Below are 56,167 nucleotides of genomic sequence, written 5' to 3' on the forward strand. Positions count from 1 at the left end.
AACCGAGCACAATTCCGGCAACGCCGGCGAGTGCAAGAACAATACCAATGCCGCCGAGAACTACTGCAATAACCTCAGGCAGCCAGTACCACATCAGAATAATTCCCACAATCAAGAGAACGATACCAACAAGCAAAGTTGCAAGACCTGTTTTATCCATACAACCATATTATCCGCAAACCCTAATAATTTTACTTTCATGGGGTTTTGCATCCGAACGCTGAATTGAAAATGAAAGGCCGTTCTGATGATAACCCTTATCATTGCAGAAAACATACCAAGTAGGATGCTAAGTCCTAGCATGATACACTGTATCAGGGTGTGATGCCGGGACACCGAACGAGGATTGCCGTTTATGTTTTGGAATGAGAAAATGGAAACCCTGCGGGGAAAAGAGCTGCAGGAACTTCAGCTGAAACGGCTGAAAGAAACTGTAGCCAGGACGCAAAATATCGGTTTCTATAAGAAAATGTTTGCAGAGGCAGGTCTTCGTCCTGAGGATATTACGTCTCTTGACGATCTGTCGAAGATTCCGTTCACCAGAAAATCTGATCTCAGATCAGGATATCCGTTCGGATTTCTCGCAGTTCCGATGAATAAAGTCAACCGGATTCACACCACATCCGGAACGACCGGCAAACCTACAGTAGTTGCCTACACGAAAAATGATCTTGGCTACTGGTCTGAGTTGATCGCTCGCAATCTCACCATGGTCGGTCTTCGTGAAGGAGACATGTTTCAGAACGCCTCCAACTACTCACTGTTTACCGGAGGTCTCGGATTCCATTACGGCGCAGAAAAAATCGGATGCGCTGTAGTTCCGGCAGGTGTCGGCAACACCAAACGCCAGATCGAAATGATTTCTGACTTCGGCGTCAACGCAATTCACTGCACACCAAGTTACGCCATGCATCTGACCGAAGTTGCTGAAGAGATGCAGGCAAACCATGACTCGCTCAGAATTGGTGTGTTCGGTGCTGAATCATGGTCAGAGAATATGCGCCGCGACCTGGAAGCCAGGCTCAACATCAAAGCATACGACAGTTACGGCATGAGCGAACTGTTCGGCCCCGGAGTTGCGTTCGAGTGTCAGGAACAGAACGGTCTGCACATCTGGCATGACTGTTATATTGTGGAGATCATCGACCCGGTCACCGAGGAAACTCTTGGCCCGGGCGAGAAAGGAGAGATGGTTGTGACTCCGCTCGTCAAAGAAGCAATGCCGCTTCTCAGATACCGCACGGGAGACATCACCATGCTGATGGAGGATGACTGTCCCTGCGGACGCGGTCAGAAGATTGCCCGTCTGCTTGGAAGGAGCGATGACATGCTGACCGTTCGCGGCATCAATGTGTTCCCGTCCCAGATTGAGCATGTGCTCAAGAATATTCCTGAGGTCGGCGACCAGTTTATGGTGTACATCGACCGGGTCAATCATCTTGACGAGATGACCATTGATGTTGAGATCAACAAGAACATTTTCTCTGGCGAGCTGAGCGATCTCGCAAGACTTCAGAACAAAATCGGCAAGGCCCTGCACGAGACACTGACGCTTCGCGCCACCATTCGTCTGGTTGAGCCGGGATCACTTCCCAGATTTGAAGGGAAGGCAAAACGTGTGGTTGACCGGAGGGTTATCTGAGTATGGCATACTATAATGAAAAAATTGAAACACTTCCAAAAGCTGAGTTGGAAAAACTTCAGTATCAGGAACTGAAGGTCCTCGTCGACCGACTCTATGCAAAGTCACCCTTCTATCATGACAAGATGAAGGCCGCAGGCGTTCTCCCGTCTGACATAAAATCGATCTCTGACATCACAAAGCTGCCGTTCATGCGCAAGACCGATCTCCGTGACAACTATCCTGACAAACTTGTCTGCTGTCCCAAAGAGGATCTGGTCAGATACCATGTTTCGTCAGGAACGACCGGCAAACCGACAGTGGTCGCCTACACGAAAAATGATCTGGATACCTGGTCAGAAGCGGTCGCACGGTCTCTGGCCTCCTGCGGTATTGGCCGCGGCGATGTTTTACAGGTTGCCTACGGGTATGGTCTTTTCACCGGAGGCCTCGGTCTGCATTACGGCGGAGAAAAACTCGGCGCAACGGTAATTCCTGCATCGACCGGAAACTCCGAGCGGCAGATTGAACTGATTCAGGATCTGGAGACAACAGCAATCGCCTGCACGCCATCCTACTTTGTTCACTTGATTGATGTCGCGAAAAAAATCGGTGTGGATATTTCTAAGGACACAAAACTTCGGACGGCAGTTCTTGGTGCAGAGCCATGGTCGGAATCGATGCGCCGCTACATTTACGATCAGTCAGGCGTAACCGCTCACAACATCTTTGGAACCTCCGAGATCTCCGGCCCCATGTTTACCGACTGTCAGGAGCTGAACGGTATGCACATCTCTGGTGACATCGCCTACACCGAGATCATTGATCCGGAAACCGGCGAGAGTCTCCCGGCCGGCGAGAAGGGTGAACTCACGATGACCATTCTCACCAAGGAAGCAATCCCTATGATCCGCTACCGGATCGGTGACATCACTTCCATTTTCCCGGATGAGTGTCCGTGCGGCAGAACGTCTCCGCGCATTGACCGTCTTCAGGGAAGAGTGGATGACATGCTGGTTATTCGCGGCATCAATGTGTTTCCGTCCGCTGTTGAGCATGCGCTTCTCCGCCTGCCTGAGTTGACGAGCCACTTTATGCTGGAGGTTACCCGCAACGGCCCTCTTGATGACATGCTGGTCAAAGTGGAGCTGAAGCCGGATGCGATGACGGACAGTATCAATGGTCTGATCGGTCTGCAGTTCCGTGTTGAACGAACTCTCCGTGATGCGCTGAATGTTTCCGCAAAAGTTGAGCTCTGCCCGCCGAACTCCCTCCCGCGTTTTGAGGGGAAAGCAAAACGCGTCATTGACACCCGGGTGTTCTAACATGACGAACAGTAAGTACTTCATCAAACAGCTCTCCATTTTCTCGGAGAACAAGTCAGGAAAGCTTGCAGCAATCGCAAAGATTTTCCAGGAGAATCAGGTGAATATCCATGCGTTCAGCATTGCAGAGGCCAACAGCTTTGGTGTGGTGCGGGCGATTGTGGACAAGCCGGATGTTGCGTTCGCGGCATTTTCCAAAGAAAATTATGCTCTTCAGTACACGGATGTTTTAGGCGTGAAGATGGCTGATGTCCCGGGCGGTCTCTTTGAGGCTGCGAGTACGCTTGGCAATATTGGTATCAATATTGAGTATGCGTATGCATTCCGGACCGGAGAGTTTGGAACGTTGATTGTGAAGGTCTCAAATCCTGAAGAGGCTGTGGACAAAATTCTTGCCGCAGGACTTGAACTTGTTCCGGCAACGGATTACAACTTCTAATTTTTTTTCTTCCGCCCACGGAAAAACGGAAGACACAGAAATTTCACGGAAAAAATCACGGAGCAGACGTGAACATCACGGAAATTTTTCTTCAAATTTTTTTCTGAAAAATTTTTCAAAAGAAAATTAATTTTTTATTAGCGTTACATTAAAAAAAATTCCGTGATATTTTTTTCTTGCGTTTTGATTTATAATCTTGAGTCGCCCACGGAACACACGGAAATTTTTCTCCAAGATTTTTTTCTGAAAAAAATTTCCAAAAAAATAGTCATCACATTTTTAAAAAAATTCCGTGATGTTCACGTCTGCTCCGTGATGTTTTTCTGTAAAATTTCTGTGTGTTCCGTTTTTCCGTGGGCGGCAGAACATCCGATGAAAACCATCCAAAGTTTAATACGTTCTCTCGTGGGAGATACGTAGTAGTGATCTCCGATGAAAAACCAGTACATTATCAAACAGCTTTCCATCTTTGCTCCGAATACTCCGGGAACGCTTGCCGAGATTGCCAGAATTTTTCAGGACAATTCCGTGAACATCTCCGCATTCTGCATTGCTGAAGCAGATCGCTTCGGTGTGGTGCGGGCGGTTGTGGACAAGCCGGACGTTGCGTACGAAGCGTTTGAAAAGAAAAATTATCTGCTCAAGTTCACCGACGTCGTTGCGGTGAAGATGATTGATGTCCCTGGCGGGCTGTATGAAGTTGCGTCCAAGTTCGGTGCAGCAGGCCTCAACATTCAGTATGCGTACGCGTCGCGAAGTGCGGAGACGCCGACGCTTGTCGTCTACATCTCCAACGCCGACATTTCCCTTGACGAAGCTGTTGAAAAAATTCTCGCATCAGGTCTTGTGCTTGTGCCTTCATCACAACACAAGGTCTGAAAAATTTTTCAGGAATTTTTGATCGCATCGCGATTGCTGCGATAGGATTTTTCTTTCGGATTGATCTTCATCGCCCGCTCGAATGCAGAGACCGCCTCATCCTTTCTTCCGAGGTACGCACACGCCGCCCCTCGAATGCTCCAGACCGCATCGTCATTTGGCAGCGCCTCCAGCACAACATCCGTGAGGGCGAGTGCCTCTTCAAACTTTTCTGATCTCACCAAAAGATTTGCGAGCATCTTTGCAATCCGTTCATCCACGGGCTGTGCCTCTCTCCCCTCGCGAAGGACAACCTCTGCCTCGGAATTTTTCCCAAGAACAATCAGCGCGTTTGCCTTGTTGGCAAATGCCGCAGCATTGATCGGATCAATTGCAAGAGCCGCGTCTGCTGATGTGATTGCTCCTGCAGCGTCTCCTGCAGGAATCAGATACCCGGCTTTGTTTGCATGCAGCTGCGAAGCGTGCGGATTGATCGCCAAAGCATCACTCACGGCAATCACCGCGTCCAGATATTTTCCGCCCGCAGCAAAAAGTCTCGCACGTTCCGCAGGGAACCGGTAATCCTGCGGAAACATCTCGGCAGATTTTGTGTAACAGCCGAACGCTGCGGTCTGCTCTCCGGTCTGTTCGAGCAGAACTCCGAGATTATACCAGACATCAGGAACGTTGGCCCTGATCTTCAGCGACTCCTGATAGCAGTAGATTGCGCCCTTCGAATCCTCTTGTTCAATTCGTGCGGCCGCCTCTTTGCACCAGAGTACCGGGTCGGTAGGGTTTGTGACGGTTGGTTTCCTCGCCATTATTTTTTCTCCCAGCGCAGCAGTTGTGCGAGACTGCCGAGTGTTCCGCCGCGGCGGATCTCTTCGCGGACGCGGACTTCGTTTTTGAACACCTCAACCGCACGTCTGGCAACTTCGTAAGCCCGCTCTCTTGGGATTACTACGACGCCTGACTGATCACCGATCAGCCAGTCGCCCGCCCGAACGGTCTGGCCGCAACAGGTGATCTCTGCATTGATCTCACCGAAGCCTTTCGGCTCTCCTGCGTTCGGCTGCACCGCAGTTGCGAAGACTGGAATGTCGAGTGTTACGATATCATCCCAGTCGCGAGCCGCGCCGTCAATGACGATGCCTCCAACGCCGCGATTGATTGCCGACCGTGTGGCAAGTTCTCCCCATGGCGCGATGTCGGTTTTTCCGTCATTGTTGATGACAAGAATATCTCCTCTCTCACAGAAGTCGATTGCCTGCACCGGCTTTGACCAGTCGCCGCCAAATGTCTGCACGGTCACGGCCTTGCCGATCATTTTATGCGGGACATGCCGCTCGGCAAGTCCTGCCATCGCACCTTTGCGGTAGAGAGCGTCGGTCACATTTGGGGCAGAGACCGTCATCAGCAGTTCACGAATCTGATCATCGAGGGATTTTTTCTCCGCAACTTCGATGTTCGGGTTGTCAAGAGCAGTGCGAATGGCTGCGGTCGCGGCTTGTACTTCGGCAGCCTTAATGATCGTTCCTCCAACAATCACAATGTCTGCTCCGCGGGCAGCTGCTGCCGCCGCAGTTTTTGCGTTGAGTCCTCCGGCAACTGCGATCTTTACCGGGAGTTTTCCAAGAGTGTCAAGAAGGTCGAGCGGATCTTTTCCTTCCATCTGCTGATCGATTCCCACGTGAGCGTTGATGATCTGAACGCCAAGGCCAGCGAGCTCTTCGGCTCGGGCGCTCGGGTCCTTCACGTTCATCATGTCTGCCATTATTTCTACGCCGTAGAGTGCTGCGCCGCGAAGTGCGTCTGAGATTACGGCATTGTCTGCTGCGGCGAGCACGCAGACAACATTTGCTCCGGCTTTTGCCGCCATCTCCACTTCAAGAGCTCCGGTATCTGAGGTTTTCAGATCTGCGACAAGGGTTTTATTGGGAAATATACTCCGAAGTCTCCGAACACTTTCCATTCCCTCGCTTTTGATGAGCGGAGTTCCTATCTCTATCCAGTCGGCTCCTCCGGCAACCGCCTCCTCTGCAATTTTTTCTGCGCGGGATAGCTCCGTGAGATCCAGTGCGACCTGTAAAACCGGTCTGACCATGTGAGATAATTTGGTGAAGAAAGGGGATAAGGTTGATGCTGGGTGGACTTTCTATCTTAATGTTGAGCCGCCCACGGAAAAGCGGAACACACAGAAAAATATCACGGAGCAGACGTGAACATCACTGAATCTAAAAATAATTCATTTCCGTGCTGTTCTCGTCTGCTCCGTGATTTTTTTTATTTCTATGTTTTCCGTTTTTCCGTGGGCGGAGCTACGAACAATACAGAAGAAAAAATAGAGATTAAATTTCCTGGTGCAGAAGCGGGAGTCCCGCACGCATCCAGGTAAGGATGCCGCCCTGCAGAACATAGATGTTGGAAAAGTCAAGCTTCTCCATCATCTGACCGGCTTTCAGTCCGCGAACTCCTGACTGACAGTAGATCAGATACATGGTGTTTTTGGGCAGGGCATTCATTTTTTCGGCAAAGTCAGGGTCGCGGAAATCGATCCATGCGGCGTCCCCGATGACACCGCTCTCTTCAATCTCCGGTTTTGTCCTGACATCTATTACTGTTATCTCCCCTTCATCGATCAGATGTTTTGCGCTCAAAGCATCGATCAGATGCAGGGGATCTGATGACGGTTTCTCGATCATTTCAGTGATACTTCTCGGAGAAGACCAGCTTGTCAAGCGGGGTCTTTTCAGCGAGAGTGATGCCGCCTACGTCAGGAACTCCTGCAGCGACAATGGATACCAGTTTGTAGGTTTCCGGAACGGTGACAAGTTTCTGCACTGCATCAGCGTAGGGCATCTGGTTTCCTGCAATCCAGCATCCTCCGTAGCCGTAGGCATGCAGAGCGAGGAGCAGGTTTTCGGTGGCTGCACAACAGTCTTCCACAGCGAATTTCCAGTCAGCCTCACCAAAGACAAGGATGCCGACCGCTGCTCCTGCAATGAACTTTCCATTGGGTGCAAGCTCGGCAATTTTTTCCAGCGTGTCCTTGTTTTTGACGACAACAAAAATCCATGGCTGTTTGTTTCTGCCGGTTGGTGCTTTGGACGCACACTCGAGGGATTTTCGAATGAACTCCTGCGGAATTTCCTCATCCTTGAACTTGCGGACGCTGTGCCGCGACTGGATAATGGTAACTCCAAAGTTTGCGATTCCCGGATTTCTCACATTCATAATTACTCCTTATGCAGGAGAAGTAAAGAGCCTTTCTGAATGGGTAAGAAGATCTTTGAGGAAATTTTTTGAACAGGAGTTATGCGGTGTGATTCTGATGTGCGCGGCTTTGCTTGGAATAACCACGGAATGCACGGAAATATCACGGAGCTTCACGGAAAACAAAATCGCATTTCTGTGAAGCTCCGTGTAACTCTGTGCATTCTGTGGTTACTCCAAGAAAAATTATTTTGAAAAAAAAATTTTCAAATAAAAAAATTAGATCCAGCCGGTCAGAAACTGCCAGAGGTTCGTAAGGCCGGTCATGAGAATCTGCGTCATCATCTCAAGGTCAACACCGAGAAGCGGCGTTAAGAAGATGAAGAAACAGAACGTTGCCGCCATACTTCCGATGTTGGCGCATGCCGCAACAAGCAGAATGCGAAACAGCGGAACAGAAAACATCTCGCCAATCGTGTCAGCTTTTGCAATTGCCTTGAAGTCTCCAGCTGTTGGCGGCCGCATTTTTGCCTCAACGATTGCCGCAAACCATCCCGCAGCAAGGAACGGATTCAGCGACGTCATCCATGCAAGAGCCGCAGCGGTTGCTGCCGAGAGCGGATGGCCGCGGGCGAGAAGCGTTGCGACGCCGGCAAAGAGTGCATGCAGCAGCACCCAGTAGATGATTGCCCAGATGAGCAGCTCGGTCGCACCGGAAAATGCGATCGCAAGAATGATCACGGCAAACATTACGACGAAAAGTCCGCCGATTATTTTTCCCCATGGATAGCGTTTCGGACGGGCGAGGAGTTCTGCGACCGGTGGAAGAGTGGAAGGGTCTTCGCGGTATTTCGTGATTCCCGGAACATGTCCTGCGCCGACAACAACGACCGCACGCTCGTAATGACTTCTCTCAAGATCAATTACTCCGTGCGCGAGATACGCGTCGCGTTCATCGATGAGTGCCCGGGCTCCGTTCGGCGAAAACTTATGAAACTCTTCGAGCGCCATCTCAATGATGTCAGGATTCGTCAGCTCGTCAATTGAGATCTTATCAATTCCACCGATCGCATCGTCGTCCTCATCGTCATCGACAAACATCGACTGCATCAAGGCCCAGATCAGTTTGATCTTTTCGAGGATCTTCATGCCTCCCCAGAAGCGTGCGAGCGTGATTTTGATGTCTCGGTCGATGAGAACAACTCTGATGTTGCGTTCTTCGGCAAGCCGGATCGCTTCCTTCATCTCAGCTCCCGGTTCGATGCCGACGTTCATGCCGATTTTTCTCTGGACATAGGCTAAAATCCACTGAACCAGCATTAAGGTGAAGTTGCCTTTCAGGAGATCCTTGACCTCAGGGGACTCGGGTTTTTCCGCGACCGGTTCAACTCCGTTTGCCGCGTCCTCTGCCTCTTTCATCTGCTGCTTGAGAGCGGCAAACCTTCCCGGATCCAGTTCGATGGCGATGACGTCAGGGTTATACGTGTCAACTGCTTCGCGGACTTCGTCGATACTTTTCTGCGAAACATGGGCGGTTCCAACTATATGTATTTCTGTCATAATTTTTCCGGGGGTATGATGATGGGATGCGCTCCTCTGCTATCGAAGACAATCGTTGACCCTGAGATTATACTATGTTTTTGATACTGCTTTTTGGTCAGGAAAAATTCTTCGTCCTCAGCATCTCTTCGTCTCAGAAGATCTTTTGTGATCTCTTCTGCTTCTTTTGTTCTCTCTCCGACTTTACATCCCGGGCATTCGGAGATGATGAGTTCACTGCCGTCCAGCATGAACGGGTAGGTGCGGCAGATATGCGGACGATTCTGATAGATGGTGCATCGGTTGTTTTTGAGAAACATACAGTTGCCGTCCGCACCTCTGCGAATCACCCAGCCAAAGGTAATCGAAGCGTCAGTCTCTGTGATCCATTCCGGGTACGGTTCAGCGATCTCATTCCAGGCGAGGCCTGCTGCGTCCATGATGGTCTGGATTTCTGAGGGAGTGACCATCACTTCGTTGTCATCTCCGCTGCAGCATGCGCCGCAGCAGAGACAGTGAAATCCTGCTTCTTCAACACATGTTCTGATGAGTGCAGTCTCGTCCATTACTGATAGATCTCAACATGATTTTTGACGGCAGCCTTGATCTCTTCAGGAGTGTAGCCGAGAAGGCTTGCAAGAAACATTGCCCCTCCGGCACCTGATCCTTCTTTGATCTCGCCTTTTGCATAGCGTGCAAGGCCTGCATGGCCGAGTTCGTCAAATGCAGGATCAACATAGTAGGCGTCAGCACCAATTGCCGCAGCGGTTTCGCGGAATGTTGCTGAAGTATCATTATAGACATAAGAGGTGGTTACAATGTCAGGCACGGTGTTTCCAAGTGCTCTGATCACTGCTGCTGCTGCGAGCATCTGGGTTCCTCCGGCAAGGAAAAGTTTTCCTGAGTAGCCCTCTGCAACTCCTGCGGCTACCGGAATCATGGGGTCACCGATCATCGAGACGATTTTGAGCGGGTCAGACACTCCTGCCTCCGCAACTTTTGCGACCGCTTCGGTTGCGATCTCTTCTTTTTTGCTGACCGGATTTTCCACCAGACAGCTGCTGACCTTTGCGTTATATCCGAGCGCGCGCAGTACGCAGAGTGCGGTCGTTGTTCCTCCGGGGAGGCACTCGCCGAGCACCAGCATGTCACTGGTCTGTGAAAGGTACTCGCCGATCCATCTCCCTTTCTCGTAAAGTTTCTGCGCATCGGGCACTGCGTCACCGAGTCTTGGATCTCCGCCGATTTTGCCGCCGAGATTCATGTGCGGCACGGTAATCTCTGACTCGATGCCCGCTGAAATCATGAGCGGATGCATGCCGATCAGATCCATCATGGCAAGCGTGAGGACCGCAGGCGTCGGGCAGCCGGTCGGCGTGTTCGGCGTGATGTTGGCGGATGTGATCTCTCCGTTGATGATGAGCTCTGCATCAAGCGGGGGAACAAGCAGACTTTTTTCCGGACTTTCTCCGGCACCCGAAACTCCGGGGATAGTGGACACAAGACTGTTTGCAAGGATGAGTGCGAACATGGGGGATTCTGGTTCAAAGTCTGCCCGAGCTGACACAAAAGACATAATAGAACTTAATTGTGTCTGCAAAGATTATCAAGACCTCTGATGTTCGGATATTTTCGCCAGAATATTTTCTCCGACATCACGCGTGGACGCATTTCCTCCAAGATCAGGTGTGACAATCCTCAAGGAAAGGGTCTGTTGGACTGCTTTTTCGATTTTTTCTGCTTCAGTTTTCATTCCAAGATACTCAAGAAGCATTGCAGCACTCCTGACTGCTGCGATGGGGTTTGCGATGTTGCGGCCTGCGATGTCAGGCGCGCTTCCGTGAACCGGTTCAAAGAGTGCATGATTTTCTCCGATGTTTGCACTCGGCAGCATCCCGAGTCCACCGGTCAGATATCCGCACGCATCACTGAGAATATCTCCAAACATGTTTGTCGTTACGATCACATCGTACCGGTCTGGATGAAGCAGCACGTCAAGACACAGGGCATCAATGAACATGGAGCGGACCGGCAGATTTTGTGATTCTGCGACAGTGATGCAGGTGTCCCGGAAGAGAATGTCTGACTTTAGCACATTTGCTTTGTGTCCGATCACCAGTGGTGTATTCTGGTTTCTCTGGATGTTGAGTGAACATGCTTTTTCTGCAATTCGTCTGCTGCCGGCTTTGGTAATCACCCGAAGCGTGGTTGATTTATCCTCTCCGATTTCTTCAATGCCAGAGTAGAGGCCCTCGGTATTTTCCCGGACAATCACGAGATCAACCGATTCAGATTTGACCGGGCGAATGTTTGCATATAGATCCAGTTCATGGCGTATCTCAAGAAGGACGCTTTTGTACTCAGGGTCGGGAGGAGTAGTGACTGCTCCGAAGAGAACTGCATCCATCTCTTTGAGAGTTGTCATGTTTTCTTTGGAACATGCCGAACCGGTTTTTTTCCACTGATCAAAACCGAGCTCTACCTTGACAAACTCTGCGTTCGGCAAAAAAAATCTGAGAATTTTTTCTGCCTCAGGAATTACCTCCCGGCCGATGCCGTCTCCTTCAACAATTGCAATCTTCGTCATCATCCTGCACCTTTGTTGAGAGATATTCAGCGAGCCCGCCGGCAAGAAGAATCTCCTGCATGCGCGTCGAAAGTGGTGCTGCTTTGCAGGAAATATTTTCCGTTGTAATTTCGGCAGTCTCCGAGTTGTATACGACCGGCACTCCGTCCTCGCAGAAAAAATCTGCTTCAATGATGTGGAGTCCGTAGTTGATGCTGTTCCGGAAAAATATTCTCGCAAATGATTGCGCAATGACTGCGCGTACTCCTGCTTCCTTGAGAGCCACAACTGCCTGCTCGCGTGAAGAGCCGCAGCCGAAATTTTTTCCTGCAACAAGTACTGCGCCGTTCATTTTTCCGGCGAGACAGGGATCATAATCTTCAAAGATATGATCGACCCAGACCGACTTGTCAATCGTTCTCAGATAGCGGCCGGCAATTATCATATCAGTGTCAACATCATCACCGATCACTACCGCGTGGCCTGAGATGATCATTTCAGTCTCCCTTTTGAGAGTACATCTGGTGATGTTATCTCTCCGGTCAGGGCACTTGCCGCAGCAGTTGACGGAGAGCAGAGATAATACTCTGCTCCAACACCCATCCGATTTTTGAAGTTGCGGTTCGCTGTTGAGAGACCAAGCTCCCCTTCTCCAAGGACTCCCATGTGAACTCCGAGGCATGGGCCGCATCCGGGAGGACAGATGACGCACCCGGAATTGACAAGATCCGTGATGATGCCTGACGCGGCTGCTCTGCTGTAGACCTCCTTTGATGCCGGAACGATCAGTGTTCTGACGGCAACCTGTTTTCCTCTGACGATGTTTGCAAACCTCTGAAGATCTTCATAGCGCCCGTTCGTGCAGGTCCCGACAAGGATCTGATCAACCTGCGTTCCTGCGTATCTGGTTACCGGAACTGCTGTGTCCACTCTGTTGTTTACTGCAAGAAGCGGCTCGACTCTCTCAAGGTCAAGATAGATCTCTTTTTCGTAGTCGCAGTCCTCCGGCTTTTGCAGAGAGATCTTTTTTTCCTCAACTCCGTAGTTTTTCAGATAGGTTTTCGTCAATTGGTCCGCGTAAAACATTCCGGTTTTTGCTCCGGTTTCAATGGCCATGTTACAGAGCGTGAGTCTTGCATCCATTGGCATTGCCGTTGCTCCTTCACCGATAAACTCCAGAGATTTATAGGTGGCTCCGTCCATTCCAAGATTTCTGACATACGTCAGTGCGACATCCTTCGCCTCCGCATGACCGCTGAGTTTTCCGTCCAGATGGATGCCGATGGATTTCGGTACGCGAAACCATGTCTGACCGGTCGCCCAGATTCCTGCCATGTCGGTAGCGCCAACTCCGGTAGCAAATGCTCCGAGAGCTCCAAGAGTACAGGAGTGAGAGTCTGCCCCGACAACAATTTCATTCGGGAGACAGATTCCTTCACTCATTATCTGGTGACAGATTCCAGAGCCCACATCATAGAATGAGAAATTCTCTTCTTTGGAGAAACTCCGCAGACGTCCCTGAAGGTTTGCTGTTGTTGAGTTGTTTGCAGGAGCGATGTGATCATATATTATGGAGATCTTTTCCGGACTTTTCACTCCTGCATTTTTTGTTATGAAGTTTTGGTATGCTGCAAGTGTCTGCGTTCCTGTTCCATCATGCGCGTAGGCCCGGTCAACTTTTCGGTCCACAAAGGCTCCTTCTTCTGCGCCGAGTATCCTCACCGAAAGTGTTTCCTTCATGATGCACTGCTCCTCGTTTCCGCAATAATTTCAGAGAGGTACTCTGTTGTTATGCTCTGCTTTGCCTCTGCGGCCGCTTTGATTTTTTCAAGAATTTCGTCGGTCTGTTCGTTTGAACAGGTGTATCCCAGGGTTGTGAGGATGTGTTCGAGTCCTTTTCGTCCGGTGTGTTTTCCAAGCATGAGTTTCTGCTTTGCACCAACCATCTCCGGCGGGTAGTACTCATAGGTTTGCGGGTCTTTGATCAAAGCGGCGATGTGAATTCCGCTTTCATGCACAAATGCATGTTCGCCAACCACGGGTTTTGTTTTGGCAACCACAACTCCTGAGTACTGTTCCACGAGTTTTGAGAGTCTGGTGAGTTCTGTCAGATCATATTTGTCTGTTCCGTTATGCATCCTCAGTGCTACCAGAACTTCTTCCAGTGAAGCGTTGCCGCACCGCTCACCAATTCCATTTACGGTTGTGTGCAGCTGGAACGCTCCTGCCTGTGCTGCCGTGAAGGTGTTTGCGCTCGCAAATCCGAGATCATTGTGGCAGTGCACACACAGGGGATTTTTCAGATCCTTTTTGATTTCTCTGACAACATCATACATCATTACCGGCGTCATGCACCCTACCGTATCCGCAAAACTGCTGTATGCAGCTCCGCGCTCGGCTCCCTCGCGGTACATCTGTTTGAGAAATCCGATGTCTGTTCTCGATGCATCTTCAGCGGAAAATCTGACGCTCAGGCCATGATCAACCGCATAATCCAGCATGGACAGTGCTGTATCCAGCATCTCTTCCCGGGTTTTGCGATATTTTACTCTGATATGCAGGTCTGAGGTTGCGAAAAATATGCTTACGAGATCTACGCCACAGTCGAGTGCTGCGTCGATATCCGGCTGGACGCATCTGGCAAGACAGCATACTCTCGAAGATAGTTCCATATCCACGATTGCCTTTATGGTCTTTTTTTCTTCGGTCGAAACACTTGGAAATCCGGCTTCGACTATCTCGACTCCGATGTCTGCAAGACATTGCGCTATATCCTGTTTTTCTTTGCAGGTGAAGGATACGCCCGGAGTTTGTTCTCCGTCCCGCAGTGTTACGTCACAGATTTCAATAGGGAATGATTTCATGATGTTCCTCTTTTGGGCATGTTCCTGATACGATGAGTATTTTCAGTCCGTTTTGTTCTGATTTCAGTTCTTTTTCAAGTTCTTCGATCTCTTCTGCAGAAATTGTTCTCGGATGAAAGCAGGAGAGATACCTGGTAATGTCCGGACATTTCTGACCGCCGGTCATGGCGAGTGTTCTGTTTTGTAAGATAATGCAGAGCAGTGGATGTCCTTTTTCTGCAATGTCAATGAGGGCGTTGAGTCCTGAGTGCAGTATCGCATAATCTCCGCTGAGAGCCACTCCTGTACTTTTTGCGGCTACTGCCGGTGATGATCCAAGGCCGTAGTTTGCAAGGGAGAGTTCATAGGGTGGTTTTTTTGCGAGCAGTGAACATCCGGTGTCGGCAATTATTTTTCGATTGTTTTCTTTCAGGAGAGAGAGGAGCGGTTTGTACGGACAGTGTCTGCAGAATGTTGTTATGCTCCCTGCACTCTGGTATGTCTCGGGAATTTTTTTCTGATAATTTTTTTCTCCTCTCATTTCTGCGGTGAGATTCTCCGCATGTTCGCACATTCCTTTTGTTGTCAGATCTTTTGGGAACTCTTTTTTCGGAGACTGCCGGTGCTGTGGTGGTGTTCGTCGCTCGGTTTTTTTTGAAAGAGTTGTGGATGTAATTCGTATTACTGCAACCCGCGAGTAGGTCTCTGATGTCTGCATGGCAACCTCGACGATGTTGTGGAGTTCATCTGCGTCCGGCTCGAAGACCGGCACGTCTGCGAGGTTTCCAAAGTGGCAGGAGTTTTGTCTGGTCTGCGAGGCGGAGAGTTCGACATCGTCTCCTGCAATAATTACCACTCCTGCATGTACTCCCTGCACTGTGGCTGTTGCCAGTGAGTCTGAGAGTGTGTTCATGCCGACGTTTTTTACGATTACTATGCTTCGTCTGCCGGAGAGCGAGTCGCCAAGGGCATACTCCAGTGCAATTTTTTCATTGATGGTGTACTCTGCATCGGACAATTCGGCAAGTTCGGTTATTGGATATCCCGGAACCGCATAGCAGGTGTCGGCTGCCTGCTGAACTGCTGATGAAAGTACCTCTAAACTTTTTGCCATGTTTTTTCCCGATTTTTTTCTGTGGCTGACAACGTTCTCGTTGCAAACGATTTTTCTGTTAACGATTTTTTCGTTAACGTAATTTGGACGTTACCATATATCTTTTTTTCGACGATCAATAGGATGCCATCCTGTGAAAAATGCTGATTATTCTAAAAAAATCTTAAAATCATAAACTAATTACTTCTCTCGTGTTTTCGTTTCGCAGCGATGTTTTTTCGCGGGAGGCAGACTACAAACTCGAAATCAACGGGAAATTATTATAATCGTTTCAGACTCCAAGAATAATAGATATGAAGTCGGTTCGTGCCTTGCTGCAGTTTACTACGATCCTTCCTCTGGGAACCCCCGCGGACTTTGATCAGTTCGCGCGTCGGAGTTGGCTGTACCCGGTTGCAGGTTACGTGACCGGCGCGATTTCTGCACTGCCGGGAATTCTTGCCTGGTACTTCGGGTACTCCAACTCCCTCGTGGTTGCCGCACTCACCCTCGCTCTTGTTCTCTTCATTACCGGTGCGAACCATTTTGACGGACTGCTGGATCTTGGTGACGGACTTATGGCGCATGGGAGCCGTGAGAAACGAGTTGCCGCAATGACCGATCGAAATGTTGGCGCGGGCGCGCTCGCGCTTGGCATGATCATTCTTCTCATCACCTTCTCAGGCCTCGCCTCCCTCCCTCCTCTTGCAATTGCGGCGGCAGTTCTCTCTGGGGAAGTGTTCGGCAAAATGGTGATGGGTCTTTTCTCCGCACTTGGAAAACCGTTTCATGAAGGAATCCAGAGTTACATCTACGGACTCTCCAAACGAAGGTTTGCAGTCTACACCTGCATTCTTGCACTTCCGCTACTTCTGCTTCCGGAAAAAATGGTGGTTGCCGCAGGATTTGTCGCGGCGTTTTTCGTGTTTGTCGTTCTCTGGTACGTTGCGCGCAGATGTTTCGGCGGCGTGAACGGAGATGTCACGGGTGCCGGCAATGAAATTGCCCGCGCCGCAGTTGTACTCATGTTTGCTTTTTGTATCTGAATCAGCGTCTGCGCGAAAGCGTGGCAAAACCGGTACCGGCATCGTCTGCGCACTCAATATCAGTCGAGCTTTTGTCTTCGATAACTGTATTGAACATCATCATTCCTTCCATCAGATGCTGATCCATGGGAAGGCCGCCTTTTGATCCGCGAAGCGACTGGGCGTACGGATTTGGCGTCACCCGTCGGTTTACCCGGATGCCCGCGCAGTGCGCGCAGAACACGCAGGTGCTGTGAACTGATACTTCCTTTCCCTGGCATACAACGGTAGCTTTTCCGTTTTCTTTTTTATTCAGGGGTAATGTCTTCATAACTCAAAATACTGCCTCAAATCCCTATTAGTCTATCGATTCCATTGGCCTTATTCAAAATTCATTTATTCATCCCCTCTCATCAGTATTGATCGCATTTCAGCCTACGACTCAGGACTCAAAATGCCATGCCCTGATTCATAGATTATTTTATATGGTTCCACATCGAATCTGTTATACTCGTATTGAGACAGATACATGCGCTATGCAGTATCTATCAATGAGTCAAAGTGGAGATAAATTACTATGGCAGCAGAAAAGCCCCACATGAACCTTGCCGTTATCGGTCACATTGACCACGGTAAGTCCACCACTGTCGGTCGCATTCTTTTCGAGAGCGGCGTCGTACAGCAGCACGTACTTGATGGATACAAGAAGGAAGCAGAATCCAAGGGTAAGGGAACCTTCGAGTTCGCCTGGGTAATGGACTCCCTCAAGGAAGAGCGTGAGAGAGGTATCACCATTGATATCGCCCACAAGAAATTCGAGACTCCGAAGTACTCTTTTACCGTTGTAGACTGTCCGGGTCACCGTGACTTCGTCAAGAACATGATCACCGGTGCATCCCAGGCCGACGCAGCAATCATCGTTGTGTCCGGAACTGAAGGCCCGATGGACCAGACCAAGGAACACGTTTTCCTGTCCAAGACTCTTGGTATCAACCAGATCATTGTTGCAATCAACAAGATGGACGCTGTCAACTACTCTGAAGAGAAGTACAACGATGCAAAGGACAAGATGTCCAAGCTCATCGCCTCTGTTGGTTTCAAACCGGCCGAGACTCCGTTCATCCCAATCAGCGCATTCGTTGGCGACAACATCAAGACCGCATCCGCCAACACCCCGTGGTACAAGGGTAAGACCCTTATGGCAGCACTTGATGACTTCAAGCAGCCCGACATGCCGACCGACAAGCCGCTCAGACTCCCGATTCAGGATGTGTACACCATCTCCGGTATCGGAACTGTTCCAGTCGGACGTATCGAGACCGGTGTCTTAAAGAAAGGAATGAAAGTTTCCTTCATGCCGGCAAACGTCGAGGGAGAAGTTAAGTCCATTGAGATGCACCACGAAGAAATCCCGCAGGCAATGCCCGGAGACAACGTTGGTTTCAACGTCCGCGGTATCGCAAAGAACGATGTCCGCCGTGGCGATGTCTGTGGTCCGATCGAGAACCCGCCGACTGTTGCAGAAGAGTTCCAGGCACAGGTCGTCGTGCTCCAGCACCCGTCCGTCCTCTCTGTTGGATACACTCCGGTCTTCCACTGCCACACCTCCCAGACTGCATGTATGTTCATCTCCCTTGACAAGAAACTCGACCCGCGCACTGGTCAGGTCAAGGAAGAGAACCCGGCATTCCTGAAGGCTGGCGACGCAGCAATCTGTACCATCCAGCCGACCCGCCCGCTCGTTATCGAGAAAGCAAAGGAACTCCCGCAGCTCGGACGCTTTGCAGTCCGTGATATGGGTATGACCGTTGCAGCAGGTCTCGTTCTGAACGTTAAACCAAAGCAGATGAGATAATTCATCTATCACGATATTTTTTGTGGTGATTGATTATGCAGAAAGCCAGAATACGCCTTACAGGGACGGATTATGAAAAAGTGGAAACGGTTTGTACCCGTATCCGAGAGATTGCAGAGCGTACCGGTGTAAATCTGGCAGGACCCATCCCGTTGCCGACCAAGCGGCTTATCGTGCCGATCCGGAAGAGTCCGGATGGAGAAGGTACCGCGACATGGGATCGCTGGCAGATGCGCGTTCACAAACGCCTCATCGACCTTGACGCAGATGAGCGTGCGCTCAGACAGCTGATGCGTATCCAGGTTCCAAAGGATATCAGCATCGAGATTGTTCTGGAGAACTAAAGGAGGTGAGGGCTTATGCCCGCTCCAACTTTTTTGTCAAAAATTCATGACCGTGTTCGCATTGAGCACGTGTTTTTTGCTATTCTGATTGTTGCTATAATTTTGAGATTTGCGTTTTTGGATCTCAAGCTGTTTCATCATGACGAGGCTATTCATGCATGGTTTTCCTACAAACTGTTAACCGAAGGCACCTACATCTATGATCCTGTGTACCACGGCCCATTCCTGTACTATGTGACGGCCGGGATGTTTGCACTGTTTGGCGACTCGGATTTTGTGGGAAGAGTTCTGCCGTGCATATTCGGCATTGCACTGATTCCTCTGGTGTACTGTCTGTACCGGATGGAGTACCTGTCAGGAAAAACAGCAGTCATTGCCGCAACGTTCATGGCGATTGCTCCTGAGCTGATCTACTTCTCGCGATTTTTGCGCAATGATGTCTTCGTGGTATTCTTTTCCCTGCTGATCGTCGTTGCGTTCCTTGCCTGGATCCAGAAAGGAAAATGGTATTATCTGCTGATCGCAGGAGTTGCCGCTGCTCTTGGAATGTGTTCCAAAGAAAATATGCCGCTCGTTCTTGTGACATTCGGTGTGTTTTTCCTGTATCTTGTCTGGAGCAGAAAACTTGTGTTCCCCAAGATGTGGCTCCGCGATATTGTAATCGCAGTGATCGCGTTTGCCGGAGTTATCTGTCTGTTCTACTCTTCGTTTGGTGCACACCCCGAAGTAATTCTCACGGCAGGTCAGTCAGCAATATCTCATTGGCTGAATATGCACAATCAACAGAGAATCGGCGGGCCGCCCTACTATTACATGCTGCTCTTCGTGCTGTACGAGCTGCCGATTCTGATTCTTGCGATTGCCGGAGTAGTTTTCTATCTCCGCCGCCCGTCCGAGACAGAGAAACCGGATGTGGAACCAGCCCAAGAAATTGCGGATGCAGAGCTGTACGAGAGCTCTGAAGAAACTGTTTCAGGACCAGAGCCTCCGGCGAAAAAAAAGTTCTCGTTTGCAGAACTGTTCCGTCGCCCGGAACGTCCGGTCTCACTGAACCGTCAGGAGGAGTTCATCAGATTTGCCATCTACTGGACAATCATTGCCTGCCTCACGTACGCATACATTGGTGAAAAAGTTCCCTGGCTTTCACTGCACCAGCTTGTGCCCATGATCTTTGTTGCCGCATATGCGCTCTCGTTTGCCGGAAAGTACACCAAACCGCTGATGATCATTGCCTGTGTATTTCTTTTGGTAATGACATTCCATGTGGCGTTCACGCCCGCAGACATTGCAGAGCCAATCGTGCAGGTTCAAAACTCAGAGGACCTTGTGGAGATGATGGCAGAAATGGATGCTGCGGATAGAATTGCAATTGCATCTGATCAGTCATGGCCGTACAGCTGGTACTATCGCAGCGATGCATGGAATAAGATCAGTTATTATGGAAAAAAGATCTCTGAAGACAGCATCCTCTCCGGCAACTTTGACATTGTCATGATGCATGACGGTGACAGTTATGAGAGTCTCCCCGGGTACGAAAAGAAAACAATCCGCTTAAGCTACTGGCTTGACGGTGGTGCTACCGGTACTGATCCCGGATGGCTGAAGTACTATCTCACACGTCAGGGAAAGATTGGCAGCATCAACACTGACGTGTTTACGAAGATCTCTTCGTAACTTTTTTTTTGAAAATTTTGTGCGGTAAAATTTGTGCACACTCTTTTGAATGGTTAACTCTCATTCACAAAATAACGAACGTCACGCCAAAACTTAGTTACCTCCCCCACACTAATAATAGCTTACCGAAAACGGGGATTCCACTGTATGAAAACAGGCGAAACAACATCAGAGCTTGGCACCCTGCGCTCACGTCTCTTAGACCTCACCCTGCGCAACAACCTTCTCCATTACAAACCTTCCAATAACCGCAGCATTCAGATCAGCGACTGTCTGCCGGCAGCGGTTTACCACAGCCTTGTCATCTGCGAAAAAGGCATGAAGTTTTATCCTGCCGGTAAAAAAACCGAGGCCGATGCTGAGGAAAAAAATCTGTGGAAGTACCCTGCCTTTGCAAAGCCAACCGCAAAACAGCAGGACACCATTCTCAAAACACCATATGACGACATCAGTCTTCGCCAGCGACTGTATGCTCTCTCCAATAAATCCAGAACCGTCTTTGAGGAACAGGGTTATCCGGTCCTCTACCTTGCTCTCGGTTTTGTCAGCTGGTCGGAAGCCGAGCATCCTGACAAACTCTACAAAGCTCCGCTTCTTCTCATCCCCGTGGAGCTCACCCGCCAAAAAGTCAAAGACAACTATGTCCTCACCTGGACCGGTGACGATGCCGTAACCTCGCTCTCGCTCTCGGCAAAACTTGCCGAACAGGGAGTGTCTCTCCCTGAGTTCACCATGCCCGAGACTGCCGACGGCCTCATCGCCTATGCCGCATCAGTTGACGCAGCAATCAGAGGAAAAGGCTTTGAGTACTGTCCCGAGATTGCTCTTGATCTCTTCAGTTTCCGCAAATTTGTGATGTTCAAAGACCTTGACCCTGAGTCATGGGGCAACGGTTTTTCTCTGGAAACCCATCCGCTCATTGCAGAACTGTTCCGTCCCGGCTCGACCGATGCAAGTGAAGCCGGTGTAACTTTTCCGGAAAACGAGATCGACATCAGACTTCCGTCTGAAAAATCCTACAACATCATGGATGCCGACTCATCCCAGATAGCCGTCATCGAAGAGGCAAAGTCAGGCAGAAATCTTGTTGTCGAAGGACCGCCCGGTACCGGAAAGTCCCAGACCATTGCCAACATGATAGCCGAGATGCTGGCACGCAAAAAAACTGTCCTTTTTGTCTCTGAAAAAATGGCCGCTCTCGAAGTGGTGAAAAGGCGTCTCGACACCGCAGGACTTTCAAGATTTTGTCTTGAACTTCACAGTCAGAAAGCGAAAAAGGGTGAAGTCATCCGCGAGCTCGAACGATGCATCCAGCATCCGAACACCACCGCGCAGGCAACAGACAGCATCCATCTCCAGATCGATTCACTCAGGCATGAGCTTGACAGTTACTGCCGCGAACTTGCCGCACCTGTCGGAGCTTGTGCATTCACGCCCTACGATCTGTTCGGTATCCGCGAACAGTACCGCTACGAGTTTGAAGACAGTCCCGAAGGTCCGGCACGCCGCATTCCGCGCGTCGCTATTCCGAACGCAAAAGAGATCACTCCGGATCAGTACAAGGATGCAATCGCTGCACTGCATGACATCGAAGCCCTGCTTCCAGCGCTCATGCCAACCGGCCGTGCCCTCTCCCGTCATCCGTGGGCAGGCTGTAGTCCCGGCCTTGTCCTGCCGCAGGACCGCGACGAAATTCTTGAGCTTGTTGAAACCTACAGAATTGCCATCGAAAGTCTTCTCTCCTGCATGCGCAAACTGTCTGATCTCACCGGAGTTCCCGTTCCTCGTGAAGAGACAGGCGTGTCGCGGATGGTTGAGTCCTGCCGGCTGCTGACGAGCGAGTTTGCTGCTGATGCAAACACACTCACTCATCCTGTCTGGGACAAACCTGCGGAGGTTGCAAGACTCACGGCAAATATGCAGAAACTTTCCGCTCACCGCACGCGCGTCCTCGCATCACTTCGTCCGGAAATTTTTTCACGCAACCCGAGCAGACTGTATGCCGCGTTCCGCGAAGTTGCCGGCAAAGGAACAATCGCCAAAATGTTTTCTGGATCTTACAAAGAGATCAAAACAGAAATCTCCTCGTACTATACCGGCGCTGTTCCTCCTGATGCACAGATTCTCACTGATCTTCTTGACGCCCGTGACTATCTCACCGCACGCGATGAATGGGCGAGGGATGAACAGCTGTACGCCGCAGCGTTTGCTCCGGTCTGGCGCGGAGAAGAAACTGACCCCGCAGCGGTTACGAGATACACCGACTGGATAACTGCGGTCCGGCTCATGGTAAAGGAAGGGCTTGCGACGGCAAAAACTTTTGAGCTTCTTGGCTCAGGATCCATTACAACTGCCGCGGTCACCCCGCTCTTTGCCGAAGTTGATACTGCGGCTCTTGCCCACAGCGATGCGCGCGCGAAACTTTTCGCACGGATTGGTGTCTCTGAGATGGAGGATCCAACCTTTGCCGAACAGCGCAAACGCTGCGACCTCTGGTCTTCGGATATTGACGGCATCATTCACTGGAGTAAACTTCTCTCCTATACTGATCACTGCAGAGAAACTGCGGCGGCACCGGTTGTTGACCTTCTCTTCACCGACAGACTTGTCCCGGGCGATCTGGTTCCGGCATTTCTTACCGGTTACGCGGACTCACTTCTGCGCGACGCACTTTCGGAACGTCCGGTCCTTGCCAAGTTCTCCAAAATTCCTCATGAACAAAAAATCGCCGCGTTCACTGCATGCGACCGCAGTGCGGTGGCGGAAAACTGCAAAAGAATTGCAGCAATTCTTGAGGGAAAAATTCCCGAGCTCTACTCGGGAGCATCCCGCGACTCGGAGATGGGAGTACTTACCGGTGAGTTCAACCGAAAGCGCGGTCACATGTCAATTCGGATGCTCATGAGCAAATCCGGTCAGCTCATTCAGCAGATCAAACCCTGCTTTATGATGAGTCCCTTGTCTGTTGCCCAGTACCTTGACCCGCGCTCGGTACAGTTTGACATCATCATTTTTGATGAGGCCAGTCAGGTCAGGCCGGAGGACGCGCTCGGTGCTCTGATGAGAGGAAAACAACTTGTTGTCATGGGCGACTCGCGTCAGCTTCCGCCGACGGCATTTTTTGATCAGATTGCCAGTGATGCGGATGAGGATGACGCGGAGTCAGTTGCCAGCATCACTGATATGGAGAGTCTGCTCAATGTCTGCAAACAGTCGTACCAGACGAAACGTCTGCGCTGGCATTACCGCTCACGGCATGAGTCTTTGATTGCGGTGTCCAATCAGGAGTTCTATGACGGTAACCTGATGGTTTTCCCTTCCCCTATGCATGAGACTCCTGATCTCGGGCTGTCGTTTGTTCACCTGCCGGACACCATCTACGAGCGCGGCAAGGCAGGCGTGAACCGTGGCGAAGCAAAAGCTGTGGCCGAAGCTGTCATCGAATACTATCGCAGGTTCCCTGACAAGACGCTTGGTGTCGCAACCTTCTCCACCCGCCAGCAGGAGGTTATCCGTCATGAGGTCGAACTTCTTCTCCGCGACAACCCTGATGTTGAAGCTCTGATGCGTCCTGAAAACGGAGAAAATTTCTTCGTGAAAAATCTTGAGACCGTTCAGGGTGATGAGCGCGACACGATGCTGATCAGTATCGGCTACGGGTTTGATGAGAATCATAAGCTGAGTAAAAATTTCGGCCCCTTGAATCAGGACGGAGGAGAGCGGCGTCTCAATGTTTTGATCACCCGCGCCCGCGAGAGGTGTGTAGTGTTTGCCAACTTCCGGGGAACTGATCTTGCGATTGATGCAGGATCTTCTTCAGGAATTTCTGCGCTTGCGACTTTTCTCAGCTACGCGGCAGACCCTGCATTACCGCTTGATGTATCGGCCGCCGCGCATGATGATGTGGCAGGTCTTTTTGCAGACACAGTCGGACGACTTCTGGAGGACAACGGTTACACCGTTTCAAAGAATGTCGGGTGCGCAGGGTTCAGGATTGATCTTGCTGTTGAAAATCCAAAAGTTCCGGGAGTCTATCTTGCAGGAGTTCTGTGTGACGGTCCGTACTACTGGTCGTCTGAGGTTGCGCGCGACCGTGACCGACTTCGCACTCAGGTGCTGGAAGGACTTGGATGGAATCTGATCCGCATCTGGGCAACAGAATGGTACCAGCATCCGGCATCCTGTACCAAAGATCTGCTTGATGCGATTGAAGCCGCGAAAAAATCGCCGAAGAAAAAACAAACTCAGGCTGCCAAACAAAAACCATCTGCGAAAAGTTCTGTGAAAAAATCCGCAGCCGTTGAAGAAGTACCGGCATCCTCATCTGCGTCCACTACTTCCGCTCCTGCCAAACTCAGTCTGGAGCTTGCACCCTACATCGCATGCGAAGAGTGTTCTCTTGGAAGTTATCATCAGTTTGCCTCTGTCCCGGACTCGGTTCTCGGTACTGCAATTGTGCAGATCGTCTCTGTGGAAGGGCCGGTCTCAGAAACTGTTCTTGCCGCACGCATCAAAGAGCTCGGCCGCGTTCCGCGCATGACCGGTCTTGTGCGGGACCGCATAACCTCGGTTGCCGAAGCCGAAATTACTGAAGGACGGCTTGTCCGCGATGATGAAGGATTCCTTCTCGTTCCTGAATGTGTAGTCTCCCCGCGCGAACGTCCCTCTAAATGGTCTCCAGCTGACGTCTCACTCGATGAGATTGCCGCAGCCGCTGCAACCATTCTTGCAAAACAGTTTTCCACTCCCAAAGGAGATCTCATCCGCCACACCGCGGTGGTTCTCGGATTCAAAGCAACCGCCCAAGTCAAGGACCGCATTGAAGCTGGAGTCGATCATGCAGTTAGTGCCGGACTTATCATAATGGATGAAAACATCTGCAAAACAGCCTGAGAATCGCGTCCTGTAATCCCATACCCTTTTTTTGATGTCGCGTCATACTATATACTAACTTTTGGGACTGTCCATGTTTGAAGGAATTACTGCCGTAGTTGAATCCGCGCCTTATCTTCTTGAAGGTATGTGCGTCACTCTCGCTTTAGTTGGAGTGTCGCTCTTTGTCGGATTTGTCTGCGGCATTGTTCTCACGCTCGGACAGGTTTACGGCCCCTGGATTATCAAACGGGCGGTTGACATTTACGTCTGGTTTTTCCGCGGCCTGCCAAACATCGTACTTCTGTTTCTCTTTTACTTTGCACTTTTCCCGATGACCGGATTTGACATACCGGCATTCGCGGTTGCAGTTGTAGTTCTCGGACTTAGAAGTGCTGCATACCAGTCCCAGATTTTCCGCGGCGCAATCTTATCCATTGCCGATGGTCAGATGCTTGCGGCGCGGTCTCTTGGAATGACAAGATGGCAGAGCATCAAAACCATCATCCTGCCGCAGTCCCTGCGACTGTCCCTTCCCGGATGGTCAAATGAATATCCGGTTCTCTTAACCGACTCGGCCGTGGCATATGTGATTGGTGTGGCAGAACTTTTGACCAGGACCAGTCAGGTTATCAGCAAGACCGGTGAACCAATGATTTTGTATCTCACCTGTGCAATCATCTTCATCCTCCTCAACTATGGCGGCATGATGCTTATTCAGCGGGTGGAAAAGAAAGTCCGCATCCCAGGATTCGGCAACAATGAGGTGACAGAGACATGAGTGCAACTCCCATTCTCCGGGTCGAGAATCTTTCCAAATCCTACGGTGATCTACAGGTTCTCAAATCCGTATCGTTTGATGTCTACAAAGGCGATACCAAAGCGTTTATCGGTCCGTCAGGAACGGGAAAAAGTACACTTCTCCGGTGCATCAACCAGCTGACCGTGCCTGACTCCGGTTCCGTCTACCTCAACGGCGAGGAGATCACTCACTCAGGCGCAAAGATCAATGAGTACCGCCAGAAAATGGGCATGGTGTTTCAGAACTTCAACCTCTTTGATCATCTGACTGCTGTTCGCAACGTGGAGATTGCACTTCTCAAAGTCAAAAAGATGGACAAGGCCGAGGCACGCAAAAAAGCAATGTTTGAGCTTGAGCGTGTGGGCATGGCTGACCGCGCCGACTATTATCCTGCCCAGCTTTCCGGCGGTCAGGCGCAGCGCGTATCTATTGCCAGAGCTCTTGCGATGGATCCTGATGTCATGCTCTTTGATGAGCCGACATCAGCTCTGGATCCTGAACTCAAGCGTGAAGTCCTTGAGGTCATGCGAAAACTTGCGGCTGACGGCATGACTATGCTGATTGTGACGCATGAGATGCATTTTGCAACCTCGTTTGCAACCGAGATACTGTTCATGGAAAATGGTGAGATCGCTGAGCGCGGCAGACCTGCAGACATCCCGACCAGCCCGTCGTTTGAACGTACCCGTGCCTTTATGGGAACCTATGAAGAGTAGTCATGGCCACAGCGACTGATCTTACCACCAATGCGACTGCGCTGTCCGGCGTGACTGATTTCCTGAGCGAAGCTTGGGCACACATTCTTACAGAGATTCCGTTCTGGCAGGATATTCTCCTGCCCGCACTCTGGGACGGACTTATTGTTACTCTCGTACTTGTAGCTCTTACAGCCCCGCTTGGATTTTTACTTGGTCTTTTGATCAGCGTTGCCCGTGTTTACGGAGCAAAACCGTTTCAATGGGGCGCGCAGCTATATGTGATCTTTTTCCGCGGATGTCCGCTTCTTGTGCTGCTGTTCATCATCTACTTTGGTTTACCGTCAATAGGCATTGTTCTCGGCGCGTTCATGTCGGCATTGGTTGGCTTTACACTCTGCAACTCTGCCTACAACTCAGAGTACATTCGCGGCGCTCTGCAGTCCATCAAGGGCGGCCAGATGACTGCAGCGCAGGCTCTCGGGATGACAAAGTATCAGGCGATCAGGTATGTAGTGATTCCTCAGGCACTGCGCAAAGCACTCCCCGGCGTCTCCAATGAGTTCATCTATCTGATCAAATACTCATCCCTAGCATATGTGGTGACTGTAATTGAGCTGACCGGCGCTGCAAAAATTATTGCGAGCAAATATTTTTCCTACTTTGAGGCGTTTGCCGCGGTCGGCATTTTTTATCTGGCAATTGTAACCGTTGCCACAATTGCTATCAATAAACTGGAAAAGAAGTATGCCATTCCCGGCACTGGTACTGAGAAGGTACTTTAATATAATTTATATCTGATAGTTGCCAATAGACCCGCATGTCAGTTTCCATTGATGTAATTGATAAACTTGCGGCACTGATCACCGCAGCGTTTGGTCTTGTGGCAGCACTTGCCTGGAACTCAGCAATTCAGACTATCTTCACGGAAATTTTCGGAAGTCAGAGTAGCATTCCGGCGATGCTCGGGTATGCGGTTTTCGTGACGATTATTGCGGTGGTCTTCACCCTCTGGATTGGATATGTGTCCAACAAAGCAAAAGAAAAGATCAATTAATCTGTGGTCTGTGGGCCAACCATTTTTTTCAGTCCAAGAGAGAAGATTTATTATTCCTGCTTTGAATATGTGTAGTTAGCGCGTAACAACGCGTTGTAGTTTGAATGGAACTTCTTTACGCTCTTGTTGTAATCATAGGGCTGTTCATCTTTGAATCGATCGCAAGTATCGATAATGCGATCATCAATGCTGACATTTTGGCCACTATGAAGGAGAAGGCCAGACGCTGGTTCCTTGTATGGGGAATTCTTCTGTCGGTTTTTCTTGTCCGCGGTATTTTGCCGTGGCTGATCTTATGGGCTGCGAATCCGTCTCTTGGACCGATCGGTGCTCTTACGGTAACTTTTACGGATGATGATGCGGCTATGGCCGCAATGGAGAGCACTGCTCCTTATCTTTTGATGTTTGGAGGTATGTTCATGGTGTTTCTTTTCTGCCACTGGCTATTTGCAGAGAAGAAGGACTGTATTATGCCCGGCGAGCGGTTCCTGACAAATCAGGCTCCTTGGTTTTATGCGGTTGTTTCCGTGATCCTGCTGGCGGTTGTCTGGGCAACGCTTGAGAGTGATCCTCTGCTTGCGTTTGCAGCGGTTGCCGGCTCAACACTGTTCTTTTTGGTTCAGGGTTTCCGTTTGTCTGCTGATATAAAATCTGCCGAGCTTGGTCATAGTGAAAAATCTGATTCTGCGAAACTGATGCTGCTTCTTGTGATCGACAGTACGTTTTCGATTGACGGAGTTATTGGCGCGTTCGCATTTACGTTTTCGGTTCCACTGATCTTTATCGGATGCGGTCTTGGTGCGATTGTGGTCCGCGAGCTGACGATTAAGTACATCGATACGATTCGTCGTTATGTGTACCTGAAAAATGGTGCGATGTACTCGGTTCTGGTGCTGAGTTTGATCATGGTTGCTGAAGGTTTCGGCATCCATCTCCCTCCATGGCTTGCTCCGGTTTCTATGATTGTGATCGTCTCTGTGTTCCTGTATATTTCGGTGCTCCGCATTCGTCGCGGTCAGGTTCCGGTCTGCCCGACGCCTGTTGTGCGATAATTTCATCACAATCTTTTTTTCGTTTGGTTGCGAAGAGTCAGTATGCGAGTTTACTGCGCTCAGGCCACGCAGGTGTGGAATGATCCTACGATAATGTTTGCGCGGGCCAGAGAGGCTGTTTTGCGGGCTGTGGATGATGGTGCAGAGATGGTGGTGTTTTCCGAACAGTTTGCAACCGGGTGGAGAACATCAGAGGAGTCATCAGAAGTGTCAGGCGATGTGGTGAAGAGTCAGTGGCTGGATCTTGCGCGCGAGTTCGGGGTTGTAGTTGTAGGGTCGTATGCGCGGGATGTGTTACACTCCCTTCCACAGAATGTGATGCTGGTTGCAGGGCCTCATGGTGAGGTTCTTGCTGAGTATGCGAAGCTGCATCTGTTTACTCCGTGCGGGGAGGATAGAAGATATTCATCAGGTGATGTGCCTGTTACTTTTTCGTATGGGGGAGTGAAGTTCGGGTGCGCGGTATGTTTTGATCTCAGGTTCCCGGAGCTGTTCCGCGCGTACTTGAAAGAAGGATGTGAATGTGTGATTGTGCAGGCAGCTTGGCCTGCTGCGCGCGTTGCTGACTGGGAGCTTTTGCTTCGCGCGCGCGCTCTGGAGAATCGGGGGTATGTTGTTGGAGCGGGATGTCTTGGGTATGATGCCGTGTCTGGTACGGATTATTCTGGTTGCGGGATGATTTGTGATTATGAGGGGCGTGTGCGCGCGGATGCCGGGGTGTTTGAGGGGGGCTGCTGTTGTAGTGTGGATGTGGAAGGGGTAAGGGAGTGGCGGGAGAGGTGGGGGATAGATAGTTTTTTTGTTTTTGTTGGATAAAGTTGATATTCTTTCCCGCTCATGAATGTATATTAACATTCATTGTGGGGTTAGGATGTACATGACTCGTAATATAGTATATTCGGATTTTTGTAGTCTATACTCTCTGATAGTATTGTCTTCTAATTAATTGGGTGAAAACGCAATTCATGAAATCTCCTTGGTATATTTGTGTAAAAAATGGATTTTCTCGCATTTATGCGTGTTCTCATTATCTATGTTTTTCTGTGAGAAATTTTTTTAAGTTTGGGAAACGGAAATATCGTGATTATCTCTCCATTGTGGCAGTTATTAAAGATGAAGCACCATATCTACGTGAATGGATTGAATTTCACAAACTTATTGGTGTCGACAAATTTTACTTGTATGATGCAGCAACTGATAACACGAAAGAGATACTTGCTCCATATATTAACTCCGGTGAGGTTGTCTATAGAATAATGCCTGGAAAATCTGTTCAAATTCCTGCATATAATGATGCAATTTGCAAATATCGATCTCTGACACGATGGCTTGCTGTTGTTGATGCTGATGAGTTTATTGTTCCCGTTGGTCAGTTTGATACTGTTACCGATTTTCTTAAAAATTATGAAGATTATCCTGCAGTTGGAGTTAATTGGATTATGTATGATTCAAATGGGCATGTCACCAAACCTGATGGATTGGTTATAAAAAATTATACCCGTGTTCATGCTGATGACAATCATAAGGACAATCATCTTATAAAATCTATTGTGGATCCCTGTAGAGTCATGTGGTGTGGCCAACCACATTATTGTCACTATTCCTGGTTGAGTCATCGAAGAAAGGCAGTCACAGAAAACTATAATGAAATTAATATGGGGTCATATTCAGAGTATAATTCTGTCTGTAAGATTCGTATTTGTCATTATTATTCGAAATCAAAAGAGGAATTTGAAAAGAAATGTAAACGCGGAATGGCAGACTCTAACCAGTATCGGACAGTTAGTGAGGAGCAATATAATTATTCTGAAACAAAACAGGATTACACTATGATGAAATATGTTGAGAGAATGGAGGAAATTCTACTCACAAAATAATGGGGTACAAATATATTCTAATCAATTCCCCAGTTTTTTCCCCATAGGCGTGAGATTTTTCATCCATCTTGCTGTGAATTTTGCAAGATGATAAAATGCCCACTTTGAGATTCTGAAGCAGATTACAGATAGTTGATAGAGATATTTGTCGTGTTTGTGGAGCATTGGCAAATCAGAGATATTTTGTTTTATGATTTCATGTTTGAATTCAGGATAGTCATAGAGAAGAACACTGGTGTAAATAAGTTCTCGTTTCATCATGGCAAGATAGTCTTCAGAATATATTGGATCTGTTTTCTGGAAATAATTGATGACATCATTCCGTGATTTTTCGTATCGCATCCACCAATTCTCTGGGGTTACTGTGTGTGTGATAGAAGTTTCATGCATGATAAAGAGGTATAATTTTTTATCGCTTCTTCCTATTTTTTCTGAGTTTGCAATGAGTTTGTGTGCATAAACCACGTCATCACCGAAGGAGTAATTGGGAAAGCTGATATCATTATCAATGAGGTACTGCCGTTTTGCAAGGAACAACCAAGGAACGTTTGCGATCTTTTTCCAGAGCAACATATAGAGTGCTTCTTCTCTTTGAAGCAGATTGTAGGTGGTTGGTGAGTTCTCTACAATTTGCCACCCCTCATCGATAGTACTCTCGAATACTTTGACATAATCACAGCAAACGACATTTAAGCCTGGATGAGTCTGGAAGATGGTGATCATAGTTCGGAGATATTCTGGATGGATCTCATCGTCTGCATCAACGAAGATTACGTATTCTCCTTTTGCGAGCTGGAAACCACGATTTCGTGCTGTTCCTGAACTTGTGTCTTTTCCAATGTCAATGGTCAAAGGATGGATTTCATTGATTTTTTGGAGAAGGGAGAGAGTGTTGTCTGTAGATTTTTCGTCATAGGCAATGATGATCTCAAAGTTATGGTAGGTTTGAGCAAAGAGATTATTGAGCGTTGTTTCAATAAATTTTGCCGCGTTATATGCGGGGATGATAATACTAATTTTTCCTAGGGATTTTTCTGAGGTTTCCATTATTATCTTATTTATCGACGTATTTGTAATAATATCACCGATATCATTTTTACGTATATTCTGGGTTTATATTTTTTTCATATAACGAATTGATCGATAATAGAGGTATTTTGAGATATTAAACACTATTACTGACATTTTTCCAGATATGCTATCTCCACCCCTGTAGAATGATAAGTGTGATACATCGTATTGATGCAACACAGTAAGATATGTTTTGTAATCGTAAGAACAAGCAGATCCGGCGGCTACCAATCGTTGATCTCTATATAATATCTCTTTTGCTGCATTTTGAGGTAGATTCTGTGAGAGTTTTGCAAGTTCATTTCTTGATATTTGTGATTCTTTCCACCATTTGTCGAATTTAGAGGTGGTAAGTGATTCTGCATGTTTAAGGTAAAGATATACGATTTTTGTGGAGTATCCTATTTTTTCAGCATGCATAAACAAATTTAAGGTAAATACCAAGTCTTCTCGAACAGTACAGTCGGGTAATTTGAGATTATTGTCAATAAGAAATGCACGTCTTATCATATGCGCCCAAATTCCCCATGGAAGGATATCGAATATTTTTAACATTATGGCGTCATCCTTCTGATAGAGAATAATCTCTGTGGGTGAGTTTTTTGCTTTTTGCAGTCCGTATGGTATTTTTGTATCATGAATAAAGAGGGTACCACAACAGACTACATCGAGTTCTGGGTGCGCCTCGAATACGGTCAGCATTGATTCAAGATAGTCTGGAAGAATTCTATCGTCTGAATCCACAAAGACTATGTACTCACCCTTAGCAAGTGATATTCCTCTATTTCGTGCAGCTCCAGTACTTGAGTCATTTCCAATGTCGATGTTTATGGGGTGATTTTTACTGATTTTTTGGAGGAGGGCTAGAGTGTTGTCAGTCGACTTTTCATCGTAGGCAATAATGATCTCAAAGTTCTGATATGTTTGGGCGAAGAGATCATTTAATGTAGTTTCAATGTAATTTATCCCATTGTATATTGGGATGATGATGCTGACGAGGCTCTTGGATTCTGCAGATACTGTACTCATAATCACGGGTTTATTTTGAACTAAGTTATCATATTTGTTTGTTTCGAATTACTTTCCTTGTAATGATATTTTCAGTGTTGTGTCCTTGTATCTCCAACTGGTATTTATTATCTTAAACATTTTTGGATAATTTTCGACTATTGCTCGTTGGATTATCCTTAGCTCATCTGTATTGCTATTATATTCTATCATTCTATTTTTTCTCCGAATGGCAGTAAGTTTTTTTTAATAAGAAAAATCATTTTTTTTTCTGGAATTATGTTGTATAATAATGATATAAATGATGTCTCGTCGTATAATCGCACGAAAAATTTGTCCAGAGATAAACCGCAATGTGTTAGCAAATTATAACGTACTTCATTACTAACAAATGCCTCTGCAATTTCCAATGCTATGTTCTCATCTGTTAGTGCTTTATTATCATTTTTTTGTATGACTCTGCATATCTTCTCCCGTTCTTTTTACCAATATATGCATAATCCGTTCTGTTTGGATAATATGTAGTACTGCTTTCTGAACTGGACCTTCTATTTGTATGGGGTGAAATAATGTCAATAGACATATACTGTGAAAATCACGTACTACAGATTCCCTATTTTCATCAAAGTGATACTTTCCATAGATATGCCCTACACCTGAAAGGTACAACTCCCCATATCGAATATCTGTAATCCCATTTTCCAACATGCACATATACATGTGTTATGAGATATTGGTCCGAATTAGTTCTAATAAGAGAATATGTAGCCATGCATCTGGAAATGTGTGGGAAAATCTGACAAAGCTACTTACGTCGCTCTTATTTTTTGGTTGGTAGTAATCGGTGGTAAATGTGATTTTTTGAAATTCAAGATCATTTTTTCTGCAAAACATCGTTTTCTAAATGTTGTTTATATGTAATCTTCATGTTCATCCAAGAATATAATAGCTTTTATCTGTGATGTTGGTACTTTAACGTCTCTATCAGTGCATATCTGCGAGTATTCCGTCTCCATATGTTGCACCGCATCTCTCCATTTCCGATAAATATCTCCACCGTATTTTTCCGTTTCCGGCTCGCACTCCAGATGCCGCACATTTGCCTCAAATTTCTCACGAATCTTCGCAACTGTCTCCCGATTCATAACCATTTTCTCTTCTGGAGATGAATTCGCCACAATGATCTCTCCGAATGGGAAATGGGCATGATACCACAAACATCGCGAAAGATAGTAATTTCGATTGTAAGTCGGAATAACCAGTGTCAGTTTCTTTAACAAAGATAAATCCTTATCTGCATAATACTCATCAACAAAATCCATCTCACGCATCATCAATCACCTCATGTAACCGTAAAGCATCTCCCCAAAATGCCACACTCTCATATGCGGGGTACCCATACACTCCAAACTTCAGGGAGATTTTCGCATCCAACTCAGCACCCCGTCTCTCAACAGGCCGCCTCACTGACACGCACTTCCCCGAACAATAGTTTACTATGCCGGAAACATCCGATTGCAAAGCAATCCTACAGATATATTCTGCTATTTTTTCCACCGGCAGATAATCTCTCAGTTGTTCCCCACCCGACATCGGAAACTCTGTATCGCCACGGGCAATCGCCGCATCGATTTGTGGAAACAATGACTTCGGATTCTGTCCCTCGCTGTACAAAAAGAACAGCCGTACCCAGTTCCATGAAAAGCCATACTCTTCAGCAAGGAACAAAAGATATCGCCGCAGTGTATCTTTTGCAATTCCGTATACAGTCGTCGGATTTGTCAGCATATCTTCTGACAGACAGCCGTTTACCACTCCATACTCATAGCACGTACCAGCCACAATGATTTTTGTCTTTCCATACTCTGCAAATGATGGCAGAAATCGCATCTCGACAGGAAGATTTTCCTCCTCTGAATAATAATCAGCCGCGACAAACTTCACCGAATCATACCATGAAAACTTCTTTGCCTTTTTTTCAGACGTTCCCGTTGTGATTACGCCATAATCGTGATTCACCAACCACTGTACTACATGATGCCCGATAAAACCGGTCGCGCCAGTAACAAGGATCTTCGTCATGCCTTCTCCTGATACATTGATACATCCAGTCCAGAAAACTCCGGTGTAATCAACGGATGCTTCCTATCCTTCTCTGAAATATCACTCACTTCAAGTGGCCAAAAAATACAGAGCGCTGGATCATCGAACCGCAGTCCCCTTTCGCTCTCCGGCGAGTAAAACTCTGTTACCAGATACATGATCTCACAGTCCTTCTCAAGCGACTGAAAATCGTGGACGAATCCTTCTGGAATCACGAACAATTTCATATTCTCTGCTGAGAGTTCCACGCCATAATGCTCGAGAAATGTCGGAGAATCTTTTCTGATGTCCACAACAACATCCTGAATTTCTCCACGAATGCAGCGTACCACCTTCATCTCCGCATATGGCGAGGCAGGTGTTCAGCTCTTCTCAGAATGGATGCAGCTTGTTGACGATCCGGTATCCCAGATCAAATCCATCGACAAACATGGAAAATGGGTAGTCATCACCAAGGAAAAACCAGAGTGAAATTTCTCCCAACTCTTTCTTAACCCCAAAGCACCAACAGTAATCCAGCAAAAAGATGCCGTCCGCAATCATTTCCCGCATCTCCAATATTCCACCCATTCAGCGTCAGAGCATGATTCAGCTTGGTGTAACCATAGCGATAACGCTCCTTGGATTTCTCTCAACCATGCTCTTCACCCATCTTCTTGGAAAAGATCTGATGGGTGTCTATTTCCTCTTCCTCGCATATTTCGGCATCTTCAATATGATCGGTGACGGTGGTTTTGGCAGTGCCGCAGTCAAACGAATCTCCGAAGGAAAAGATCAGAACGAGTACATTACAGCATATGCGACGCTTCGACTTCTGTTAATTATTGTGTCAACTCTCCTTCTTCTTGTGATCGGCCCGTACTTTGTGGACCTCGAAGGCTACAATATGATTCTCTGGATTATCGCAGCTCTTGTTGCGGCATTCTTCAGTCATACTATCACTTACGGCGTATACTCTCTTGGTCATGTAGGCATCTTTAATCTCTCTGCAGGAATATCTGAACTCTCTCGAATCGGTATACAGGTGGTAGCCGTTCTCTTAGGATACTCTGTTGCCGGACTTTTCGGCGGTTTCGTCATCGGTATGATCTTGTCAGGCATCATCTGTATCAGATACTTCAAATTCAAACTTGCCCGTTTTGGTTTCCGTCATCTGCAGAGTCTTCTCAGTTACTCAATGTGGGCATTTCTGATTGCATCAGGTTCAGTAGTGCTCACCTACACCGATACTATCTTCATCGGTTACTTCATGACCAACGGCGATGTTGGTGTTTACCGCGTTGCACTCCAACTCACTACAATAGGTACCTTCATCACTGCCGCGATTGCCGGCACACTTACGCCAAAGTTCAGCAACTGGAGTGCCAAAGGCGATCTCACTCAGATTCCGGGAATCCTCACAAGAAGCATCACCTATGGCCTTTTGCTCGCAGTACCCACAGCCGCCGGAGGCGTTCTCCTTTCCGAACGACTGCTTTATTTCTTCTACGGCGCCGACTTTGCTGTTGGTGGGACGGCATGCTCCATTCTGCTTTTCCTTCAGATCGTCAACGTCTTCATGGTATTCTTTGGAACAACCCTCAGTGCTATCGACCATGCCCGTCAGTCCTTCTACGCAACCGCTTCAGCTGCGTTGCTCAACATTGTTCTCAACATTGCCTTGATTCCCCTCATTGGCATCGAAGGAGCAGCTGTCGCCTCGCTTATTAGCATTATTCTCAATGCTGTCCTTCTCAGACACTTCCTCAAACACTACGTTCCTATCCATGTCGAGGCAAAACCGATTCTCCACATCATCGTAAGTGCTCTTCTGATGGCAGCATTCATCTTCATCTACAAACAGTTCGTTCCGTTAACCAACGTTTTCCTTGTGCTCATTCCTGTCGCTGTTGGAGCAGTCATCTACTTTGTTGTCCTCTTCAAACTTGACAAAGAACTCCACGACGAGATTACGGGTCTTGTAAAACAGTTCGGCATTCCCTGGCCAAGGTGGTTGTGATGAGTCACAGCCGTAAAAATACCTTCATTTCTCAATATTTTGCTAAAATTCCTATTCATTCACCCATCTACAAGATAGATACACCTGTTGGTAAAACATCGCTCAACTGCCGAAATATCCGTTTCACGAAGCTCGACTCGCAAAAATAGTACTCTACCACACCATACTGCATTTCCGGATGACGTACCTACTTCCAAGATTCAAATGGTTACTCACATTCACTTCTTCACAACTCAATCGAAATATAATACTTGTGATACGCCTTTATTCACATTTCTTCTGAATTTCTGTAGATGACGCACCATACGATCTTCATACATACATTTCTGGGGTCTCCATCCATGTTCTGAAAAATATCTGTGTTTTTTGTTCTATCGCGGGCGATTTTATCTCTATTTTATTATGCCTATATTTATTTTATTTGAAAGCGTACGGTAATGTTAGATATATGGTTCATACCACTGAGCAGAATAGGACCTCAATACCTAAGATAATTCATCACACTTGGTTTGGAAAGGACCCTTATCCTTCCATTGTCAGAAAATGTATTTTCAGTTGGAAAAAATATCTACCTGATTATGAAATTATTCTCTGGACTGCCGACAATTTTGACATGGATATTTGTCCTTGGATTCGAGAAGCTTATGATGCAAAAAAATATGCCTTTGTTGCTGATTATGCCCGTTTTTATTTGCTTGCTGAATATGGTGGGTTATATCTGGATGCCGATGTGGAAATTTTGAAATGTCTGGATCCTTTGTTGAATCAAAGGGGTTTTGTTGGACGCCTTTCCTCCCCTCTCACATATGAATCGTTAGGGGGTGCTGTGATTGGGTCGGAAAAAGGACATCCTATTTTTTGGGAACTTGCGGATGAGTACAATGCACTCACCTTTGTTTCTGAGACGAAAACTCTCAATACTTTTATTACTGAATCTTTTGTGATGTGCAATGTTTTTTCCCGTCATGGACTTGTCCGATCGAACTGTCTGCAATCAATAGAGGGTATTACAATCTATCCTTACGAATATTTTCCATGGACTACTGCCCCCGGAATTTTTCAGCCGCTCAACTCAGCATATACGCTTCATCACCCATATGGTTCCTGGCTCAATGACAAAACGGGTTTTTCAAAACTTTTCCTGAAAGGAAATCGTATTGCCAATCATCATTACATATTTCTGAGCAAAATTCTTAGGAATACCATTGGTGAGAAAAATGGAATGCGTCTGATACAATACTATCAAAAACTGCAAAAATAACTTTTATCTCCCCATCAGCTTCTCATGCAACTCCGCTACCCGCCGCCGTGCCTCTTCAGTCATCTCAGGTTCAGCCTGAAACGAGATCGACAGAATATCACCGACAGCTACGCCCTCCGGCAACATCGAAAGAGGAACGACCGCAAACGGTCGTTCCTCTTCCGGCAGCCGGAGAAGAAGCGATGCCTTCTCCCCCTCTATTGCATCAACCGTTATCAGCAGCCTCTCACTCATGCTGCTGCCTGATTTGGTACAATCACATTCTCGTAGACATGGGCTTTTCGCGTAACCACAGAGTACACATTTCCGTCTGTCGTCACAACTATATCCCCGTCCATATCGGTCCGATAAATGTGTTTCGTCATCTGCACAAACCGCTCAAGAGGCTCTTTGTGCGGATGCCCGTACTCATTGCCCTCGCCAAGGCTGATAACAATTACCGCAGGACTCACCGCGTTCAGGAATTTCTGCGTGGAAGACGTCGAACTTCCGTGATGACCTGCCTTCAGAATATCTGCATTCAGATCCTCTCCTGCCGCAAACATTGCCTCCTCAGCCTTCTTCTCCGCATCTCCTGTTAAAAGGTAGGACACATTCTGATAGACTGCCTTGATCACAACCGAGTTCTCGTTGATGTCAGGGTTTTTGCCTGACATGATCAGATCTTTTTGCGGCGACAAAACCTCAAGTGTCACACCCTGCCAGGGCGAAGAGATCACATCCCCTGCCGCAACCACACGGTAGGGAATTTTCTGATCCAGAATATGGGTCATCAGTTTTTCATAGGTCGCCGAAGTGTGGACAACTCCGTTGTCATAGACCGTGCCCACATCGTACTTTTTCAGCACATCAAGCGCGCTGCCGATGTGATCATAATCCTGATGCGTCAGCAGCAGGAACTCAAGTCTTGTCACATTCAGCGAGTCAAGATATGCGAAAAGTTTGTCGCGCGCTTCCCTCTCTGAAGGTTTCATCGTCTCGCCCGCATCAACCAGTGCGAACTTTCCGTCTTTGGACAGAAGAATCGCATCAGCCTGTCCCACATCGATCACATGCATCGAAAACGCGTGCTCATCCGTGATGAGAGGCGCGAGGGGGGACGAGGCCGGGCTTATCATGCCGCCGCCAAAGATCACAACACAGACGGCAGCAGCAATCACCACCACTGCTGCTGCAATCTGCTTTGACATATTCTTTGATTTCTTCTTGTGTGACGAAGATGTTCGTCCTGATTTTTTCGCAGCCATAATTGGTATTCTATTTCTCTGCTGAACAGATAACCATTGATTATTTTCTCTGGACATCCAATACATACCCCGTGAAAGGCTCAACTCATATAATGCTCAGCCTCCTGACCGGTCTTGTCATTCTCGCTCCGATCGCGGGAATAATTGACTGGGTATGGTCGATTGTTATTCTGCTTGGTATCTTCTTTGGATCAATCGCGCCGGACGTGGACAAAGGCCGCGACTCAGCAATCTTCCACTCGGCAATTCCGGGAGCAAAAGGACGGCGGTTTTTCCTGACTCCGGTTATTGGCTACTTCCTCTACATCTTCTGCTACAAACCACTCTCGATGGTTTTTGTCGGCATCTTCGGTCAGAAAATTCTCCCAAAACAGGGACACCGTGAACTCCCGCACTCGCCGATCGGTATCATCTGCATCTCAGCACTTCTGACATTCTGGATCTGGTTATTCTGTTTTGTGCTGTCATTTATTCCGTATCTCGAATTCCTGCGCGACAACCCTCTTATCTGGATATTCGGCGCGGCGTTTCTGCTTGGATGTTTCCTGCATCTGCTGGAGGATACCTGTGACAACTCAGGCATTCATTATCTCTATCCGTTTTCGTTCCGTCGCGTCCGGGGTACGGTTGCCAGTGACGGCAGTGACGTCAGGCCGAAGCTTTACTCCGTGATTTTACTGGTGGTTGCCGTTGTGTTGTTTTTCGGATTCCTGCTCAGCAAAATTGATGCATCGTATGCGTACTGGGCGGCATTTCTTGTGCCTGCTGCGCTCTGGATTGTGTTTCTGAAAATTTCCGGGGTGCCGGCAAAAAAAGTGGTATGGGAATAACATTCTAACCTTTCAGCACCAAATATTTACAGCATGTATCGCCTCGTCTGTGTTCACTGTGGTGCGGAGTATCCTCCGGACGCAATTGTGTACAACTGTGAGAAGTGCGGCCATCTTCTGGCCGTCAAATATGATCTCGATGAGATCACCATCACCCGCAAAGAACTGAACCAGCGCCCGATCTCGGTCTGGAGATACAAAGAGTTCCTGCCGGTCAGAATTGAACCGGTCACCCTGCAGGAGGGAGGAACTCCCTTGTACCATCTGAAAAAGATCGGTGAAGAGCTGGGGCTGCCGAATCTGTATGCAAAGCACGAGGGTATGAATCCGTCCGGCTCCTTTAAGGACCGCGGCATGACACTCGGTGTTTCGATGGCAAAACAGCTCGGCAAGAATATTGTTGCCTGTGCTTCAACCGGCAACACGTCTGCATCGATGGCAGTGTATGCAGCAAAGGCAGGAATGCCGTCGGTCGTTCTGCTGCCTGCAGGCCACGTGGCTCTCGGCAAGGTTGCCCAGGCACTGATGCATGGAGCGAAAGTCATCTCGATTCGCGGAAACTTTGACCGCGCTCTTGAGATGGTGCACGAGCTCTGTGTCAGCCACGGCATCTATCTGTTAAACTCCATCAACCCGTACCGGCTTGAGGGTCAGAAGACGATCGGTTTTGAGGCGGTTGATCAGCTTGGCTGTGTGCCGGACAGAATTGTTCTGCCGGTCGGCAATGCAGGAAACATCTCCGCGGTCTACAAGGGTCTGTGCGAGTGGCGCGATGTCGGTTTCATCGACACGCTGCCAATGATGACGGCCATTCAGGCCGAAGGCGCAATGCCTGTCGTCAACGCGATCAAAGGCAATCTGCCTGAAGTTGTTGTGGAGCAGAATCCTGAGACGGTTGCGTCCGCAATTCGTATCGGTGCTCCGGTAAACGCAGAGAAGGCTCTGCGTGCTATCCGCGAGACAAAGGGAACCGCAGAGTCCGTGACCGATGCAGAGATTCTTGCGATGCAGCGTGACCTTGCGCGCTATGAGGGTATCGGTGTTGAGCCGGCATCCGCTGCATCCGTTGCAGGTATCCGCAAGCTTGCCGAGCAGGGCATGCTTGATCCCAGCGAGAAAATTGTCTGTGTGGTTACCGGCCACCTGTTGAAGGATCCGGAAACGGTGATTAAGCAATGCGCTCCGCCAATCGAGATCGACCCGACCATCGAAGCACTGCTCTCCGTGCTGTAACTGCAGTACTGCTGATAGCTGCGCTGCTGGTGCTGCCGGTGTCCGCAAACTCTGTGGTGTATGCGGTGTCTGAAGACGGCAGCACGCTCTTCGCAGAGGCCTCTCTGGTAAACCAGAGCGGCTATCTGCTGATGTCTCCCGGTTTTATCGGGGAAGGCGGAGAGCTGAAGGCGAACAATGTTACGCTGACTGCGGAGAATGGAACAGTAGTAAATACTACGAAGAAAAATTCGATGGAGCTTACGTTTCCCGAAGGAAATTATACGCTGACCTATGATGCTCCTATTGACGGGAACCTCATCTATGCGCAGTATCTGGTGCCGTTCAATACAACCGTTCTGCTGCCGCCTGAGTTTCATACGAATAATCTGATTCTCGGACCGGTCAGAGATGGCGGTGTGACCTATACCGGAGACGAGGCAGCCGCTCTTCTTGAAGAGATGAGTGTTGATTCTGCAAACTACGGGACGGTCGTGGTCTGGACAGAGTCCAAAGATGTGGAGATGCGGTTTTATCCGGTAAGCTATGATACATTCTTTCCGATCTTTGTCGTGGTCTGGTTAGTTATCTTCGGCATTGCCGGATACCGGTACTGGCGTCTGCGAAGAAAACCAATCTATCCATAATTTTTTTTTGTTTTTTTAGTCCACAGAATTTTCACAGTTCAGTGTTTTTTCGTGAACCGCTCACGATTAAAAATCTAAAAAAGTTGTTGGGAAATTATCGCTGCGGCCCCATGGATACCTGTATGCCGCCTGTCTGAAGATTGTTCATTGCTTCAAGGCTTGTGTAGGTTCCCCATGCGGTGAAGGCGATCATGAGAATGATTGGGATCAGAATTGCGGTGAAGACTGCTGAGACAGGTACGTCTCCTGCTGCGGCACATCCGTATGCCCAGATGGGCACGCACCATACAAGGATCACCAGATTCAGCACAAATCCCATCCAGCCGTCAAAAGTTCCTTTGGCCACGGCGTCAATGATCAGCGTGAGAATCGCTCCGACAAGGAGCGGCAGGGAGGCGTAACCTGTTGCGATCAGAAATGGTTTGAACCCGGATTTTGTATGGGCGATGAACTTGATGAACACAAAAAACACCAGTGCCACAATAATCCAGGAGATAAATGTCATCACAAACCCGCTGACCGCACCAATTCCCTGCATCATTCCGGCCATGTCGCCAAGACCGAGCATCTCGGCGGATGCCGCAGACTCCTGTGCACTCACCACTGCTACGACAACTGCGTAGATGGCGGTGAACAGCACCGGCAGTTTCAGAGAGCTGGTCTTGGAAGAATCCGCAAAGAACGTTTTGGGATCAAGAAGTAAAGCAAGCACATCTGTTGCGAACGTCATGGTCGTATATATTGACGCTCTTTGGATTAAGTATTCTGGGAAAAAAATATTATTCAATGTCAATGCCGTACTTCGCGGCATTGGCATCAGCGATCGCCTGAATTTTTGCGATCTCTGCATCGTTTCTTGTCGGCTTGAACAGGTGGCGGAACCGTTTCTGGGCCTTGAGATACTCATCGACCGGAACGCGCTTGACCTTCTTTACCGAAGTAAGTTTGCCGTCAACGATTTCGTAACATGGCCACAGTCCGCACTCGACCGCCATTCTGCCGATTTCCATCGTCTTCGCGCCGTCATATCCCCAGCCGGTACAGCAGGGAGCATGCACCTGAATGTAGCAGGGACCTTGCGTGTTCATCGCCTTCTCGACCTTTTTCATCAGGTCCATCGGGTATGCCATGGTCGCGGTCGCCACATAGGGTGATCCGTGGGCAACCAGAATCTGTGGAAGATCCTTTTTCGGCCGGTTGTTTCCGGTCGAGCAGACGCCGGACGGCGAGGTCGTCGTGTCCGCATCGTAGGGTGTTGCTCCGGAACGCTGAATACCTGTGTTCATGTAGGCTTCGTTGTCATAGCAGACATAGGTGAAGTCATGACCGCGCTCGAAAGCTCCTGAGATACAGAGCATACCGATATCAACCGTTGCCCCATCGCCGCCGATGACAAGCACCTTCTCCTTGCCGAGTCTTCCCTGCTTCTTCAGGGCAGCCTCAACACCTGATGCAACTGCTGATGCATTCTCAAAGAGCGAGTGAATCCACGGCGTCTTCCATGCAGTCTCAGGGTATGGAGTCGAAAACACCTCAAGACATCCCGTAGGACTGACAACGATCGTGTTTTCTCCGGCACCCTTCAGAATCATTCTGACCGCAGACGATGCCCCGCAGCCGCCGCAGGCGCGGTGACCGCAGTCGAAGTTTTCAATTGTACGATCTACCATTTATAACAACTCCTCGCGCAGTCCGTAGAACATATCGCCTGAACCTTTCTCGGCAAGCTCTACGATCTTCTTGATGTCTTTCTTGCGTACGTCGCGGCCGCCGAGACCAAGGACGTAGTCATAGATTGGAATGCCCAAGCCGTAGCAGGCATCCTTAACCTCAATTCCTACAGCTCCCTTTGCACCAAGACTGATGTTCTTGTCAAGCACTGCAACCGTCTTCACATGGGCAAGCGCTTTCGCAATGTCGGCTGCCGGGAACGGACGGAAGCAACGAATCTTTAACAGACCAACCTTCTTGCCTTCCGCACGCATCTCATCGATTGCGTCTTTGGTCGTTCCGCAGATCGAACCCATCGCAATGATCGCGACCTCGGCATCTTCGAGTCTGTAACCTTCGACAAGCTCGGAGTAGTCGCGGCCGAACTTTTCGCCGAACGCTTTTCCATGCTTGCGCAGGGCATCAGCCGCGCGGTGGACTGCCTGATCATGTTCGTAGCGGAACTCAAGATAGTACTCAGGCGTTGCATACATTCCAAACGAGATCGGATCTTTGACGTCAAGCTGCTGGTACGGATTGAAAGGACCGAGGAACTCATCAACCTCTTCCTGAGACGGAATGTCAACCGGCTCGAATACGTGCGAGAGGATAAATCCGTCAAAGCACACAAAGGCCGGAAGCAGAATGTCGTGGTCCTCACAGATCTTGTAAGCGAGGACGTGCAGATCAACTGCTTCCTGATTGTCCTCTGCGTAGAGCTGCAGCCAACCGGAGTCTCTCATCATGATGGAGTCCTGCTGATCGTTCCAGATGGACAGCGGTGCGGAGATTGCACGGTTGGCAATACCCATCACGATTGGCAGCCGCATTCCTGCGGAGTTGAAGACCACTTCAGCCATCAGGGCAAGTCCCTGTGAGGTTGTTGCTGAGTAGACTCTGCTGCCTGCAGCAGACGCTCCGATACATGCGGAGAGTGCGGAAAACTCAGACTCCACACAGATGTACTCTGCGTCAAGCCGTCCGTCGGCAACAATTGATGCGAGACCTTCGACGATATGGGTCTGCGGAGTGATCGGGTATGCGGAGATCACCTGCGGCCGGCAGAGACGAACGGTCTCTGCGACAGCAATGGATCCTTCCATCATCTGCAGGGGCATTTATTTTTCCTCCTTGTGCATGGTGATCGCTTTTGCTTTGTCAGGGCACTCTTCGGCACACATGCCGCAGCCTTTGCAGAAGTCAAGATCAATCTCATAACTTTTGTCAGGCAGCTGGTTGATGCATCCTTCCGGACAGATCAGCTGGCATGTTCCGCACTTGGTACACTTTTCCTTGTCAAGAATCGGGTAATAGACCCGCCATGAACCGGTTTTGTTGTTTCTTCCCTGACCGGGTCGTGCTGTACATCCTATTCCAAGCGGCATTAGACTGCTCCCTCCTTTACCATATTGTATGCCCGCTGTGCTGCGGCGAAGTTGGTTGCCGCAAGTTTTCCGGGGAACCTCTCTTCAATTGCATCTTTGAGTGCATCTAAGGTGATCTCACCGCTTGCTGCGGCGAATGCTCCCATCAGCGTAGTATTGGTGATGGGGAGGCCGATCTCTTCGAGAGCAATCGCTGTTGCGTCGATGACAATCAGTCTGACACCTGATGGAAGGTTGTAGTTTCCTTTCTTTTCGGTGTTGATGATTGCAATCCCACCTTCCGACATTCCCGCAAATACGTTGACGTCGTGAATTAAGGTGCTGTCCTGTACAATTATATAATCCGGCTCGTAGATCTGGCTTCTCAGTCTGATCTTCTCGTTGCTGAACCGTACGAATGCCTGGACGGGTGCGCCGCGGCGTTCGACACCGAATGCCGGAAACGCCTGGGCGTACACTCCACCTGTGAAGGCTGCGGTAGCAATAAGTTCCGCAGCCGTGACGGATCCCTGTCCGCCTCTACCATGGATGCGTAGCTCTCTCACGTGAATAACCAGTATAATTTATCACGATTAATCAATATGAATCTAATGATTCCGAATATCTCGAAAAAATTTGTCTGATTTCTAAAATAGGTGAATATGTTGGGTATTTTGGAGTTGACCTGTTTGAATGGGCTTATCTTTCTTGTGGTCGAAATATAATTCGACGATACCCGAACATTCGGACGCGAAGTGTTTTGGAAACTGGTATGCCGAGAATCTGTTTTGCCCCGGAAAAGACGTCACGTGCGATTTGTGCAAGTCCGTCAGATGCCGCCCACTCGTCGTAAACGATAACCGGTTTTTGCAGAAGCGCGGAAATTTCCTCGGCAAGTTCCGGTGCAAGACTGCCGGCCAGTGCTACCGGAGCTTCGGGAGCAAGCAGGGCAAGTGATGCGCACTCCATTGCGGCCCACATGGCAACGGTCGGGTTCTGATATTTTTCTTCCATGTGATGCATGACGCCTGCAGTGGTGAAGGCTTCGTTTGCGGTGAGTTCTCCGCTGTCCACTTTTCGTATTGCTTCGACATCAAGTGCTCCGTGGCGGGTGCCGGGAGCAAACACGCAGGCATCGAATGCGCCGATAAACTTTCCTTTTGCGATGAGAAGAGAGACGGTGTTGGAGCTGATGTCAGAAACAATGAAGGTGTCGCCAAGCGTCTTGGATGCGAGATAGGCGATGCCGAGTTTTTCCGGGCTTGTCTGGTGAGAGTAAATCTTGAATCGCGGGTCGGTATCCGAACCACGGTGAATACCGGGAACGGCAACCGCCGGAATGCCTGACTCTTTGATCACATCAAAGACCCGCGTCCCTCCGCCGATGTGTTCTCCTGCACCTTCGCGGGTGATGACTCCGCGGTTTTTGAGTTTTGCAACAGGGGTAATCTCCGTGAAGTTGTCGCCCATCGAGTAGCAAAGAGCAAACCCTTCAATCTCTTCAACCGGACAAATTTTCTGCAGATCCGAAACAGTAAACTCTTTTGCGTCTTCCCGGGATATTTTGAACCGTTTGCCGGTATCAGTTGCAAAACGCAGAGAGGTTGTTCCGTGATCGATGCCGATGTACATGGGAAGTATATTTGCGGGAAGCAGTGATAAGGATTGGTCTCTGAGTTGTCGGCTCTCTTCGTCCCAGAGAGAAGCAAGCAAGTAAGATTATGATTTCATCCTTCCAACATATGCACAATAATATGGCCGATACCGATACTGATACTCATTATACCACGCTGGGTATTCCGCGAAATGCGACCGCCGAGATGATAAAAAAGGCCTACATTTCCCTGGTCAAACAGTATCATCCTGATCGTGCGGGAACTGACGAGGCAAAGCAGGATGAATACAACGAGCGCCTGCTCAAGATCATGGCAAGCTACGAGGTTCTCGGAGACGCTGAAAAACGTGCCGAGTACGATGCCTGCCTCTCGGAAAACGCGGAGGAGCAAACCAGCGCACCCAGAGGAAAAAAGATGTGCGGCATGCCGACCAAAGGCGGAGACATCGAGACGGATTATCCGATATCTCTCGCAATTGCTGCATACGGCAAAGGAAAAATTCCGATGAAGGTCGCAGGCGAACGGGTCGTTGTCAAGGTGTACCCGGGCGTGCGCCGTTACCGGCTTGAGGGCTACGGTGTACCGGTAGAGCCCGGAAAGCCACGCGGCGATCTTTACGTGAATCTGAAAATTATTCCTGAAGAGAACTGGGAGCTTGATGATTCGACCAACAATCTGATCCGAAAACTCCAGATAACTCCCAAGCAGGCCGAGCGCGGAGGCACTGTTCCTGTTCAGATGCTGTTCAATAAAATTCTCAAAGTCACGCTTCCTGCAGACGTCAAGACCGGCGACCGGTTTGCCCCGCCGGAAGGAAAAGGGCTTGGCGTGATGTCGCCGAAAAAGAAAGGAGATCTGATCATCGAAGTGGAAGTTGTGGAGAAGAAAGGATTTTTGTCCGGACTTTTCGGGAAGTGAAGGAGTCATGACCGAAAAAAAACCCGGTAACCTGACTGCTGCAGATTTTTATCATGCGATGTACAGGCGTTTCGATGCGGCCGCAGAAGAGGGGGAACCCGCTCTTGAGATCACCGCAGGTGATCTACACAAATCCCTGAAGGCCGCAAACCGTCTCTCGCTCTGCTGCAACTGTCTCTATGACATGCAAAACATCGGCGATGTTATTTTACAGGCACCATCCGGTGGAGTTGGCGCGTCCCTTCTCATTCGCTACGCCCTTCCGCGCGAGAAAGGCCTGCATCTTGAAAAAAGCATCTACCCTTCTGTGCTGATCAAGTCACAGTCCGAGATGCGGACACGGCAGATGGAAGAGATTGCGAGTGTGCATCCAATCTTTCGCGATCTCGGTATGATCGCAAGACAAAAAAAATCCGAAGTCTCTACCCGCAAACTCTGTGACATTACCGAGGCTACAGCAGAGCTGATCTGCCGGATGCAAAAAATTCGGATCGACAACAAAAAATTCGGTACAGTATGTTCATCCATCGGCCGCACCGGCATCCTGAGCCCTGAAGGATTGTATGCGCTGGACTTCGTGCGCATCATTGGCAACACGCATGCACGAAAAATTCCTGACGCGTACCTCATGACGCCCGAAGTGTTCGCCTACGCTGCCCACGCATTTTTGATCTTTGCCGATGAAGTTGTGGACAAGCGGCTGATCTGGAAGAAATCTGAAGAAAAAATAAATTTATAAAAAAATATTCGTGTTGCCTATTACGTTCTGCTCTGCCCACGACTCGCATGCCTGCGGCCTGCTTACCGCTTCGCGGGAGCACACAGGACACACAGAAAATTTCACGGAAAAAACATCACGGAGCAGACGTGAACATCACTGAATCCGAAAACAATTCATTTCCGTGATATTCTCGTCTACTCCGTGATGTTTTTTTTCTGTGATATTTCTGTGTTTTCCGTTTTTCCGTGGGCGGAGCTACGATGAACGTTAGTTGTCAATAAACGAATTTACTGGGAAAACCAAAAATAAAATATTTTTCGAAACTTACGTTCCGTGATTCCAGCTGCACATGTACTCTTTCTGCTCAGCGGAAAGTTCGTCCAGTGTTGCTCCGACCGCGTCAAGTTTCAGCCGTGCGATGTACTCATCCATCTCTGTCGGCACATCGTGAACGCCGGCAGAAAGACTGCGCCCGAACTTTGCCACATACTCAACCGACAACGCCTGCACCGCAAAGCTGAGGTCCATCACTTCGATCGGGTGGCCCATACCTTTCGGGGTTGCGAGGTTGACCAGTCTTCCTTCCGCAAGCAGGTGAATCTTTTTGCCGTCGATGATGTAGGTATCGATGCCGTCGCGGTGTTCGACAGCTGTTGCATGTTCTGCAAGCCAGATGCCATCGATCTCATTGTTGAAGTGGCCGGCGTTGGAGAGAATTGCGCCCGACTTCATCAGTGGGAAGTGGCGGCCGGTGATGATACTGCAGTTGCCGGTTGTCGTAACAAACAGATCGCCAACCTTTGTCGCCTCAACCATACTCATCACATCAAACCCATCGAAGTGTGCCTGAAGCGCACGGCGGGAATCGATCTCGGTCACAATCACGCGTGCTCCAAGTGCCCGCGCTTTGGTTGCAACACCGCGGCCGCAGTAGCCGTATCCAGCAACCACCACATGACGGCCTGCAAGAAGCACGTTCGTAGTCAGCATGATGGATGCAAGCACGCTCTCGCCAGTTCCGTGCACATTATCAAAATAATGCTTCATCGGCGTATCGTTCACTGCGATAACCGGAAACTCCAGCTTTCCGTCAGCCTGCATCGCACGCAGGCGGTGAATACCGGTCGTGGTCTCCTCGCATGCGCCAATAATTTCCGGCAGCACATCGCGGCGGTCGATGTGAACACGGTTGATTAAGTCCATGCCGTCATCGATCGTAAGCGTCGGGCGGGCGTCGAGAACTTTGTCGATAGCCGCATAGTACTCCTCAGTATTGCATCCTCGTTTTGCATAGCAGGCAATACCTCCCTCGCGAAGGGCGTCTGCCACATCATCCTGCGTTGAAAGCGGATTACATCCGGTGATGTAAACCTCGGCCCCTCCGGCGGCGAGCGTTCTGACCAGGCATGCAGTCTTTGCCTCAACATGGAGCGCCATACCGATGCGCTGACCTGCAAGAGGCTTCTCCTTTTCAAACCGTTCACGAATCGCATTCAGGACCGGCATATACTGGGCGGCCCACTGAATTTTCTGTTCTCCGGTATGCATCATTGCCAGACTGGTTGGTTTTGCAAGAAGATAATAGCAATGATAATTTTTCCAGACTCCCAACTATACCTGCATGGGACTTACACGGCGGGTTATTCCCTGTCTTGATCTCAAAGACGGGAGAGTTGTCAAAGGCGTAAACTTTGAAGGGCTGCGGGATGCGGGAGATCCTGTCGAGCTCGCGCGAACCTATAATGAGCAGGGAGCTGACGAGGTGGTGTTTCTGGATATTGCTGCTTCCAAAAACAATCGCGAGACGATGGTTGATGTTATCGGACGAGCTGCCGACCAGCTGTTCCTTCCCCTGACGGTCGGGGGAGGCATCCGCACCACCAAAGATATTCAGGAGATTCTCCGCGCGGGTGCAGACAAGGTGAGTCTGAACACTGCTGCTGTAAAGACGCCTGAGGTTATCAGCGAAGGAGCGAAGCTGTTTGGCAACCAGTGCATAGTGCTTGCCGAGGATGTCCGGCGAAACTATGAGATGCGGGATGGTGTAACCCCGGTTCATCTCCGCGACGGCAGGACCTGCTGGTATGAGGTCGTCATTTACGGCGGCAGTCAGCCGACCGGCATGGATGCAATTTCCTGGGCGCAGGATGCAGTCAATCGCGGAGCGGGAGAAATTCTCCTGACATCGATGGAGACGGACGGGGTGAAGACCGGTTTTGATCTGGAGATCACTGCGACAATCTCGGAGAACGTGGACGTTCCCGTGATTGCTTCCGGAGGTGTTGGGACGCTGGAACATTTCTATGACGGCTTCGTGTTTGGAAAGGCGGACGCCTGTCTTGCGGCGAGTGTGTTTCACTACGGTGAGTTGACGGTCCGTGATGTGAAGGAGTATCTCTCTTCGCGCGGCGTTTCGGTGCGGCTGTGAACGGCTGGGACGCGGATTACTCTGTTCGCGGCAGATTGTGGGGCGGCGCTGCGGGAGAGCTGCCTGTTCTCCCGAAGGGAAGCCGCGTTCTTGAGTGCGGCTGCGGCAACGGCAAGACGCTTGCTGCGATGAACTCACACGGCTGGGACGCTGTCGGCGTTGATATCTCTCCTGCGGCGGTCTCGCTCGCTGAAGACACTGGCTGCACGGCAGTTGTTGCTGACATCACTGCTCTGCCGTTTGCGGACTGTTCGTTTGATGCGGTGTTTGCTTGGCATGTACTCGGCCATCTGCCGAGGGCATTGTGGCAGCCTGCTGCCCAAGAGATGTGTCGTGTTCTGCGTCCATCCGGAAATATTTTTTTCAAAGGATTTTCCCGCAATGATATGCGGTGCGGGAAGGGAACTGAGGTCGAACCATTTTCTTATCTTCGGGGTGACGGCATTGTCACTCACTACTTTTCCGAACAAGATCTCCACGAAGTATTTGGCGAAGGAGAACTAACCAGAGTTTCATGGAGTATGCGTGTTCGCGGAACCGAGTACGAGAGGGAGGAGTTGTGCGGAGTTTTTCGGAGGAGTCCGCATGAATGATCCTATCGTTGGCGACTGGGAGAAGTCCGTGATATTTGCCGGAAGAATGCACTGCCGGTTTTACCCTGACAACACCGGTGTTGCCATCGGCAAAGTTCTTGGCCACAATATCAATGAGCCGTTCACCTGGGAGGCGAAAGGATGCGGGGTCTATCATGTCTGTGCTCACGGATATGAGCATGACATCCGCCTTTGCGGTGACCGGCTGGAGACCGAGTTCCAGGGTCACGCCCTTGACATGGCGCGGGTCAGGTACACAAAATAATTTTTGCAGAAACGCGATTCGCGTTTCAAAAAAATATTGAAATTTTTTAATCCCTGTTCTTGATCTCAGCAGTGATCTTTGTCAGGAACTCTTCCAGCGTCATCGAGACCGTGTTGCTGTCGCGGGTACGAATCGAGATCGTCTTCGTCTCCAACTCCTTCTCGCCGATGATGATCATGTACGGAACTCTCTCAGTGTACTGGGCCTGCCGGATCATATAGCCAATCTTTTCATTGCGGTTGTCAAGCTCGCAGCGAATCTTCGCATCTTTTAGCATCTGATACACCTCGGATGCGTACTCCTCGCTCTTCTTGGAAACCAGCAGAACCTTTGCCTGCATCGGTGCGAGCCAGACCGGGAACTTGCCGGCGAAGTGTTCGGTCAGGATACCAATGAATCGCTCGATTGATCCAAAACAGACGCGGTGGATCATAATCGGCCGCGGCCGCTCATCGTTCTCATCAACGTAGGAGAGGTTGAAGTTGATCGGCATCTGGAAGTCAAGCTGGATCGTTCCGCACTGCCAGGTACGCCCGATGCAGTCACGGAGATGGAAATCGATCTTCGGTCCGTAGAATGCACCATCTCCCTCATTGATTGTGTAGGTGAGGTTCAGCTTGTTTAAGGCGTCTACCAGACCGTTCGTTGCCGCCTCCCAGTCCTCGTCGCTTCCCATGCTGTCCTCGGGCCGGGTTGAAAGTTCCAGGAAGTACTCGAATCCGAACTTGGAGTAGACCTGATCAATCAAACTGACCACTGATGAAATTTCGTCAGCGATCTGATCTTTTCGCATGAAGATGTGAGCGTCGTCCTGCGTAAAGCTGCGGACGCGGAACAGACCATGCAGTGTTCCTTTCAGCTCGTGGCGGTGAACAATGCCGAGCTCTGCAAGACGCATCGGAAGCTCGCGGTAGCTGTGCGGCTCGTTGGCATACACCATGAGGGCACCCGGGCAGTTCATCGGTTTGACGCAGAACTCCTCCTCGTCGATTATGGTCGTGTACATGTTTGCCTGGTAGTGATCCCAGTGGCCGCTCGTTTCCCAGAGATGGCGGTTCATGATCAGTGGTGTCGAGATCTCCTGATACCCGTTTGCCACGTGGAGTTCGCGCCAGTACTCGATGAGGGCATTCTTGACGATCATGCCGTTTGGCAGGAAGAACGGGAATCCCGGACCAACATCCTCGAACATGAACAGTTTCATGTCTTTTCCGATCTTGCGGTGGTCGCGGCGCTCGGCCTCTTCGAGAAGCTTCAGATAATCTTCCAGCTCTTTTGAAGTTGCAAAGGCGGTTCCGTTGATTCTCGTCAGCATCTTGTTTTTGCTGTCGTTCTTCCAGTACGCGCCGGAGAGGCCGGTGAGTTTGAAGGCCTTCAGGGTCTTGGTGTAGGTGAGGTGCGGGCCCACACACATATCGATGTATTCGCCCTGTTCATAGAAACTCAGCGGCTCATTTTCGTCAAGGTCTGCAATGTGCTCAACCTTGTACGGTTCATTGCGCTCTTCCATGAGTTTTAATGCGTCCGCACGATTGAGGATGAACGGTTTTACCGGCAGGTTTGCCTTGACGATCTCCTGCATCTCCTTTTCGATTGCAGGGAGGTCTGCGTCGGAAAGTTTTGTGTCTCCCAGATCGACATCATAGTAAAATCCTTTCTCGGTTGCCGGTCCGTAGGCGAAGGATGCATGGGGGTACAGACGTTTCACTGCCTGGGCAAGTACGTGGGCTGCTGTGTGGCGTATTACGTGCAGCTCCTCTTCTTTTGGGCACTCTCCTGTTTTTCCGTCGTTGTAAATTACTTTCATACCTATTTCCTTGTCCGTGAAAATCAGTTTCAGCGGTATGTATAATTTTCAAAAGCTGATGTGTGTCCTCAGGTTTTGAGGGCATGCAGAGGTATTCTCTGCTTTCAGCTCAAGATAACCGTACATGTTTTGGTCTTGTAAGGCATATGTGTTTTGGTACTGGAAGCATTCCATAAAATCAAATATTTTGGCTTTGGAAGAATTTTTCGAAGATCGTCCATGATTGAATATCGAATGTGGGTTAATGGTATACACATCTATATCTGTCATTAATTTGTAATGAATGTCCTATGAGTGATTTTCCGAAAAAAGGTGAAAAACTTTTTATTTCTGGGGGATATCCAACTGAATATTCGCATATTGCATGGGGTGATATGAATATGCAGTTTTATGGATATATACAGGGATACAAAAATGCCGCTGACACACTAATCATCCACGCATTAGAAAAAGGCTGTCCCTTTGTTTTAGATACGTGTGTCTTTCCTGTGTGTTTTCTCTATAGACAATACATAGAACTCGCACTGAAGAAAATATATCTTTCAAATACTAAAGACACAGAAGAGGAAAAAAGACGCACATTACAATCTTGTCAGCATGATCTTAGGAAAATCTGGTCAAAAGTGAAGGTATTGATTCGCTCTGATTTTCCTGATGATGACAAGTCAGTCCTCAATGTTGTTGAAGATTATATTAACCAATTTGCCAAAGTGGATAAAAACTCATTTGCATTCAGATATCCGATAACCAAAGATTTGACTCTGATAAATGATAAGGAGAAATTTATCAATCTCCGTAATTTGGCGGAACGCATGGACGAATTAGAATCTTTCTTATCTACTGTAAGTGGAGTAATGTCTACTCATCGTGATTTTGAAAAGGAAATGGCGTTATACTACGCTTCGGAGATGGATGGTTATTATTAATTCAAAAAACGAGAAAATTTCATTTTTACATGGTCTCCACACTCTCATTATAATCTGATTTCGTTCCTGTGATATGCTTTATTAGCGTCACGCGATGACTACGCAGCCTCAACATGCGGTTAGTTTTGTTTCAGAATTTTGAATTTCCACAACCGAATATTTCTGAAAAAACATAACAAAATTTTAGAAAACGGGCCTAAAGGGATTTGAACCCCTGACCTACGGATTAAGAGTCCGTCGCTATTCCTGACTAAGCTATAGGCCCAACAAAAACATTCAACCACATATCAAAAGCGGGCCTAAAGGGATTTGAACCCCTGACCTACGGATTAAGAGTCCGTCGCTATTCCTGACTAAGCTATAGGCCCTTTTGCTATGCCTGTTGACCTAATTAGATTAGACTCATCTATATTTATAGATTTCTTCATGATTGGCGTTGGATTTTACAATCCTGAACCGTTCGCAAAACGCATGCCTGTTCACTGCTCTGCACCTTCGCGGGGACGCACAAAAACAAACTAACATCAGCCTGAGTCAGGGCATCATGAAAATGAATTATTTTCAAATTTTGCAATGTTATTGTCTGTTAAGTGATGCTTTTTTTCAGTGATATTCTGCATCTTCAGCGTTTTTTGAAGACAACTCAGAAATAAATCTGCAAAACTCATGGAGGTCCTACATTAATATCCGCATAACACAAATAGTGGGTACATGGCTGAGAGTGATGGGGTTCTGCCGTCTAACAACCAAACTCATAAGAAAATAAAATATATCATCCTTGGCAGCGGCAGTATCGGTTATAATGTCCTCGAGGAACTGAAGGAAAATGACGAAAACGTGCTCGTCATCGACATCAATGAAAAACGTATAGAGGATCTGCGCGACCATCGTCATCAGGCAATGGTCGGCGACATGACCGATCCGGCTATCATTGGAAAGATTCCGGAGCCCGAGGTTGCCTTCGTTTTATCTGCCGACAAGGACGCAAACCTTGCAGCAGTCCAGATCATCAAAAGTGCTTATCCTCAGACGCATGTCATTGCCCGGGCGCTTGACCCGTTCTCTGCCGACCAGCTGGTGGATCACGGCGCAGATGTTGTACTGTATCCTCAGCAGGTCGTTGCAAAATCTGCCGTCAACCACATGAACAATCTGGTCGCATCAAGAAACGCCCAGAAACTTTTCTCCCTGCTCAGTTCATGGACCGGCACACTTGGCATCATCACGCACAAAAATCCTGACCCTGACGCAATTTCCAGTGCCATGGCACTTGCCGCAATCGCCTCAAACGCATCAGGCGGCAAACTCACAACCCGTATTCTCTACGAAGGAAACATCGGTCATCAGGAAAATCGTGCGTTCGTCAACCTTCTTGAGATCAAAATGGAGCGTCTCACTCCTGAGATATTTTCCACCTGCAACTATCTTGCGCTCGTTGACTGTGTTGCTCCCGGCATGAACAATGATCTCCCGCAGGATGCACCGGTCAACATCATCATCGATCATCACAGTGCCGAAGGAATTACCAGAGTGAAAAAACCGGAGTTCCTGGACTCCCGCCCCAATGTTGGAGCAACTGCATCCATCATGACGCAGTACTTGCAGGAACTGTATCTCCCGATCGACAAAAAAGTTGCAACCGCTCTCTTCTATGGTATCCGTGCAGACACCAAAGAGTTCCAGCGCAACAT

General features: G+C 48.9%; 58 protein-coding genes and 2 tRNA genes (2 of these 60 only partly in view). 29 read left to right on the forward strand and 31 right to left on the reverse strand.

Annotation, left to right across the window (positions count from 1 at the left end; translation table 11 throughout):
- Positions 1-160 carry the 5' portion of a hypothetical protein gene (locus tag McpAg1_RS05545; RefSeq protein WP_338094304.1) on the reverse strand. The gene continues 20 nt to the left of window position 1, outside the view, so the window shows 160 of its 180 coding nt (coding positions 1-160); its start codon is at positions 158-160; its stop codon lies off the left edge, out of view.
- 195 nt (positions 161-355) lie between these two features.
- On the opposite strand from McpAg1_RS05545, the gene McpAg1_RS05550 reads away from it, so the two are divergent.
- From McpAg1_RS05550 to McpAg1_RS05565, 4 genes are all read left to right on the forward strand, one after another.
- On the forward strand, positions 356-1,642 hold the full coding sequence (locus McpAg1_RS05550) for a phenylacetate--CoA ligase family protein (protein ID WP_338094305.1): 1,287 nt from the start codon (positions 356-358) through the stop codon (positions 1,640-1,642).
- Between the two features lie 2 nt (positions 1,643-1,644).
- Entirely contained in the window at positions 1,645-2,946 is a 1,302-nt protein-coding gene (locus McpAg1_RS05555) for a phenylacetate--CoA ligase family protein (RefSeq protein WP_338094306.1), read from the forward strand.
- 1 nt (position 2,947) lies between these two features.
- Positions 2,948-3,385: an acetolactate synthase gene (locus tag McpAg1_RS05560; RefSeq protein ID WP_338094307.1), complete on the forward strand. Its 438-nt coding sequence runs from the start codon at positions 2,948-2,950 to the stop codon at positions 3,383-3,385.
- A 432-nt stretch (positions 3,386-3,817) separates the two neighbouring features.
- The gene (locus tag McpAg1_RS05565) at positions 3,818-4,264 is read left to right on the forward strand and encodes an acetolactate synthase (protein ID WP_338094308.1); all 447 of its coding nucleotides are present in this window, start codon (positions 3,818-3,820) and stop codon (positions 4,262-4,264) included.
- Positions 4,265-4,272: 8 nt separating this feature from the next.
- Here McpAg1_RS05565 and McpAg1_RS05570 read toward each other — a convergent pair whose 3' ends face one another.
- The 12 genes from McpAg1_RS05570 to McpAg1_RS05625 all read right to left on the reverse strand — a co-directional run bounded on the left by McpAg1_RS05570 (position 4,273) and on the right by McpAg1_RS05625 (position 15,518).
- A complete protein-coding gene (locus McpAg1_RS05570; RefSeq protein WP_338094309.1) occupies positions 4,273-5,064 on the reverse strand; it encodes a tetratricopeptide repeat protein in 792 nt (263 codons plus the stop codon).
- Positions 5,064-6,347: a 3-hexulose-6-phosphate synthase gene (gene hxlA / locus McpAg1_RS05575; RefSeq protein ID WP_338094310.1), complete on the reverse strand. Its 1,284-nt coding sequence runs from the start codon at positions 6,345-6,347 to the stop codon at positions 5,064-5,066. The genes McpAg1_RS05570 and hxlA overlap by 1 nt, the downstream gene beginning before the upstream one ends.
- A 244-nt stretch (positions 6,348-6,591) precedes the next feature.
- Positions 6,592-6,945 carry a rhodanese-like domain-containing protein gene (locus tag McpAg1_RS05580; RefSeq protein ID WP_338094311.1) on the reverse strand — a complete coding sequence of 118 codons (354 nt, stop codon included), beginning with the start codon at positions 6,943-6,945 and terminating at the stop codon, positions 6,592-6,594.
- Position 6,946: 1 nt separating this feature from the next.
- Positions 6,947-7,477, reverse strand: a complete 531-nt coding sequence (locus McpAg1_RS05585) for a nitroreductase family protein (RefSeq protein WP_338094312.1) — start codon at positions 7,475-7,477, stop codon at positions 6,947-6,949.
- Between the two features lie 258 nt (positions 7,478-7,735).
- Positions 7,736-9,016 carry a TraB/GumN family protein gene (locus tag McpAg1_RS05590; protein ID WP_338094313.1) on the reverse strand — a complete coding sequence of 427 codons (1,281 nt, stop codon included), beginning with the start codon at positions 9,014-9,016 and terminating at the stop codon, positions 7,736-7,738.
- Positions 9,013-9,561 carry a YkgJ family cysteine cluster protein gene (locus McpAg1_RS05595; RefSeq protein WP_338094314.1) on the reverse strand — a complete coding sequence of 183 codons (549 nt, stop codon included), beginning with the start codon at positions 9,559-9,561 and terminating at the stop codon, positions 9,013-9,015. The genes McpAg1_RS05590 and McpAg1_RS05595 overlap by 4 nt, the downstream gene beginning before the upstream one ends.
- Positions 9,561-10,571, reverse strand: a complete 1,011-nt coding sequence (cobT, locus tag McpAg1_RS05600) for a nicotinate mononucleotide-dependent phosphoribosyltransferase CobT (RefSeq protein ID WP_338094315.1) — start codon at positions 10,569-10,571, stop codon at positions 9,561-9,563. Before cobT ends, McpAg1_RS05595 begins: the two co-directional genes overlap by 1 nt.
- Before the next feature lie 30 nt (positions 10,572-10,601).
- A complete protein-coding gene (locus McpAg1_RS05605; RefSeq protein WP_338094388.1) occupies positions 10,602-11,582 on the reverse strand; it encodes an isocitrate/isopropylmalate dehydrogenase family protein in 981 nt (326 codons plus the stop codon).
- Positions 11,560-12,057 (reverse strand): LeuD/DmdB family oxidoreductase small subunit, encoded by a 498-nt coding sequence (locus McpAg1_RS05610; protein ID WP_338094316.1) that lies wholly within the window; start codon positions 12,055-12,057, stop codon positions 11,560-11,562. The genes McpAg1_RS05605 and McpAg1_RS05610 overlap by 23 nt, the downstream gene beginning before the upstream one ends.
- Positions 12,054-13,301 (reverse strand): 3-isopropylmalate dehydratase large subunit, encoded by a 1,248-nt coding sequence (locus tag McpAg1_RS05615; RefSeq protein WP_338094317.1) that lies wholly within the window; start codon positions 13,299-13,301, stop codon positions 12,054-12,056. The genes McpAg1_RS05610 and McpAg1_RS05615 overlap by 4 nt, the downstream gene beginning before the upstream one ends.
- Positions 13,298-14,425, reverse strand: a complete 1,128-nt coding sequence (locus McpAg1_RS05620; RefSeq protein ID WP_338094318.1) for a homocitrate synthase family protein — start codon at positions 14,423-14,425, stop codon at positions 13,298-13,300. The genes McpAg1_RS05615 and McpAg1_RS05620 overlap by 4 nt, the downstream gene beginning before the upstream one ends.
- A complete protein-coding gene (locus McpAg1_RS05625; protein WP_338094319.1) occupies positions 14,406-15,518 on the reverse strand; it encodes a thiamine pyrophosphate-dependent enzyme in 1,113 nt (370 codons plus the stop codon). Before McpAg1_RS05625 ends, McpAg1_RS05620 begins: the two co-directional genes overlap by 20 nt.
- Positions 15,519-15,811: 293 nt before the next feature.
- Here McpAg1_RS05625 and cobS point away from each other — a divergent pair, with 293 nt between their 5' ends.
- Complete coding sequence (gene cobS / locus McpAg1_RS05630) at positions 15,812-16,543, forward strand: adenosylcobinamide-GDP ribazoletransferase (RefSeq protein ID WP_338094320.1); 732 nt, start codon at positions 15,812-15,814, stop codon at positions 16,541-16,543.
- A gap of 1 nt (position 16,544) precedes the next feature.
- On the opposite strand, the gene McpAg1_RS05635 is transcribed toward cobS, so the two are convergent.
- Positions 16,545-16,853, reverse strand: a complete 309-nt coding sequence (locus tag McpAg1_RS05635; RefSeq protein ID WP_338094321.1) for a hypothetical protein — start codon at positions 16,851-16,853, stop codon at positions 16,545-16,547.
- Positions 16,854-17,099: 246 nt separating this feature from the next.
- Between McpAg1_RS05635 and tuf the strand changes: the two genes are divergently transcribed.
- The 11 genes from tuf (at position 17,100) to McpAg1_RS05690 (ending at position 30,750) form a co-directional block, all read left to right on the forward strand.
- Entirely contained in the window at positions 17,100-18,377 is a 1,278-nt protein-coding gene (gene tuf / locus McpAg1_RS05640) for a translation elongation factor EF-1 subunit alpha (protein WP_338094322.1), read from the forward strand.
- Between the two features lie 35 nt (positions 18,378-18,412).
- Positions 18,413-18,721 carry a 30S ribosomal protein S10 gene (gene rpsJ, locus McpAg1_RS05645; protein ID WP_268922324.1) on the forward strand — a complete coding sequence of 103 codons (309 nt, stop codon included), beginning with the start codon at positions 18,413-18,415 and terminating at the stop codon, positions 18,719-18,721.
- A gap of 15 nt (positions 18,722-18,736) precedes the next feature.
- The gene (locus McpAg1_RS05650; protein WP_338094323.1) at positions 18,737-20,395 is read left to right on the forward strand and encodes a flippase activity-associated protein Agl23; all 1,659 of its coding nucleotides are present in this window, start codon (positions 18,737-18,739) and stop codon (positions 20,393-20,395) included.
- Positions 20,396-20,542: 147 nt separating this feature from the next.
- Positions 20,543-25,288 (forward strand): DUF3320 domain-containing protein, encoded by a 4,746-nt coding sequence (locus McpAg1_RS05655; protein WP_338094324.1) that lies wholly within the window; start codon positions 20,543-20,545, stop codon positions 25,286-25,288.
- Positions 25,289-25,349: 61 nt separating this feature from the next.
- Entirely contained in the window at positions 25,350-26,048 is a 699-nt protein-coding gene (locus McpAg1_RS05660) for an amino acid ABC transporter permease (protein ID WP_338094325.1), read from the forward strand.
- Complete coding sequence (locus tag McpAg1_RS05665; RefSeq protein WP_338094326.1) at positions 26,045-26,785, forward strand: amino acid ABC transporter ATP-binding protein; 741 nt, start codon at positions 26,045-26,047, stop codon at positions 26,783-26,785. The genes McpAg1_RS05660 and McpAg1_RS05665 overlap by 4 nt, the downstream gene beginning before the upstream one ends.
- Positions 26,786-26,787: 2 nt before the next feature.
- Positions 26,788-27,549, forward strand: coding sequence for an amino acid ABC transporter permease (locus tag McpAg1_RS05670; RefSeq protein WP_338094327.1), 762 nt, complete (start codon positions 26,788-26,790; stop codon positions 27,547-27,549).
- A 35-nt stretch (positions 27,550-27,584) separates the two neighbouring features.
- Positions 27,585-27,821 (forward strand): DUF5654 family protein, encoded by a 237-nt coding sequence (locus McpAg1_RS05675; RefSeq protein WP_338094328.1) that lies wholly within the window; start codon positions 27,585-27,587, stop codon positions 27,819-27,821.
- Positions 27,822-27,925: 104 nt separating this feature from the next.
- Positions 27,926-28,873 carry a DUF475 domain-containing protein gene (locus McpAg1_RS05680; RefSeq protein ID WP_338094329.1) on the forward strand — a complete coding sequence of 316 codons (948 nt, stop codon included), beginning with the start codon at positions 27,926-27,928 and terminating at the stop codon, positions 28,871-28,873.
- A 42-nt stretch (positions 28,874-28,915) separates the two neighbouring features.
- Complete coding sequence (locus McpAg1_RS05685; protein ID WP_338094330.1) at positions 28,916-29,689, forward strand: nitrilase-related carbon-nitrogen hydrolase; 774 nt, start codon at positions 28,916-28,918, stop codon at positions 29,687-29,689.
- Between the two features lie 149 nt (positions 29,690-29,838).
- Positions 29,839-30,750: a glycosyltransferase family 92 protein gene (locus McpAg1_RS05690; RefSeq protein ID WP_338094331.1), complete on the forward strand. Its 912-nt coding sequence runs from the start codon at positions 29,839-29,841 to the stop codon at positions 30,748-30,750.
- A gap of 21 nt (positions 30,751-30,771) precedes the next feature.
- Here the strand turns inward: McpAg1_RS05690 and McpAg1_RS05695 are convergent, their stop codons facing one another.
- The 5 genes from McpAg1_RS05695 to McpAg1_RS05715 form a co-directional block, all read right to left on the reverse strand.
- A complete protein-coding gene (locus McpAg1_RS05695) occupies positions 30,772-31,797 on the reverse strand; it encodes a glycosyltransferase family 2 protein (RefSeq protein WP_338094332.1) in 1,026 nt (341 codons plus the stop codon).
- A gap of 66 nt (positions 31,798-31,863) precedes the next feature.
- Positions 31,864-32,850: a glycosyltransferase family A protein gene (locus tag McpAg1_RS05700; RefSeq protein WP_338094333.1), complete on the reverse strand. Its 987-nt coding sequence runs from the start codon at positions 32,848-32,850 to the stop codon at positions 31,864-31,866.
- A gap of 890 nt (positions 32,851-33,740) precedes the next feature.
- Positions 33,741-34,163, reverse strand: a complete 423-nt coding sequence (locus McpAg1_RS05705; protein ID WP_338094334.1) for a TIGR00180 family glycosyltransferase — start codon at positions 34,161-34,163, stop codon at positions 33,741-33,743.
- Positions 34,153-34,911: an NAD-dependent epimerase/dehydratase family protein gene (locus McpAg1_RS05710; protein WP_338094335.1), complete on the reverse strand. Its 759-nt coding sequence runs from the start codon at positions 34,909-34,911 to the stop codon at positions 34,153-34,155. The genes McpAg1_RS05705 and McpAg1_RS05710 overlap by 11 nt, the downstream gene beginning before the upstream one ends.
- The gene (locus tag McpAg1_RS05715) at positions 34,908-35,264 is read right to left on the reverse strand and encodes a dTDP-4-dehydrorhamnose 3,5-epimerase family protein (protein WP_338094336.1); all 357 of its coding nucleotides are present in this window, start codon (positions 35,262-35,264) and stop codon (positions 34,908-34,910) included. Before McpAg1_RS05715 ends, McpAg1_RS05710 begins: the two co-directional genes overlap by 4 nt.
- On the opposite strand from McpAg1_RS05715, the gene McpAg1_RS05720 reads away from it, so the two are divergent.
- From McpAg1_RS05720 to McpAg1_RS05730, 3 genes are all read left to right on the forward strand, one after another.
- The gene (locus tag McpAg1_RS05720) at positions 35,251-35,403 is read left to right on the forward strand and encodes a hypothetical protein (protein ID WP_338094337.1); all 153 of its coding nucleotides are present in this window, start codon (positions 35,251-35,253) and stop codon (positions 35,401-35,403) included. The two genes, McpAg1_RS05715 and McpAg1_RS05720, sit on opposite strands and share 14 nt — an antisense overlap.
- A 55-nt stretch (positions 35,404-35,458) precedes the next feature.
- Positions 35,459-36,931, forward strand: coding sequence for a flippase (locus tag McpAg1_RS05725; protein ID WP_338094338.1), 1,473 nt, complete (start codon positions 35,459-35,461; stop codon positions 36,929-36,931).
- Between the two features lie 448 nt (positions 36,932-37,379).
- Positions 37,380-38,192: a glycosyltransferase family 32 protein gene (locus McpAg1_RS05730; RefSeq protein WP_338094339.1), complete on the forward strand. Its 813-nt coding sequence runs from the start codon at positions 37,380-37,382 to the stop codon at positions 38,190-38,192.
- Between the two features lie 3 nt (positions 38,193-38,195).
- Here McpAg1_RS05730 and McpAg1_RS05735 read toward each other — a convergent pair whose 3' ends face one another.
- Positions 38,196-38,426: a DUF3006 domain-containing protein gene (locus McpAg1_RS05735; RefSeq protein ID WP_338094340.1), complete on the reverse strand. Its 231-nt coding sequence runs from the start codon at positions 38,424-38,426 to the stop codon at positions 38,196-38,198.
- Positions 38,423-39,382 carry a ComEC/Rec2 family competence protein gene (locus McpAg1_RS05740; protein ID WP_338094341.1) on the reverse strand — a complete coding sequence of 320 codons (960 nt, stop codon included), beginning with the start codon at positions 39,380-39,382 and terminating at the stop codon, positions 38,423-38,425. Before McpAg1_RS05740 ends, McpAg1_RS05735 begins: the two co-directional genes overlap by 4 nt.
- 128 nt (positions 39,383-39,510) lie before the next feature.
- Here McpAg1_RS05740 and McpAg1_RS05745 point away from each other — a divergent pair, with 128 nt between their 5' ends.
- Genes McpAg1_RS05745 through McpAg1_RS05755 form a run of 3 tightly spaced genes read left to right on the forward strand, consistent with a single transcriptional unit; the run spans position 39,511 to position 42,128 of the window.
- Complete coding sequence (locus tag McpAg1_RS05745) at positions 39,511-40,269, forward strand: metal-dependent hydrolase (protein ID WP_338094342.1); 759 nt, start codon at positions 39,511-39,513, stop codon at positions 40,267-40,269.
- A gap of 33 nt (positions 40,270-40,302) precedes the next feature.
- Positions 40,303-41,502, forward strand: a complete 1,200-nt coding sequence (thrC, locus tag McpAg1_RS05750) for a threonine synthase (protein WP_338094343.1) — start codon at positions 40,303-40,305, stop codon at positions 41,500-41,502.
- Positions 41,445-42,128 (forward strand): DUF5803 family protein, encoded by a 684-nt coding sequence (locus McpAg1_RS05755; RefSeq protein WP_338094344.1) that lies wholly within the window; start codon positions 41,445-41,447, stop codon positions 42,126-42,128. The genes thrC and McpAg1_RS05755 overlap by 58 nt, the downstream gene beginning before the upstream one ends.
- Before the next feature lie 94 nt (positions 42,129-42,222).
- Here McpAg1_RS05755 and McpAg1_RS05760 read toward each other — a convergent pair whose 3' ends face one another.
- The 6 genes from McpAg1_RS05760 to McpAg1_RS05785 all read right to left on the reverse strand — a co-directional run bounded on the left by McpAg1_RS05760 (position 42,223) and on the right by McpAg1_RS05785 (position 46,834).
- Positions 42,223-42,858: a YIP1 family protein gene (locus McpAg1_RS05760; protein WP_338094345.1), complete on the reverse strand. Its 636-nt coding sequence runs from the start codon at positions 42,856-42,858 to the stop codon at positions 42,223-42,225.
- Positions 42,859-42,907: 49 nt separating this feature from the next.
- Positions 42,908-43,798, reverse strand: a complete 891-nt coding sequence (locus McpAg1_RS05765) for a thiamine pyrophosphate-dependent enzyme (protein WP_338094346.1) — start codon at positions 43,796-43,798, stop codon at positions 42,908-42,910.
- Positions 43,799-44,956 carry a transketolase C-terminal domain-containing protein gene (locus McpAg1_RS05770; protein WP_338094347.1) on the reverse strand — a complete coding sequence of 386 codons (1,158 nt, stop codon included), beginning with the start codon at positions 44,954-44,956 and terminating at the stop codon, positions 43,799-43,801. It abuts the gene before it with no gap.
- Positions 44,957-45,223, reverse strand: coding sequence for a 4Fe-4S binding protein (locus McpAg1_RS05775; protein WP_338094348.1), 267 nt, complete (start codon positions 45,221-45,223; stop codon positions 44,957-44,959).
- Positions 45,223-45,768, reverse strand: a complete 546-nt coding sequence (locus McpAg1_RS05780) for a pyruvate ferredoxin oxidoreductase subunit gamma (RefSeq protein ID WP_338094349.1) — start codon at positions 45,766-45,768, stop codon at positions 45,223-45,225. Before McpAg1_RS05780 ends, McpAg1_RS05775 begins: the two co-directional genes overlap by 1 nt.
- 133 nt (positions 45,769-45,901) lie before the next feature.
- Entirely contained in the window at positions 45,902-46,834 is a 933-nt protein-coding gene (locus McpAg1_RS05785; protein WP_338094350.1) for a methanogenesis marker 12 protein, read from the reverse strand.
- Between the two features lie 122 nt (positions 46,835-46,956).
- On the opposite strand from McpAg1_RS05785, the gene McpAg1_RS05790 reads away from it, so the two are divergent.
- Together McpAg1_RS05790 and McpAg1_RS05795 are read left to right on the forward strand one after the other, a co-directional pair.
- Positions 46,957-47,736 (forward strand): DnaJ C-terminal domain-containing protein, encoded by a 780-nt coding sequence (locus McpAg1_RS05790; RefSeq protein WP_338094351.1) that lies wholly within the window; start codon positions 46,957-46,959, stop codon positions 47,734-47,736.
- Positions 47,737-47,743: 7 nt separating this feature from the next.
- Positions 47,744-48,475, forward strand: coding sequence for a hypothetical protein (locus McpAg1_RS05795; RefSeq protein ID WP_338094352.1), 732 nt, complete (start codon positions 47,744-47,746; stop codon positions 48,473-48,475).
- Between the two features lie 306 nt (positions 48,476-48,781).
- On the opposite strand, the gene McpAg1_RS05800 is transcribed toward McpAg1_RS05795, so the two are convergent.
- On the reverse strand, positions 48,782-50,005 hold the full coding sequence (locus tag McpAg1_RS05800) for an adenosylhomocysteinase (protein ID WP_338094389.1): 1,224 nt from the start codon (positions 50,003-50,005) through the stop codon (positions 48,782-48,784).
- A gap of 73 nt (positions 50,006-50,078) precedes the next feature.
- Between McpAg1_RS05800 and hisF the strand changes: the two genes are divergently transcribed.
- Genes hisF through McpAg1_RS05815 form a run of 3 tightly spaced genes read left to right on the forward strand, consistent with a single transcriptional unit; the run spans position 50,079 to position 51,743 of the window.
- Positions 50,079-50,885, forward strand: coding sequence for an imidazole glycerol phosphate synthase subunit HisF (gene hisF / locus McpAg1_RS05805; RefSeq protein WP_338094353.1), 807 nt, complete (start codon positions 50,079-50,081; stop codon positions 50,883-50,885).
- Positions 50,882-51,478 (forward strand): class I SAM-dependent methyltransferase, encoded by a 597-nt coding sequence (locus McpAg1_RS05810; RefSeq protein WP_338094354.1) that lies wholly within the window; start codon positions 50,882-50,884, stop codon positions 51,476-51,478. The genes hisF and McpAg1_RS05810 overlap by 4 nt, the downstream gene beginning before the upstream one ends.
- Entirely contained in the window at positions 51,471-51,743 is a 273-nt protein-coding gene (locus McpAg1_RS05815) for a hypothetical protein (RefSeq protein WP_338094355.1), read from the forward strand. The genes McpAg1_RS05810 and McpAg1_RS05815 overlap by 8 nt, the downstream gene beginning before the upstream one ends.
- A gap of 46 nt (positions 51,744-51,789) precedes the next feature.
- Here the strand turns inward: McpAg1_RS05815 and thrS are convergent, their stop codons facing one another.
- Positions 51,790-53,550 carry a threonine--tRNA ligase gene (thrS, locus tag McpAg1_RS05820; RefSeq protein ID WP_338094356.1) on the reverse strand — a complete coding sequence of 587 codons (1,761 nt, stop codon included), beginning with the start codon at positions 53,548-53,550 and terminating at the stop codon, positions 51,790-51,792.
- 290 nt (positions 53,551-53,840) lie between these two features.
- Between thrS and McpAg1_RS05825 the strand changes: the two genes are divergently transcribed.
- Positions 53,841-54,476, forward strand: coding sequence for a hypothetical protein (locus McpAg1_RS05825; RefSeq protein WP_338094357.1), 636 nt, complete (start codon positions 53,841-53,843; stop codon positions 54,474-54,476).
- A 191-nt stretch (positions 54,477-54,667) separates the two neighbouring features.
- Here McpAg1_RS05825 and McpAg1_RS05830 read toward each other — a convergent pair.
- Positions 54,668-54,741, reverse strand: a tRNA-Lys gene (locus McpAg1_RS05830).
- Positions 54,742-54,770: 29 nt separating this feature from the next.
- Positions 54,771-54,844, reverse strand: a tRNA-Lys gene (locus tag McpAg1_RS05835).
- Between the two features lie 343 nt (positions 54,845-55,187).
- Here McpAg1_RS05835 and McpAg1_RS05840 point away from each other — a divergent pair.
- Positions 55,188-56,167 carry the 5' portion of a DHH family phosphoesterase gene (locus McpAg1_RS05840; protein ID WP_338094358.1) on the forward strand. Its footprint extends 511 nt past the window's final position, so the window shows 980 of its 1,491 coding nt (coding positions 1-980); its start codon is at positions 55,188-55,190; its stop codon lies off the right edge, out of view.

Origin of the sequence: Methanorbis furvi (assembly GCF_032714615.1) — an archaeon.
Taxonomy (GTDB): Archaea; Halobacteriota; Methanomicrobia; order Methanomicrobiales; family Methanocorpusculaceae; genus Methanocorpusculum; species Methanocorpusculum furvi.

What these genes read in the sequence shown, in the direction of transcription:
- McpAg1_RS05725 (WP_338094338.1), top strand. Translation starts at nt 35,459, where the DNA reads ATGCCGTCCGCAATCATTTCCCGCATCTCCAATATTCCACCCATTCAG.
- McpAg1_RS05665 (WP_338094326.1), top strand. Translation starts at nt 26,045, where the DNA reads ATGAGTGCAACTCCCATTCTCCGGGTCGAGAATCTTTCCAAATCCTAC.
- tuf (WP_338094322.1), top strand. Translation starts at nt 17,100, where the DNA reads ATGGCAGCAGAAAAGCCCCACATGAACCTTGCCGTTATCGGTCACATT.
- McpAg1_RS05775 (WP_338094348.1), bottom strand. Translation starts at nt 45,223, where the DNA reads ATGCCGCTTGGAATAGGATGTACAGCACGACCCGGTCAGGGAAGAAAC.
- cobT (WP_338094315.1), bottom strand. Translation starts at nt 10,571, where the DNA reads ATGTCTTTTGTGTCAGCTCGGGCAGACTTTGAACCAGAATCCCCCATG.
- McpAg1_RS05735 (WP_338094340.1), bottom strand. Translation starts at nt 38,426, where the DNA reads ATGAGTGAGAGGCTGCTGATAACGGTTGATGCAATAGAGGGGGAGAAG.
- McpAg1_RS05755 (WP_338094344.1), top strand. Translation starts at nt 41,445, where the DNA reads ATGCGCTCCGCCAATCGAGATCGACCCGACCATCGAAGCACTGCTCTC.
- thrS (WP_338094356.1), bottom strand. Translation starts at nt 53,550, where the DNA reads ATGAAAGTAATTTACAACGACGGAAAAACAGGAGAGTGCCCAAAAGAA.
- McpAg1_RS05705 (WP_338094334.1), bottom strand. Translation starts at nt 34,163, where the DNA reads ATGATGCGTGAGATGGATTTTGTTGATGAGTATTATGCAGATAAGGAT.
- McpAg1_RS05825 (WP_338094357.1), top strand. Translation starts at nt 53,841, where the DNA reads ATGAGTGATTTTCCGAAAAAAGGTGAAAAACTTTTTATTTCTGGGGGA.
- McpAg1_RS05565 (WP_338094308.1), top strand. Translation starts at nt 3,818, where the DNA reads ATGAAAAACCAGTACATTATCAAACAGCTTTCCATCTTTGCTCCGAAT.
- McpAg1_RS05650 (WP_338094323.1), top strand. Translation starts at nt 18,737, where the DNA reads ATGCCCGCTCCAACTTTTTTGTCAAAAATTCATGACCGTGTTCGCATT.
- McpAg1_RS05560 (WP_338094307.1), top strand. Translation starts at nt 2,948, where the DNA reads ATGACGAACAGTAAGTACTTCATCAAACAGCTCTCCATTTTCTCGGAG.
- McpAg1_RS05730 (WP_338094339.1), top strand. Translation starts at nt 37,380, where the DNA reads ATGGTTCATACCACTGAGCAGAATAGGACCTCAATACCTAAGATAATT.
- McpAg1_RS05770 (WP_338094347.1), bottom strand. Translation starts at nt 44,956, where the DNA reads ATGCCCCTGCAGATGATGGAAGGATCCATTGCTGTCGCAGAGACCGTT.
- cobS (WP_338094320.1), top strand. Translation starts at nt 15,812, where the DNA reads ATGAAGTCGGTTCGTGCCTTGCTGCAGTTTACTACGATCCTTCCTCTG.
- rpsJ (WP_268922324.1), top strand. Translation starts at nt 18,413, where the DNA reads ATGCAGAAAGCCAGAATACGCCTTACAGGGACGGATTATGAAAAAGTG.
- McpAg1_RS05635 (WP_338094321.1), bottom strand. Translation starts at nt 16,853, where the DNA reads ATGAAGACATTACCCCTGAATAAAAAAGAAAACGGAAAAGCTACCGTT.
- McpAg1_RS05710 (WP_338094335.1), bottom strand. Translation starts at nt 34,911, where the DNA reads ATGACGAAGATCCTTGTTACTGGCGCGACCGGTTTTATCGGGCATCAT.
- McpAg1_RS05605 (WP_338094388.1), bottom strand. Translation starts at nt 11,582, where the DNA reads ATGACGAAGATTGCAATTGTTGAAGGAGACGGCATCGGCCGGGAGGTA.
- McpAg1_RS05800 (WP_338094389.1), bottom strand. Translation starts at nt 50,005, where the DNA reads ATGCATACCGGAGAACAGAAAATTCAGTGGGCCGCCCAGTATATGCCG.
- McpAg1_RS05655 (WP_338094324.1), top strand. Translation starts at nt 20,543, where the DNA reads ATGAAAACAGGCGAAACAACATCAGAGCTTGGCACCCTGCGCTCACGT.
- McpAg1_RS05700 (WP_338094333.1), bottom strand. Translation starts at nt 32,850, where the DNA reads ATGAGTACAGTATCTGCAGAATCCAAGAGCCTCGTCAGCATCATCATC.
- McpAg1_RS05695 (WP_338094332.1), bottom strand. Translation starts at nt 31,797, where the DNA reads ATGGAAACCTCAGAAAAATCCCTAGGAAAAATTAGTATTATCATCCCC.
- McpAg1_RS05685 (WP_338094330.1), top strand. Translation starts at nt 28,916, where the DNA reads ATGCGAGTTTACTGCGCTCAGGCCACGCAGGTGTGGAATGATCCTACG.
- McpAg1_RS05815 (WP_338094355.1), top strand. Translation starts at nt 51,471, where the DNA reads ATGAATGATCCTATCGTTGGCGACTGGGAGAAGTCCGTGATATTTGCC.
- McpAg1_RS05615 (WP_338094317.1), bottom strand. Translation starts at nt 13,301, where the DNA reads ATGAAGGAAACACTTTCGGTGAGGATACTCGGCGCAGAAGAAGGAGCC.
- McpAg1_RS05765 (WP_338094346.1), bottom strand. Translation starts at nt 43,798, where the DNA reads ATGGTAGATCGTACAATTGAAAACTTCGACTGCGGTCACCGCGCCTGC.
- hisF (WP_338094353.1), top strand. Translation starts at nt 50,079, where the DNA reads ATGGGACTTACACGGCGGGTTATTCCCTGTCTTGATCTCAAAGACGGG.
- McpAg1_RS05590 (WP_338094313.1), bottom strand. Translation starts at nt 9,016, where the DNA reads ATGACAGAAATACATATAGTTGGAACCGCCCATGTTTCGCAGAAAAGT.
- McpAg1_RS05570 (WP_338094309.1), bottom strand. Translation starts at nt 5,064, where the DNA reads ATGGCGAGGAAACCAACCGTCACAAACCCTACCGACCCGGTACTCTGG.
- McpAg1_RS05580 (WP_338094311.1), bottom strand. Translation starts at nt 6,945, where the DNA reads ATGATCGAGAAACCGTCATCAGATCCCCTGCATCTGATCGATGCTTTG.
- McpAg1_RS05740 (WP_338094341.1), bottom strand. Translation starts at nt 39,382, where the DNA reads ATGTCAAAGCAGATTGCAGCAGCAGTGGTGGTGATTGCTGCTGCCGTC.
- McpAg1_RS05620 (WP_338094318.1), bottom strand. Translation starts at nt 14,425, where the DNA reads ATGAAATCATTCCCTATTGAAATCTGTGACGTAACACTGCGGGACGGA.
- McpAg1_RS05610 (WP_338094316.1), bottom strand. Translation starts at nt 12,057, where the DNA reads ATGATCATCTCAGGCCACGCGGTAGTGATCGGTGATGATGTTGACACT.
- McpAg1_RS05595 (WP_338094314.1), bottom strand. Translation starts at nt 9,561, where the DNA reads ATGGACGAGACTGCACTCATCAGAACATGTGTTGAAGAAGCAGGATTT.
- McpAg1_RS05680 (WP_338094329.1), top strand. Translation starts at nt 27,926, where the DNA reads ATGGAACTTCTTTACGCTCTTGTTGTAATCATAGGGCTGTTCATCTTT.
- McpAg1_RS05555 (WP_338094306.1), top strand. Translation starts at nt 1,645, where the DNA reads ATGGCATACTATAATGAAAAAATTGAAACACTTCCAAAAGCTGAGTTG.
- McpAg1_RS05720 (WP_338094337.1), top strand. Translation starts at nt 35,251, where the DNA reads ATGCAGCGTACCACCTTCATCTCCGCATATGGCGAGGCAGGTGTTCAG.
- McpAg1_RS05790 (WP_338094351.1), top strand. Translation starts at nt 46,957, where the DNA reads ATGGCCGATACCGATACTGATACTCATTATACCACGCTGGGTATTCCG.
- McpAg1_RS05625 (WP_338094319.1), bottom strand. Translation starts at nt 15,518, where the DNA reads ATGGCAAAAAGTTTAGAGGTACTTTCATCAGCAGTTCAGCAGGCAGCC.
- McpAg1_RS05760 (WP_338094345.1), bottom strand. Translation starts at nt 42,858, where the DNA reads ATGACGTTCGCAACAGATGTGCTTGCTTTACTTCTTGATCCCAAAACG.
- McpAg1_RS05785 (WP_338094350.1), bottom strand. Translation starts at nt 46,834, where the DNA reads ATGTACATCGGCATCGATCACGGAACAACCTCTCTGCGTTTTGCAACT.
- McpAg1_RS05675 (WP_338094328.1), top strand. Translation starts at nt 27,585, where the DNA reads ATGTCAGTTTCCATTGATGTAATTGATAAACTTGCGGCACTGATCACC.
- hxlA (WP_338094310.1), bottom strand. Translation starts at nt 6,347, where the DNA reads ATGGTCAGACCGGTTTTACAGGTCGCACTGGATCTCACGGAGCTATCC.
- McpAg1_RS05585 (WP_338094312.1), bottom strand. Translation starts at nt 7,477, where the DNA reads ATGAATGTGAGAAATCCGGGAATCGCAAACTTTGGAGTTACCATTATC.
- McpAg1_RS05690 (WP_338094331.1), top strand. Translation starts at nt 29,839, where the DNA reads ATGAAATCTCCTTGGTATATTTGTGTAAAAAATGGATTTTCTCGCATT.
- McpAg1_RS05670 (WP_338094327.1), top strand. Translation starts at nt 26,788, where the DNA reads ATGGCCACAGCGACTGATCTTACCACCAATGCGACTGCGCTGTCCGGC.
- McpAg1_RS05795 (WP_338094352.1), top strand. Translation starts at nt 47,744, where the DNA reads ATGACCGAAAAAAAACCCGGTAACCTGACTGCTGCAGATTTTTATCAT.
- McpAg1_RS05550 (WP_338094305.1), top strand. Translation starts at nt 356, where the DNA reads ATGTTTTGGAATGAGAAAATGGAAACCCTGCGGGGAAAAGAGCTGCAG.
- thrC (WP_338094343.1), top strand. Translation starts at nt 40,303, where the DNA reads ATGTATCGCCTCGTCTGTGTTCACTGTGGTGCGGAGTATCCTCCGGAC.